General features: G+C 62.3%; 51 protein-coding genes, 1 tRNA gene and 1 pseudogene. 19 read left to right on the forward strand and 34 right to left on the reverse strand.

Annotation, left to right across the window (positions count from 1 at the left end; translation table 11 throughout):
• Window positions 1-208: 208 nt before the first annotated feature.
• Together FP2506_RS16235 and guaD are read left to right on the forward strand one after the other, a co-directional pair.
• Window positions 209-1480, forward strand: a complete 1272-nt coding sequence (locus tag FP2506_RS16235; RefSeq protein WP_007068680.1) for a urate hydroxylase PuuD — start codon at window positions 209-211, stop codon at window positions 1478-1480.
• The gene (gene guaD / locus FP2506_RS16240; protein WP_007068681.1) at window positions 1477-2883 is read left to right on the forward strand and encodes a guanine deaminase; all 1407 of its coding nucleotides are present in this window, start codon (window positions 1477-1479) and stop codon (window positions 2881-2883) included. The genes FP2506_RS16235 and guaD overlap by 4 nt, the downstream gene beginning before the upstream one ends.
• Window positions 2884-2900: 17 nt before the next feature.
• On the opposite strand, the gene FP2506_RS16245 is transcribed toward guaD, so the two are convergent.
• The 6 genes from FP2506_RS16245 to FP2506_RS16270 form a co-directional block, all read right to left on the reverse strand.
• A complete protein-coding gene (locus FP2506_RS16245; protein WP_244404220.1) occupies window positions 2901-3593 on the reverse strand; it encodes an Isoquinoline 1-oxidoreductase subunit in 693 nt (230 codons plus the stop codon).
• Window positions 3594-3680: 87 nt separating this feature from the next.
• On the reverse strand, window positions 3681-5867 hold the full coding sequence (locus FP2506_RS16250; protein WP_007068683.1) for a xanthine dehydrogenase family protein molybdopterin-binding subunit: 2187 nt from the start codon (window positions 5865-5867) through the stop codon (window positions 3681-3683).
• 5 nt (window positions 5868-5872) lie between these two features.
• Window positions 5873-6331: a (2Fe-2S)-binding protein gene (locus FP2506_RS16255; protein WP_007068684.1), complete on the reverse strand. Its 459-nt coding sequence runs from the start codon at window positions 6329-6331 to the stop codon at window positions 5873-5875.
• Between the two features lie 309 nt (window positions 6332-6640).
• Entirely contained in the window at window positions 6641-6826 is a 186-nt protein-coding gene (locus FP2506_RS16260) for a CsbD family protein (protein ID WP_007068685.1), read from the reverse strand.
• A gap of 192 nt (window positions 6827-7018) precedes the next feature.
• Complete coding sequence (locus FP2506_RS16265; RefSeq protein ID WP_007068686.1) at window positions 7019-8293, reverse strand: flagellin N-terminal helical domain-containing protein; 1275 nt, start codon at window positions 8291-8293, stop codon at window positions 7019-7021.
• 294 nt (window positions 8294-8587) lie between these two features.
• Complete coding sequence (locus FP2506_RS16270; RefSeq protein WP_007068687.1) at window positions 8588-9877, reverse strand: flagellin N-terminal helical domain-containing protein; 1290 nt, start codon at window positions 9875-9877, stop codon at window positions 8588-8590.
• A gap of 295 nt (window positions 9878-10172) precedes the next feature.
• Here FP2506_RS16270 and ppa point away from each other — a divergent pair, with 295 nt between their 5' ends.
• Window positions 10173-10709 (forward strand): inorganic diphosphatase, encoded by a 537-nt coding sequence (gene ppa, locus FP2506_RS16275; protein ID WP_007068688.1) that lies wholly within the window; start codon window positions 10173-10175, stop codon window positions 10707-10709.
• A 415-nt stretch (window positions 10710-11124) separates the two neighbouring features.
• Here the strand turns inward: ppa and FP2506_RS16280 are convergent, their stop codons facing one another.
• Window positions 11125-12306, reverse strand: coding sequence for an Mrp/NBP35 family ATP-binding protein (locus FP2506_RS16280; RefSeq protein ID WP_007068689.1), 1182 nt, complete (start codon window positions 12304-12306; stop codon window positions 11125-11127).
• A 217-nt stretch (window positions 12307-12523) separates the two neighbouring features.
• On the opposite strand from FP2506_RS16280, the gene FP2506_RS16285 reads away from it, so the two are divergent.
• On the forward strand, window positions 12524-12814 hold the full coding sequence (locus FP2506_RS16285; RefSeq protein ID WP_007068691.1) for a DUF3144 domain-containing protein: 291 nt from the start codon (window positions 12524-12526) through the stop codon (window positions 12812-12814).
• Here FP2506_RS16285 and FP2506_RS18180 read toward each other — a convergent pair.
• Both FP2506_RS18180 and FP2506_RS16295 read right to left on the reverse strand, forming a co-directional pair.
• On the reverse strand, window positions 12811-13581 hold the full coding sequence (locus tag FP2506_RS18180; RefSeq protein WP_007068692.1) for a DUF3306 domain-containing protein: 771 nt from the start codon (window positions 13579-13581) through the stop codon (window positions 12811-12813). The genes FP2506_RS16285 and FP2506_RS18180 overlap by 4 nt on opposite strands.
• On the reverse strand, window positions 13574-14131 hold the full coding sequence (locus FP2506_RS16295; RefSeq protein WP_007068693.1) for a DUF3305 domain-containing protein: 558 nt from the start codon (window positions 14129-14131) through the stop codon (window positions 13574-13576). Before FP2506_RS16295 ends, FP2506_RS18180 begins: the two co-directional genes overlap by 8 nt.
• Window positions 14132-14284: 153 nt before the next feature.
• Between FP2506_RS16295 and FP2506_RS16300 the strand changes: the two genes are divergently transcribed.
• Entirely contained in the window at window positions 14285-16324 is a 2040-nt protein-coding gene (locus FP2506_RS16300) for a 4Fe-4S binding protein (protein ID WP_007068694.1), read from the forward strand.
• Window positions 16325-16438: 114 nt separating this feature from the next.
• On the opposite strand, the gene FP2506_RS16305 is transcribed toward FP2506_RS16300, so the two are convergent.
• From FP2506_RS16305 to FP2506_RS16355, 12 genes are all read right to left on the reverse strand, one after another.
• Window positions 16439-16786, reverse strand: a complete 348-nt coding sequence (locus FP2506_RS16305) for a hypothetical protein (RefSeq protein WP_007068695.1) — start codon at window positions 16784-16786, stop codon at window positions 16439-16441.
• A gap of 14 nt (window positions 16787-16800) precedes the next feature.
• Complete coding sequence (locus tag FP2506_RS16310; protein ID WP_007068696.1) at window positions 16801-17862, reverse strand: DUF6352 family protein; 1062 nt, start codon at window positions 17860-17862, stop codon at window positions 16801-16803.
• Window positions 17859-18620, reverse strand: a complete 762-nt coding sequence (locus FP2506_RS16315; RefSeq protein WP_040489205.1) for a biotin/lipoate--protein ligase family protein — start codon at window positions 18618-18620, stop codon at window positions 17859-17861. The genes FP2506_RS16310 and FP2506_RS16315 overlap by 4 nt, the downstream gene beginning before the upstream one ends.
• A 29-nt stretch (window positions 18621-18649) precedes the next feature.
• Window positions 18650-18841: a DUF6494 family protein gene (locus tag FP2506_RS16320; protein WP_007068698.1), complete on the reverse strand. Its 192-nt coding sequence runs from the start codon at window positions 18839-18841 to the stop codon at window positions 18650-18652.
• Complete coding sequence (locus FP2506_RS18185; protein ID WP_007068699.1) at window positions 18838-19803, reverse strand: S1C family serine protease; 966 nt, start codon at window positions 19801-19803, stop codon at window positions 18838-18840. Before FP2506_RS18185 ends, FP2506_RS16320 begins: the two co-directional genes overlap by 4 nt.
• On the reverse strand, window positions 19800-19928 hold the full coding sequence (locus FP2506_RS19395; protein ID WP_007068700.1) for a hypothetical protein: 129 nt from the start codon (window positions 19926-19928) through the stop codon (window positions 19800-19802). The genes FP2506_RS18185 and FP2506_RS19395 overlap by 4 nt, the downstream gene beginning before the upstream one ends.
• 43 nt (window positions 19929-19971) lie before the next feature.
• Window positions 19972-21366 (reverse strand): c-type cytochrome, encoded by a 1395-nt coding sequence (locus FP2506_RS16330; RefSeq protein WP_007068701.1) that lies wholly within the window; start codon window positions 21364-21366, stop codon window positions 19972-19974.
• Between the two features lie 20 nt (window positions 21367-21386).
• Complete coding sequence (locus tag FP2506_RS16335) at window positions 21387-22586, reverse strand: formate dehydrogenase subunit gamma (protein ID WP_007068702.1); 1200 nt, start codon at window positions 22584-22586, stop codon at window positions 21387-21389.
• A 263-nt stretch (window positions 22587-22849) separates the two neighbouring features.
• Window positions 22850-23446, reverse strand: a complete 597-nt coding sequence (gene fdh3B / locus FP2506_RS16340; RefSeq protein ID WP_040489206.1) for a formate dehydrogenase FDH3 subunit beta — start codon at window positions 23444-23446, stop codon at window positions 22850-22852.
• 15 nt (window positions 23447-23461) lie between these two features.
• Window positions 23462-26473, reverse strand: a complete 3012-nt coding sequence (locus FP2506_RS16345; protein WP_007068704.1) for a formate dehydrogenase subunit alpha — start codon at window positions 26471-26473, stop codon at window positions 23462-23464.
• A gap of 62 nt (window positions 26474-26535) precedes the next feature.
• Complete coding sequence (locus tag FP2506_RS16350) at window positions 26536-26739, reverse strand: twin-arginine translocation signal domain-containing protein (RefSeq protein ID WP_007068705.1); 204 nt, start codon at window positions 26737-26739, stop codon at window positions 26536-26538.
• 95 nt (window positions 26740-26834) lie between these two features.
• Entirely contained in the window at window positions 26835-27440 is a 606-nt protein-coding gene (locus tag FP2506_RS16355) for a TorD/DmsD family molecular chaperone (RefSeq protein WP_244404222.1), read from the reverse strand.
• 215 nt (window positions 27441-27655) lie between these two features.
• Between FP2506_RS16355 and FP2506_RS16360 the strand changes: the two genes are divergently transcribed.
• The 3 genes from FP2506_RS16360 to FP2506_RS16370 are packed head-to-tail and all read left to right on the forward strand — an operon-like array spanning window position 27656 to window position 30046.
• Entirely contained in the window at window positions 27656-28378 is a 723-nt protein-coding gene (locus FP2506_RS16360; protein WP_007068707.1) for an ABC transporter permease, read from the forward strand.
• The gene (locus FP2506_RS16365; RefSeq protein ID WP_007068708.1) at window positions 28371-29159 is read left to right on the forward strand and encodes an ATP-binding cassette domain-containing protein; all 789 of its coding nucleotides are present in this window, start codon (window positions 28371-28373) and stop codon (window positions 29157-29159) included. Before FP2506_RS16360 ends, FP2506_RS16365 begins: the two co-directional genes overlap by 8 nt.
• A gap of 47 nt (window positions 29160-29206) precedes the next feature.
• Window positions 29207-30046 carry an ABC transporter substrate-binding protein gene (locus tag FP2506_RS16370; protein ID WP_007068709.1) on the forward strand — a complete coding sequence of 280 codons (840 nt, stop codon included), beginning with the start codon at window positions 29207-29209 and terminating at the stop codon, window positions 30044-30046.
• Between the two features lie 28 nt (window positions 30047-30074).
• Here FP2506_RS16370 and FP2506_RS16375 read toward each other — a convergent pair whose 3' ends face one another.
• Entirely contained in the window at window positions 30075-30965 is an 891-nt protein-coding gene (locus FP2506_RS16375; protein WP_007068710.1) for a helix-turn-helix transcriptional regulator, read from the reverse strand.
• 106 nt (window positions 30966-31071) lie between these two features.
• Between FP2506_RS16375 and mobB the strand changes: the two genes are divergently transcribed.
• Window positions 31072-31578, forward strand: coding sequence for a molybdopterin-guanine dinucleotide biosynthesis protein B (mobB, locus tag FP2506_RS16380; RefSeq protein ID WP_007068711.1), 507 nt, complete (start codon window positions 31072-31074; stop codon window positions 31576-31578).
• Window positions 31579-31627: 49 nt separating this feature from the next.
• On the opposite strand, the gene FP2506_RS16385 is transcribed toward mobB, so the two are convergent.
• Complete coding sequence (locus tag FP2506_RS16385; protein ID WP_007068712.1) at window positions 31628-32086, reverse strand: metallophosphoesterase family protein; 459 nt, start codon at window positions 32084-32086, stop codon at window positions 31628-31630.
• Window positions 32087-32091: 5 nt separating this feature from the next.
• Window positions 32092-33567, reverse strand: coding sequence for a protein adenylyltransferase SelO (locus FP2506_RS16390; RefSeq protein WP_007068713.1), 1476 nt, complete (start codon window positions 33565-33567; stop codon window positions 32092-32094).
• Between the two features lie 424 nt (window positions 33568-33991).
• Between FP2506_RS16390 and FP2506_RS16395 the strand changes: the two genes are divergently transcribed.
• Window positions 33992-34399, forward strand: a complete 408-nt coding sequence (locus FP2506_RS16395; RefSeq protein WP_007068714.1) for a universal stress protein — start codon at window positions 33992-33994, stop codon at window positions 34397-34399.
• Between the two features lie 87 nt (window positions 34400-34486).
• On the opposite strand, the gene FP2506_RS16400 is transcribed toward FP2506_RS16395, so the two are convergent.
• The 3 genes from FP2506_RS16400 to FP2506_RS19455 all read right to left on the reverse strand — a co-directional run bounded on the left by FP2506_RS16400 (window position 34487) and on the right by FP2506_RS19455 (window position 37654).
• Window positions 34487-35740, reverse strand: coding sequence for an aromatic ring-hydroxylating oxygenase subunit alpha (locus FP2506_RS16400; protein WP_007068715.1), 1254 nt, complete (start codon window positions 35738-35740; stop codon window positions 34487-34489).
• Between the two features lie 348 nt (window positions 35741-36088).
• Window positions 36089-36559 (reverse strand): Dps family protein, encoded by a 471-nt coding sequence (locus FP2506_RS16410; RefSeq protein ID WP_007068717.1) that lies wholly within the window; start codon window positions 36557-36559, stop codon window positions 36089-36091.
• A 198-nt stretch (window positions 36560-36757) separates the two neighbouring features.
• Complete coding sequence (locus FP2506_RS19455; RefSeq protein WP_148227607.1) at window positions 36758-37654, reverse strand: methyltransferase domain-containing protein; 897 nt, start codon at window positions 37652-37654, stop codon at window positions 36758-36760.
• Window positions 37655-37695: 41 nt separating this feature from the next.
• Between FP2506_RS19455 and gloB the strand changes: the two genes are divergently transcribed.
• Both gloB and FP2506_RS16430 read left to right on the forward strand, forming a co-directional pair.
• Window positions 37696-38460, forward strand: a complete 765-nt coding sequence (gene gloB / locus FP2506_RS16425) for a hydroxyacylglutathione hydrolase (protein ID WP_007068720.1) — start codon at window positions 37696-37698, stop codon at window positions 38458-38460.
• A 5-nt stretch (window positions 38461-38465) separates the two neighbouring features.
• Window positions 38466-38915: a cupin domain-containing protein gene (locus FP2506_RS16430; RefSeq protein ID WP_007068721.1), complete on the forward strand. Its 450-nt coding sequence runs from the start codon at window positions 38466-38468 to the stop codon at window positions 38913-38915.
• 72 nt (window positions 38916-38987) lie between these two features.
• On the opposite strand, the gene FP2506_RS16435 is transcribed toward FP2506_RS16430, so the two are convergent.
• Window positions 38988-39830, reverse strand: a complete 843-nt coding sequence (locus tag FP2506_RS16435; RefSeq protein ID WP_007068722.1) for a quinoprotein dehydrogenase-associated SoxYZ-like carrier — start codon at window positions 39828-39830, stop codon at window positions 38988-38990.
• Between the two features lie 975 nt (window positions 39831-40805).
• Here FP2506_RS16435 and FP2506_RS16440 point away from each other — a divergent pair.
• The 4 genes and pseudogenes from FP2506_RS16440 to FP2506_RS16455 all read left to right on the forward strand — a co-directional run bounded on the left by FP2506_RS16440 (window position 40806) and on the right by FP2506_RS16455 (window position 45467).
• The gene (locus FP2506_RS16440; RefSeq protein ID WP_007068723.1) at window positions 40806-42707 is read left to right on the forward strand and encodes a methanol/ethanol family PQQ-dependent dehydrogenase; all 1902 of its coding nucleotides are present in this window, start codon (window positions 40806-40808) and stop codon (window positions 42705-42707) included.
• 237 nt (window positions 42708-42944) lie between these two features.
• A complete protein-coding gene (locus FP2506_RS19320) occupies window positions 42945-43784 on the forward strand; it encodes a c-type cytochrome (RefSeq protein WP_244404224.1) in 840 nt (279 codons plus the stop codon).
• A 3-nt stretch (window positions 43785-43787) separates the two neighbouring features.
• Window positions 43788-44655, forward strand: a pseudogene (locus tag FP2506_RS16450) (substrate-binding domain-containing protein); the annotation flags it as partial.
• Window positions 44656-44855: 200 nt separating this feature from the next.
• Window positions 44856-45467 carry a PQQ-dependent catabolism-associated CXXCW motif protein gene (locus tag FP2506_RS16455; RefSeq protein ID WP_244404226.1) on the forward strand — a complete coding sequence of 204 codons (612 nt, stop codon included), beginning with the start codon at window positions 44856-44858 and terminating at the stop codon, window positions 45465-45467.
• A 63-nt stretch (window positions 45468-45530) separates the two neighbouring features.
• On the opposite strand, the gene FP2506_RS16460 is transcribed toward FP2506_RS16455, so the two are convergent.
• On the reverse strand, window positions 45531-46112 hold the full coding sequence (locus tag FP2506_RS16460; RefSeq protein ID WP_040489208.1) for a YqaA family protein: 582 nt from the start codon (window positions 46110-46112) through the stop codon (window positions 45531-45533).
• A 215-nt stretch (window positions 46113-46327) separates the two neighbouring features.
• Between FP2506_RS16460 and FP2506_RS16465 the strand changes: the two genes are divergently transcribed.
• A tRNA-Leu gene (locus tag FP2506_RS16465) sits at window positions 46328-46412 on the forward strand.
• Window positions 46413-46608: 196 nt separating this feature from the next.
• On the opposite strand, the gene FP2506_RS16470 is transcribed toward FP2506_RS16465, so the two are convergent.
• The 4 genes from FP2506_RS16470 to argH form a co-directional block, all read right to left on the reverse strand.
• Complete coding sequence (locus FP2506_RS16470; protein ID WP_007068728.1) at window positions 46609-49281, reverse strand: TIGR02302 family protein; 2673 nt, start codon at window positions 49279-49281, stop codon at window positions 46609-46611.
• 157 nt (window positions 49282-49438) lie between these two features.
• On the reverse strand, window positions 49439-50707 hold the full coding sequence (gene lysA / locus FP2506_RS16475; protein WP_007068729.1) for a diaminopimelate decarboxylase: 1269 nt from the start codon (window positions 50705-50707) through the stop codon (window positions 49439-49441).
• A gap of 66 nt (window positions 50708-50773) precedes the next feature.
• Window positions 50774-51079 (reverse strand): hypothetical protein, encoded by a 306-nt coding sequence (locus FP2506_RS16480; RefSeq protein ID WP_007068730.1) that lies wholly within the window; start codon window positions 51077-51079, stop codon window positions 50774-50776.
• Window positions 51080-51199: 120 nt separating this feature from the next.
• Entirely contained in the window at window positions 51200-52600 is a 1401-nt protein-coding gene (gene argH, locus FP2506_RS16485; protein ID WP_040490170.1) for an argininosuccinate lyase, read from the reverse strand.
• Between the two features lie 29 nt (window positions 52601-52629).
• Here argH and tlpA point away from each other — a divergent pair, with 29 nt between their 5' ends.
• The gene (gene tlpA / locus FP2506_RS16490; RefSeq protein ID WP_007068732.1) at window positions 52630-53295 is read left to right on the forward strand and encodes a thiol:disulfide interchange protein TlpA; all 666 of its coding nucleotides are present in this window, start codon (window positions 52630-52632) and stop codon (window positions 53293-53295) included.
• Between the two features lie 692 nt (window positions 53296-53987).
• On the opposite strand, the gene FP2506_RS16495 is transcribed toward tlpA, so the two are convergent.
• A complete protein-coding gene (locus FP2506_RS16495; protein WP_007068733.1) occupies window positions 53988-54356 on the reverse strand; it encodes a BLUF domain-containing protein in 369 nt (122 codons plus the stop codon).
• Between the two features lie 239 nt (window positions 54357-54595).
• Here FP2506_RS16495 and FP2506_RS16500 point away from each other — a divergent pair, with 239 nt between their 5' ends.
• Window positions 54596-56767, forward strand: coding sequence for a malate synthase G (locus FP2506_RS16500; RefSeq protein WP_007068734.1), 2172 nt, complete (start codon window positions 54596-54598; stop codon window positions 56765-56767).
• Window positions 56768-56862 lie beyond the last annotated feature (95 nt).

Here is a 56862-nt window from a genome sequence, read left to right on the forward strand (position 1 = left end):
CCTCTTGCCCTGTCCCGAGGATCCAGAGGAGGTTGGCTTAGACTGCATAGTCTTCGCATGCGTTGGTCGTCTGGACAGTCGCTAGGACCGCTCGGGTCGACACATCGCGCTGGATCCTCGGGACGGGGCCCGAGGATGACGAATCTCTGACTTTGACGCTCTCTTCCGCAGGGAGCTGACATCGCCGATGCCAACTCCCGAGGGCCGCATGTGGACCTATTTCTCCGAATGGCTGCAATTCGCGGTGCGGTGGGTCCACGTAATCACCGCCATCGCCTGGATCGGCTCGTCCTTCTACTTCATCGCCCTCGATCTCGGTCTTCGGAAGCGTCGCGATCTCGCCGAGGGCGTCGCGGGCGAGGCCTGGCAGGTGCATGGCGGCGGCTTCTACAACATGCAGAAATACCTTATCGCGCCGGCGGAAATGCCGGAGGATCTGACTTGGTTCAAGTGGGAGAGCTACGCCACCTGGCTCTCCGGCGCGGCGCTGCTCTTTCTCGTCTACTATCTCGGGGCCGAACTCTATCTCATCGATCCGCAAAAGGCCGATCTGCCGCTCTGGGGCGCGAGCCTGATCGGCATCGGTGGTCTGGCGCTCGGCTGGCTGGTGTATGACGGGCTCTGCAAGTCGCCCCTGAAGAACGACGACACATGGCTCTTCGTCGCGCTCCTCGTCTACATCGTCGCCTCGGCTTTCCTGTTCGATCAGGTGTTCTCCGGGCGCGGCGCGATGCTCCACACAGGCGCGATGATCGCAACGATCATGACGGCCAACGTCTTCTTCATCATCATCCCGAACCAGACGATCGTGGTGGACGATCTGAAGGCCGGCCGGACGCCGGATCCGGCGCTCGGCAAGGCAGCCAAGCAGCGTTCGCTGCACAACAACTACCTGACGCTGCCGGTCCTCTTCCTCATGCTGTCGAACCACTATCCGCTCGCCTTCGCGACCGAGTGGAACTGGGTAATCGCCGGGCTCGTGCTTCTCATTGGTGCGCTGGTGCGCCACTATTTCAATACCGAACATGCGACGGGCAAGCAGCTCTGGTGGTGCTGGGCCGGGGCAGGGCTTCTCTTTGCCATCGTCATAACGCTCTCCGGTGTGCCCGGCTGGCGGACGTCCGCGCCCGAAGAGGCGCGCATCTTCACCAAGGACCCGCAGGTCGCGCTCGCTGCTTCGCCGCTCCTCAACGAGGCCGAAGCCGTGATTCTGTCTCGCTGTTCCATGTGCCATGCCCGCGAACCGCTCTGGCCGGGCATCGCCCATGCGCCGAAGAACGTCATTTTGGAGACCCGAGACGACATCGTGCATTGGGCGCCACAGATCGAGCGGCAGGCGGTGAGAAGCCTCGCCATGCCACCGGGGAACATCACGGGCATGGAGCCGGAAGAACGGGCAGTGCTGCAGCGCTGGCTGGAGGCGGGCGAGGGGATAAGGCTCGCCACCGCGTCGCCGCCGCTCAAGGTTGTGCCACGATGAAACCGATTGCCTCGCCTGGACGAACCCTCGCCTTGCGCGGCCGTGTTCTGAGCTTCACGGGCGATCCGGCCGAAATCGGGGAGCGGGCGGTTGTCTTCCACTCTGACGGCGTGGTCCTCATTAGAGACGGACTGATCGAGCGGGTGGGTAACGCCCAGCCGATCATCGACTCACTACCGCCGGATATACCGGTCACCAACCACCATCCGCATCTGATCCTGCCGGGCTTCATCGATTCCCACGTGCACCTCCCGCAGACGCAGGTGATCGGCTCCTACGGCGCCGAGTTGATGGAATGGCTGCAGAAATACACCTTTCCCGAAGAGGCGCGCTATTTGAGCCCGCGCATCGCCTCCGACGCCTCGCGCTGGCTGCTCGATACGCTGGCGGCGAACGGCACGACGAGCGCTTCGGTCTTCTGCACCTCGCATCCGGTCAGCGTCGACGCCTTCATGGGCGAAGCCGACCGCCGCGGCCTTCGGATGATCGCCGGCAAGGTGATGATGGATCGGGGCGCCCCCGAAGCTTTGCTCGATACGCCCGAGCGCGGCTACCAGGAGACGAAGGCAGCGATCGAGCGCTGGCATGGAAAGGGCCGGCTGGAGATCGCGATTACGCCCCGTTTCGCGCCGACTTCGACCGAGGCGCAGCTGGCCATGGCGTGTGAGCTGGCGCGGGAGTATCCGGATCTTCCGATCCAGACACATCTTTCGGAGAACCACGCTGAAATCGCCTATGTGGCAGCGCTCTTTCCAAAGGACACGGACTATACCGCAATCTACGAACGCTACGGTCTCCTGCGTAAGCGCGCGCTGTTCGGCCACTGTATCCATTTGACCGAGCGCGAGCGGTGCGCGCTCGCTGCGCACGGAGCTTCGGCGATTTTCTGCCCGACCTCGAATCTCTTCCTCGGATCCGGTCTGTTCGATCGCGATGCGGTGCGGGCCGCTCAGGTGCGGATTGGCATCGCCACCGATATCGGCGGTGGTACGAGCTATTCCATGCTGCGGACCATGGCAGAGGGCTACAAGGTGCTCGCGCTCAAGGGCCAAAAGCTGCCGGCCTTCGAGGCATTCCATATGGCGAGCGCCGGCAATGCGGAGGCGATGGGCATCGGTGAGGCAATCGGCCGCCTCGCGCCGGGTCTCGAAGCCGACGTCATTGCTCTAGACAGCCGCTCCAGCGCTCCGCTCGCCCGCCGCATGGAGCGGGTCGAGACGCTGGAAGAGGAACTCTTCGCCCTGATGACGCTCGGCGACGAACGCGCGACGGTCGCCACCTATTCAGGCGGTCGACTGATCTACGACCGAAACGCGCCGCGCGCCGATCGCTCCGGAAAGGCCCCGCAGAACGAGCCCGGACCTTTCGTTTCAACCCATGGCGTGCGCGGTTCGGACCAGTAGCTGAGCCGTTCTTTGCCTCAGCTTTCCGGGCAGTGAGCACCAGTGGCGGCCCAAGCTTCGTAGAGTTGGCCGAATTGTTCCTGTGTCCCCGGCACCGGCTCGCGGCCTTCACCCGGTTCCCAACCCCAGCCGACCAGGTCGTCTTCGGCCATATGCTCGACGAGTTCTGCGAGGGTTTTCCCGCCGTTGCGGTCCTCGTCTTTGATCTGAACACAGATTTCGGCGAGCGACTTGCCCTCCCACGCCATCTCGATCGGGGCGAGATGCCATTCCGGATTCCCGGGGATGGACTGGATGTCCGGGCTCTGGCCCACGACCTGCGCATTCTCGGGACCATGGCAGGTGTTGCACATCATGCCTGGCACTCCGAAATTGGCCTCGCCCCGTTGAACCGGCGGCTGATGGGGAGCCATCGCCATGTTTTGCAGCGGCGAGTCGCCGGCGGGATGGCAGTTCACGCAGCGTGGATGCTGGAGGACCTTCCCGGTCTCTTCGAAGATTGCGATCGAGCGTTCACGCTCGTCGGCTATCGAATCGAAGTCGGATACTGATTTCAGGCCGCCCTCCGGCTCCGAAGGTGCGATCGGTTGCGACGCCTGACCGGTAGCAGGGTCACGATCCTGCGCGGAGAGCGGAAAGGGCAGAACCAGCGAACCCACTGCGAGGGTGATGACCAAGCCGGCCAGGCTGTTTCGAGAGACGTGTTTCACGGACGGCACTCACTTTGTGCGGGAAGACGGGAGACGGGAAGGCCGGCCGCGCGATCCGCGCGACCGGCTGGAGCGGCTTTCGCGAACTCAGGCGCCGGCCGTCTGCGAAGGAACGATTGGCAGGCTTTCCACGCGCTTTCCCGTGAGCCGGCGCCAGGCATTGGCGACGGCTGGGCCGATCGGCGGTACTCCCGGCTCACCAACGCCGGTCGGTGGTTGACTCGACTCGATGATTTCGACCTCGACCTCCGGCATTTCGGAGATGCGTAGCGAGCGATAGTCGTTGAAGTTCGACTGGACGATCCGACCGCCTTCGCCGAGCGTGATCTCGTCGTAGAGCACGGCGCCCAGACCGTAGCCGATGCCACCCTCCATCTGTGCCCGAATGATGTTCGGATTGACGGCGACGCCGCAGTCCACGGCACACCAGACCTTGTGCACCTTCGGTCCACCATCCTCGGCAATCGAAACCTCGGCGATCTCGGCCACATAGGTCGAGAAGCTCTTGTGCACGGCGACGCCCCAGGCCCGGCCTTCGGGCGGCGAACCGTTCGCGAAGCCGGCCATCTCCGCGACGCGGGAGAGAACACCACGCTCGCGAGAGCCTTTGGGCAGAAGGGCTAGACGGCCTTCCACGGGGTCCTTGCCGCCCTCTTCGAGAAGCTGATCCAGGAACGTCTCGACGGCGAAGGCCGTATGGGTATGACCGACGGATCGCCACCAGAGAATCGGCACCGGCAGGCCCGTGTTGATGGACATCACCCGGCGGTTCGGGATCTGATAGGGGCTGTCGGATGCGCCCTCGACACTGGTCTCGTCGATCTCGCTCTTGTTCATGATCGACTGGCCGACGATAGCCTGATCCCAGGCGACGATATTGCCGTCGCCATCGACGGAACCGCGCAGTTTGTGAACATAGATCGGGCGGTAGAAACCACCGCGGATATCATCCTCGCGGGTCCAGATATGCTTGACGGGACGGTTCATCCCGGAAGCTTTGAACACCGCCGCCGCCTCGCGCATATAAGGCGAGCCGAACTGGGCGCGTCGTCCGAAGGAGCCGCCGGCGAGCTGGGTGTTGACGCGAACATTCTCGGCATCGACCTCGCAAACTTCCGCGATCGCCGCCTTGTCCTGACCGGGAAATTGCGCGCCGTTATAGCAATCGATCGAGCCGTCCTCGCGACGGATGAGGACCGCGTCCAGCGGCTCCATCGGGGCGTGTGCGAGGAAGGGGAAACGCATCGTCGACTCTAGCGTCGTGAAGCCTTCCTGATCGAGATTGGCCGCGACGTCGCCGGAATTTGCCGCTTCCAGCTCGTTCTCGCCGCCGATCTGCGCGATGTAATCCTGGAAGATCGACTCGCTCGACCGGCTTTCGGCTTCTGTCAAATCCCACTGGACCTCGAGAGCCGCCCGCCCTTTGAGCGCCGCGAAGGTCGTATCGGCAAAGACTGCGACGCCCTGCGGTACCTGTTTCACGTCGACGACGCCGGGAACTTCGCGGGCCTTCGTGTCGTCGAAGCTCGCCACCTTCGCGCCGAAATGGTCGGGATGCTTCACGACCGCGATCAGCATGTCGTCGAAAGCGATGTCGAACGTGAAGATAGCGCTGCCGTCGGTCTTCGACGGGGTATCCACCTTTGGTCGGTCTGTTCCGATCAGGACGAAGGCATCGGCATTCTTGAGCGTCGGCTCCGATGGCGCGTCCATCTCGGCCGCCTTGTCTGCAAGGGAACCGAAGTCAGAACTCTTACCGGACGCCTTGTGGCTGATCGTGCCCTTTGAAACGACGATCTCCTCGGCCGGCACCCCCCATTCGTCGGCGGCCGCAGCGACCAGCATGGCCCGGGCCGTCGCGCCGGCTGTGCGCATCTGTTCATAGGCATTGGCGATTGCTGTCGAACCGCCAGTTCCCTGAAGGCCGAAAGCGAGGTTCTTGTAGGTTTCGTCGTCTGCGGGCGCGGCCTCGACGCGGATCTGGCTCCAGTCGGCGTCGAGCTCTTCGGCGACGAGGGTCGCAAGGCCCGTGTAGGGTCCCTGGCCGAACTCGATGTGCTTGGAGAGCACCGTCACCGTCGAATCCGGCGCTACACGCACGAAGGCGTTGAAAGCCTTTGCGGCCTCGTTCTGAACGTCGGCCTGGATCGTCTCATGGTCCTGAGCGAAAGCGCGTGGCGCCAGCGTCATGCCGATGACGAGACCGGCGCCGGTGAGAAAAGCGCGGCGGGTCGGACGGAGGCCACCCGCGGTCCTTGGATCGTGAATACCCATGGTTCTCAGCCCTCCATCGAGTCGGCGGCGTTGTGAATGGCCTGCCGGATTCGCTGATAGGTGGCACACCGGCAGATATTGCCGGCCATTGCCCCGTCGATGTCTGCGTCGTTCGGCTTCGGGTTCATCTGAAGAAGCGAGACGGCGGACATGATCTGGCCTGACTGGCAGTAGCCACATTGCGGCACGTCGATTTCGGTCCAGGCCGCTTGGACCGCCTCCGCCTCACGGCCATCGAGTCCCTCGATCGTCGTGACGCTTGAACCTTCGAGGCTGGAAATAGGCGTAATGCACGAGCGGCGCGTCATGCCGTCGACATGCACGGTACAAGCGCCGCACTGAGCGATGCCACAGCCATATTTGGTGCCCGTCAGCTTTTCCGCATCGCGAATGACCCACAGAAGCGGGGTTTCGGGGTCGCCGTCGAACTGGCGCTGCTCTCCGTTGAGGGTGAAAGAGACCATCGGCCGCTCCTCTTCAATTTCTTGGACGCGCGGGATCCACTACTCAGGGAGACCAGAACCGAACCGTCTGGCGAATATCGCAGTGGCAGTGACCAAGTCGTCCACTTCCCGAGCCGCGAGGGTAGCCCTTTTAGAATGTTTCGCAATAGCGTTGGTGCGCACGCGTTAGGCAAGACGACACGCGATGCCACGGGATTGATGGCATCAAGCTCGCGAATAACCCGCCCTGCGCCCCTGCGAGTTCGATACACACAAAAAAGAGCCGCTCTTTTCGGAGCGGCTCGTCTGTCTTCAAAATTTTATGAGGTTTCAGTGGCGGGTTTGGTCTTCGACCGCGTCCTTCACCTTGCCGTAGTTCTTCTGGGTCTTGCCTTCGGCCTGATCGGCTTTGCCTTCGGCTCGCATCTTCTCGTTTCCGACCGCTGAGCCAACCGACTCCTTGACCTTGCCGCCGGCTTCTTTGATGGCGCCTTTTATTTCGTTCTTGTCGACCATTGTTCTTGATCTCCCATGTTGCGCAACGCGCTTTGAACTCGGAGAAAGAACGTGCCTGGCGGCGAGCTGTTCCGTGAGGGCAGAACTGCCTTAAGGCTACTCTCGGAAAGACATCGTGCAGCGAGACCTGAATGCGAAAAGGCCCGGCATTGCCGGGCCTTTCCAAACTCACGAGCTTCGAAGCTTTCCCGATTAACGGAAGAGCTGGAGAAGCGTCTGCGTCGAGTTATTGGCGATGGAGAGCGCCTGGACACCGAGCTGCTGCTGCGTCTGCAGGGCCTTCAGCTTGGTGGACTCTTCCGTCATGTCTGCGTCGACGAGGGTACCGATACCCTTCTCGAACGTATCCATCAGGTTGTTCACGAAGCTTGTCTGGATGTCGATGCGGTTCTTCACGGAACCGAGCGTCGACGCTGCTGCAGTCACCTTGCTGATGGCCGAGTCAACGATGTTGATGTAGGCTTTGATGTCTACGGTCTTAACGGTCGACTTGGTGATGTCCATTTCGCTGACGCCGATCGAGTCACTGCTACCGGCAGCGAAGGCAACGGTAGAGGTCGTGCCAGTCGAATTGCTCGTCACCACACCCGTCGTCGCGTTCACCGAAACGCCGGTCACATTGGCGAAATCAACTGCCTTCGCGAACACCTTGGCGTAGTTCGCCGAAGAGACCACTCCGTCCGTGGTTCCAAGCGCGTCGTCGATGATGCCTTTCGTGATCAGCACCTTCTGCGCGGTCCCGCCGTCAACGGCCAGCGTGAAACTGATCATGTCGTCGGAATCAAGGGTGAAAGCTGCCGTCGGTGCCGCAGGGGTGTAGGTGCCAGAGGTAGCCGGCGGACCAGCGGTACCAGCTGCAGACGTACCCGCACCAAGCGTCACGGCGGTCATGTTGACCTTGCCGCTGTCGATGATGCCCGACTTCGTGCCAGAAGCGTCGAAGAGCGCGAATGAAGACGTATCGACGCGGATCGAGCCGACACTGAGCGAACCACCGGCGGAGCGCGAGAAGCTCGAGATCATGTCCTTCGAGGATGTGTAGCTCGCAGCGCTCGAATCGATCGAGAGCCAGTTCTGTCCCGAGAAGGATGCGGAAGACGCAATGCTCTTCAGCTGGTTCTGAAGCTGGGTGATCTCGTCTTGAACTTTCGTGCGGTCAACGCCGTCCTGGGTCGCGGTCGTAAGTTTCGCCTTGATCTCGTCAAGGACGTCTTTGGACGCCGAGAGTGCTTCGTAAGCGGTGTCGACCGTCGAAGCGCCAATTCCCAACGAGTCGGCGACGCTCGACATCGCCTTGACGTCGGAGCGCATCGTGGTGGCGATCGACCAGTAGGCAGCGTTGTCGCTGGCCTGACCGACACGATAGCCCGTCGAGATGCGGTTCTGTGTGTCGTCCATCATCGAGTTGGTGGACTGCAGCGTCTGAAGGGCCGTCATTGCTGCGACGTTGGTATTGATGCTGGTCATTTCAAAGTCCCATTACGAGATACATTTGGGGGACAGCCCGGATCGTCCGGAATGGCAGGGCGGCATCATGCCTACGAACCGTATTGGTCCGTCCCGCCATGCCCTCACCATGTCGTCGCCGGCTTTCCAGCCTCTTAATGCGAGCTTCGCACAAGCTTGGATTCGAGCCTCCGCCGTGGTCGGAGTTCTTTCGTGGTTAACGGGGCGTGAAACGTGCGGCCGCTCTCAAACTGAAAAAGCCGCCCTCGAATTGAGGGCGGCTCTTTGATTTTGAAGGATTGCTCGTGGGCGAACTTAGTTCTGGAAGAGCTGTAGAATCGACTGCGAAGAGTTGTTTGCGATCGAGAGCGCCTGGACACCCAGCTGTTGCTGGGTCTGCAGTGCCCTCATCTTCGTCGACTCCTCAGTCATGTCCGCGTCGACGAGCGTGCCGATCCCCCGATCGATGGTGTCCATCAGGTTGGAGACGAAGGTCATCTGCATGTCGATCCGGTTCTTTGCAGAACCGAGGGTCGACGCCGCGGCCGTGACCTTGCGGAGCGCCGCATCTGCTATGTTGATGTAGGCCTTGATATCGTTGGAAGTCAGGCCCGCCTTCGTCACATCCATTTCGCTGACGCCAACGGAGTCCGTGTTGATCGTCGTGGTTCCTGTGCCGAGTATGACGGCCGAAGCTGTTCCCGTGGAATTGCTTACGATCGCTCCGGTCGTGGTGTTGATCGTGACGCCTTGGACACCCGAAGAGACCGCGGCGTTCGCAAGGACCCTCGCGTAATTCGCAGCCGTTATGACGCCGTCGGTCGTGCCAAGGGCCGAGTCCACGTTGGCTTTGGTGATGACGACCTTCTGGTCGGCGCCGCCGTCCACGCGCAAGTTGACCGTCCAGATATCGTCGGCATCCATTGTTTCAGTCGCGGATAGCGCGCCGACATAGCTTCCTGAAGTCGGCGGAGGACCTGCGGTGCCGGCTGCGGCGGTACCTGCAGCGGCCGTTATCGTGCCGGCGCCGGTGTTGCGTCCGCTGTCGATGATGCCGGCCTTGCCGGTTCCGGAGTCGAAGAGGGTGAAGGCAGAGATATCGAGCTTGATGCTCGAAAGCGAAAGTGCACCGCTGGAGCTCCGAGAAAAGCTCGCGATGATGTCTTTACTAGAAGTATATCCGGCGACGCTGCTGTCGACCGAGAGCCAGTTCTGCCCAGAGAAGGAGGCCGATGCGGCGATGCTCCTCAGCTGGTTCTGCAACTGACTGATCTCGTCTTGTACTTTGGATCGGTCGACCCCGTCCTGCGCTGCCGTCGTGAGCTTCGCCTTGATCTCGTCGAGTACGTCTTTCGCGGAATCCATCGCACTGTAGGCCGTATCGACCACGGCTGCGCCGATCCCCAGGGAGTCCTTGACGGCTGACATGGCCTTGTTGTCAGAGCGCATCGTCGTCGCAATCGACCAATAGGCGGCGTTGTCCCGCGCCTCCGAGACCCGAAGGCCGGTCGAAACGCGATCCTGCGTCGCTTCGAGCATCGAGTTGGTGTTCTGCAGTGTCTGCAGCGCCGTCATCGCGGCGACATTGGTGAGAAGACTCGTCATTACGCGCTTTACCTTTTCGTTGGCGAGCGCCCCTCATGGGCAAATGCGGTTGCGAGCGCTGCGTCATGCAAGGCTTGTGTGAAGCTGAGAGTAGTTCGTTAGGGTTAACGACGAATGAAGCATGACCCTGCGTCGCGCGAGCTGCCGAATTTTTTCTTCGCAGCTCGTACGCTACCGACGGGGAGGCGGCCAATTCGAACCGATTGACTTCGGGACCACGGCCTATAATACCGCTGCGACACCGATGCCGTTGCCAGTTGCGGCGGCCCAATCAAGACCTGACTGAGGACAGTCCATGCGCGTCGAAGCGATCTCCCGAGGCAAGAATCCGCCAGACGAAATCAACGTGATCATCGAAGTGCCGATGGGCGGCGAACCGGTGAAGTACGAACTCGACAAGGAGTCCGGCGCGCTCTTCGTCGACCGCATTCTTTTCACGCCGATGCGCTATCCGGGCAATTACGGCTTCGTGCCGCATACATTGTCCGACGACGGCGACCCGATCGACGTTCTCGTCCTTAATGACCGCCCCTTCGTGCCGGGCTGCGTCCTGCCCTGCCGGCCGATCGGCGTTCTCGTGATGGAAGATGATGCCGGCCAGGACGAGAAGGTTGTCGCCGTTCCTACGTCGAAGATGACGCGGCAGTACGAGAACGTGAAGACTGCGACCGACATGCCGGAGATCCTCCTGAAGCAGGTCGAACACTTCTTCGAGCACTACAAGGATCTCGAGCCCGGCAAATGGGTGAAGATCCACAATTGGGGCGACGTCGAGCATGCCCGCAAGATGATCCGCGACGCGGTCGAGCGTTACGACAACGACAAGAAGTAGATCCTATCTGACCGACATAGAGAGAGCCGCCCGCGTTTCACGATCGCAAGCCGGCTCTTAATTGCGAAGCCGTAAATCCACCGCCGCAAGCGGCTTCGAGTCGCGCGTCAAGGTAGCGTGGCGTCTGCCGGAATCGGTGCCGGAATGTCGTCCTCGCTGTGCAAACGGTAGATCTGCCTTTCGCCGGCCTGCCGAAGAGCATGGAATTGGCGGTGAAAGCGCCTGTCGCTCGCGTTCTGAGACTCACCTTGGGCCTCGGAACTGTTGGAAAGTGGGTTCGGCTTCGCCGAAACTTACCAGCCGGTCAAGCAACCGGAACGGAACGCGTCGGCTCCGGTCCCTTCGCAACAAACGTCTCCGGAGTAGCCTGTTCTCTTAGCCAGACAGTACCGAGACGATCGCCCGAAGGTTCTGACTACTCGAACACGATCGACGGGCCACTCATCATGCCGCGCTCATCCTCGACACGCTGCCAGACCGTCGAGGCGATGTCGCGGTAGATGGCGGCATGTGAGCCGCCTGCATCGGCTACGACCACCGGCGTGCCTCCATCAGACGTCTCGCGGATGCGGATATCGAGCGGGATCTCGCCGAGGAACGGCACGCCGATCCGTTCGGCCTCGCGCTTCGCCCCGCCATGGCCGAAGATGTCGTGCCGGCCACCGCAGTCGGGGCAGAGGAAATAGCTCATATTCTCGACGATCCCGAGGATCGGCACATCCACCTTGCGGAACATCGCAAGGCCCTTGCGGGCGTCGATCAGTGCCAGATCCTGCGGCGTCGAGACGATCACCGCGCCGGCGAGCGGCACGTTCTGCGCCATGGTGAGTTGGGCATCGCCCGTGCCTGGCGGCATGTCGACGACGAGAACGTCGAGTTCGCCCCATTCCACCTCGCGCAGCATCTGGGTGATGGCCGAAATGACCATCGGCCCGCGCCAGATCATCGGCGTTTCCTCGTCGACGAGGAATCCCATGGACATGACCTTCAGGTCATAGGCCTCCATCGGCCGGATGATACGCCCCGAGACCGGCTGCGGCCGCCCGGAGATGTGCAAGAGGCGCGGCATGGAGGGGCCGTAGATGTCGGCGTCGAGGATACCGACCCTTTGTCCGTTGGCGGCAAGGCCAAGCGCCAGGTTGACCGACGTCGTCGACTTGCCGACGCCGCCTTTTCCCGACGCGACAGCGATGATCGCGCCGATGCCGGGCACCTCGGCCTTTTCCGGCGCGGGCGTCGCAGCTTGCGCGCGGTTTGCCATGGGCGGAGGCACGGCGGACGCCTGATCACGTGTCGGCGCGGGACGGACGGGCTGGGCGGGCGTGTTCGCGCTTGCCGAGCCCGAACCCTTGGCCTCGGCGGTCAGCGCCACGACAGCCTTTTCGACCCCTTCGACGCTCATCGCCGCCTTTTCCGCCGCGACACGCAGGGGCTCCAGTTCCTCCGCGCGGTCGCCCGGAACCGTCAGCGAGAAGAAGACCTTGCCGTCATTTGCGAAGATCTCCGAGACGAGCCCCAGATCGACGATATTGCTCGTCAGGTCGGGCCCCTTCACACGGCGCAGCTGCTGGCGGATGGTTTCCTTGTCGATGGCCAATCTTTTCAGTCTCGCTAGTCGGTGCGGGCGCGCCGCAGCGCTAAAGAAGGCGGCGGCGAGTCCTGCTGGGTGCATCGGCGCATCACGGCCTTGCCGCTGTCACCTCGGTCGTTTCGTCTGATAAGGCATAGAGCGACCCGACGCCAATGGTCCCGCGGCCCCGAATCGTGCCGAAGTCGGCGAAAGCCACCCGGCCGCAATTGGAAGGAACCGATCAATGTCATCACGCCCGAACGGCGATCGAGGCCCGGAGACCCTCGCGCCGAAACCGATATCCGGCGAAAACTTCGTCCGGCTGGCGGACCGCTTCATCGACGTCGCCAACCGGGCCAACAAGAAGCAGGCGGCCACGGACATCCACATGGCCTTTCTCTACGGCGCGGCTCGCTACAACGCATTCGTCGCCCGTAATATCCGCGAAATTGCCGACGACGAGGCCTTCGTCGAGGAGATGGCCGGCATCTACAAGGAGATGCTGCGCAATCATCTCGCCGATCCGGACGTCTAGCCCTCCAGCCGGCGGCGCAGGGAGACGCGTCTGCGCACCGATGCCTCACCTTCGCCGGGTTGTGGCGCCGTTGCGTCTTCGTCGATGAGTTGGCTCACCTCGGTAGCCGATTCTTCGTCGGGTTCGGCAATATTGGCCTCGGCGGTTCTCGGATCGTCTCCCACCGGGAGCGCGTCGGACGACGCGCCTTCGCTGACTACGGCGTCGGTGTCGAGGGCTGTCGGTTCTACCGATCCGGCCTCGGCGACCGCTGCCTCCTCCTCCGAAACTCCTACCGCGTCGTGCGCCTCGTCTTCCTCGACCTTGAGCCGTCCCGTCAGGCGCTGCGCCTTCTGCTCGGCTTCGGTAAGAAAGCCGCGTCCAGCCTGCCAGATTGACTTGTAGACGTTGTGCGCGGGATTGCGAAAGTCCTGGTCGTAGTCGTTCAGACCGTCGAGATTGGCGAAGACCGGATTGGTCGTCCACAGCTTGCGCATTGCCTGCCGCTTCAGAAGATGCGGTACGCCCTTCTTGAAGAAGGCCGAGAAATCGTCGCCGTTGCCGAGGGCATCGAGATCGATCGCTTCGGCCTCCAACCGATTGCGCTCCATCTCGGCGAGGTCCTCGGCCTCCTTCGCAACATGTTCATCTGCTGCCGCCAAGTCGGCCGGATCGTCCCTCGGCTCGTCCTCAGGGCAAACCTTCGGTGCGGCCTCTTCCTCCGCAACGGCGCGCTTGCGGCGCGACCAGCGTGAAAGGAAACCGTCCTCGGCATCCCGCTCAGCCACTGGAAGGGCCCTCGCCACTCGAGCCCGGTCGCTCGAAGATCGGCTCCTTGCCGAACTTGTGCTCTTCCACATCCACCTTGTCGCGGCGGCGCTTCTTGAAGACCTCTTCCGTATGGTGGCGGTTACAGAATTCCTTCAGGGCGCTTTCGATCTCCGGCGGCATTGCGACGCGCTCGACGATGTCCTCGCCGCTGTCGTCGAGATCCTGCGCCAAATATGGCGAGGCGGTCACCACGTGGACGAACCAGGGTAGCGGATGATCGGGGTTCGTCGTACGGCGCAGCGCCACGAACAGCGCCGGCGTCGACGCGTTGAAATTGTGGACATAGGCTTCGGTCTCGGTCGCATGGACGGTGAGATCGTGGACGCCCATGAAATAGCGCGTGCGCTTCTCGTCGCGCATGATCTCGTGGCCGATCGCAAATCCATCGGATGGGGGCATCACGCCCACCGGCAGCCAGATTTCCTTGACCCAGCGTGATACCGGGCGGCGCTTCTCGGCGAGAACGCCGAGCCTGATCGTCAGTTCGCGGGACACTTCGGCCCTCATTTCTTTCGCTACGGCATCCGAACGTATTGGGCGGACACCATTTTTTCCTCTCCATTTCTAGGTTAAATCCGTTCTAAAGTCAGCCACGACCTTTCCGTTTGTCGTATCAGACCGGTCTAGTGGCTCCCAGAAGCATCAAGGGACATTCGTCATATGGCATCGACCGCCCGCCGGGTTCTCGTCTGCAACTGCGAAAAGTCGATGAGCGTCGACGGCGCCGCCATCGGGCGAGCGCTGGGCGGCGAAGCCTTGCCTGTCCACACGCATCTCTGCCGCTCCGGCATCGCCGCCTTCGAGACCGCGCTCGCCTCGGGCGACGAACTGATTGTCGCATGCACGCAGGAAAGCCCGCTCTTTGCCGAGATCGCCGAGGAGCAGGAGCGCAGCGTCGCCCGCTTCTTCAATATTCGCGAGGCTGCCGGTTGGACTGCCGACGGGCGCAGTGTCGCGCCAAAGATGGCTGCTCTTGCAGCTGTGGCCGCAGTCGAAGGCAAGCCCGCGCGGCTCAGAACCTTTGAAAGCGATGGCCTCTGCCTTCTCGTCGGCAAGGGGCAGGCCGCGCTCGACGCGGCGCAACTCCTCAACCGCGATCTGTCAGTGACGCTCCTCCTGGCCGATGCGGACGACGTCATCCTGCCGGAAATGCTCGACTTCCCGATCTTCAAGGGCAAAGTCACGGCTGCGAACGGCACGCTGGGTCGCTTCGAGGTCACCGTCGACGACTATGCCGCGATGCTTCCGTCCTCGCGTGGGGCACCTCAATTTGCCATGCCGCGCAACGGCGCGAAGTCTACCTGCAGCGTCATCGTCGACATCAGCGGCGAGATTCCGCTCTTTGCGCGCCCAGAAGGCCGCGACGGCTATGTGCGCGCCGACCCGCGTGATCCGGCGGCCGTCATGCGTGCGATTTTCGAGGCGAGCGCCTTCGAGGGCGAATTCGAAAAGCCGATCTATGTCACCTACGATGCTTCGATCTGCGCTCATGAACGCTCGCGGAAGACTGGCTGCACCAAATGCATAGATGTCTGCCCGCCGGGTGCCATCACGCCGGCCGGCGACGAGGTGCTGATCGACACCGCGATCTGTGGCGGCTGCGGCAATTGCGCGGCTCACTGCCCCACCGGTGCTGTTTCCTACACCTACCCGCAGCGCTCTCAGATCGTCGAACAGGTGCAGACGCTGGCGTCCACATTTCTCGGCGAAGGCGGCACCGAGCCGGTGCTTCTCGTCCACGACGAGCGCCACGGCAAGGAGATGATCAACGCCATGGCGCGGCTAGGCCGCGGCCTGCCCGTCAACGTCCTGCCGCTCCCGCAGCATTCCACCACCGGCGTCGGGCACGACCTGATGGTCGCGGCGCTCGGTGCCGGTTTCCGCTCGATCGTGATTCTGGTCGATCCGCGCCGAAGCGACGAGACGGTCGCGATGCGCGAGGAGATTGCGCTCGTCGACGCTCTTCTGTCAGGCTTGGGCCATGCAGCGGGGCGCGTAGCGATCATCGAGGAGCGCGATCCCGATGCGGTAGAGGGAATTCTCTACGATAAGCTGATGGCACCTGAGATTGCCCGCGGCACCATCTCCGCCCGCGGCTCGAAGCGGGACGTCGCGCGCACAGGAATCCAGCAGCTCGCGGACGCCGGCACGCCGAAAGGAGAGCTGATCGCGCTGCCCGCGAGTGCCCCTTATGGCACGATCCATGTGGACAAGAACGCCTGCACGCTGTGCATGGCCTGCGTTTCCGCCTGCCCGGTGGACGCGCTGCGGGCCAATCCGGACAAGCCGCAGTTGCGCTTCGTTGAGTCGGCTTGCGTTCAGTGCGGCATCTGTTCGGCCACGTGCCCGGAAAATGCGATCACGCTGGAAGCCCGATACAACGTGTCGCCTGAGGTGATACGCCCGGTCACGCTCAACGAGGACGAGCCTGCCGAGTGCATTCGCTGCGGCACGCCCTTCGTGGCGCGCGGCATGCTGGAGCGCGTGTCGAAGACGCTCGCCGGCAAACACTGGATGTTCCAGACGGAAGAGCGCAAACAACTCCTGCGCATGTGCGACAGTTGCCGGCTGGAAGCGCTGTCCGCCGACGGCGGCGATCCCTTCGCCATCGCGCATCGATCACGCCCCCGAACGACCGAGGATTACATCAACGCAGAGAAGAAGGGTCTGACGGTCGAGGACTTCTTCTCGGACGACTGAGGCACAGCGGCGTCTATTGTTTCAGTTTAATTCCGGCGTCCCAGTGAAACCAGAGCGAAGGGACGCTTCGATCTCGCCGATGGAAAAAAGGTCAAGCGTTCGACCTGATTCGCTTTACTCCTGAAGCCCCTGATTGCGAGTCCTGTCGCCCAGGCTTCCCTGTTCGCCGCGTGCCGCGCAGGTCGCTTCGATGTCTTTACGGGCTGCCTCGCCGGCTTCGGCCGTCATCAACTCCTGCTCAACGAGCTGGTCGATATTTGCCGACCGGTTCGCAATGCACGTCTGTATGTCGCTCGAAGTCGTATAGGCCTGGAGGTCCTCCGCCCGCTCAGGCACCGTCTCGACCCAAGGCTCGGTGTTCAGCCAGACGAAGGCCGCGATCAGCGCCAGCACGAGGGCCAATACGATGGCGACGAGACGCATCAGCCCCGAATTGACGAATTTATGTGGCGTCGCGGCCATGGGCTCCTCCCGGTTTAGTTCTTGAAGGCTATCAGAGGCAGATTGGTCAGAAGATTCTGCGGTTTGCAACGCACCAGATGATCTGGCGTCATTGCGAGACCGAGATAAACCGGCTTGCCACGCATCGTGTCGACGACGCGTGTCTGATCGAGGATCTCCATGCGGAAGAGGGCCACGAATCGGGCGTTTGCGCCTTCGTCGATGCTCTCTCCGTTATAGAGCGCGTTGAGGAGCTGGTTGGCCACCGCGTCGAGCCCGATATGCCACGACCATCGGCTGTCGGCGATGGACTGCATCGCCTGAACCCGCACAGGCAGCTCAAAGAAGTGCTTCACCCATCGCTCTATGATCCTCGCGAAGGCGTCCTGCCCAGGTTGGGTGAAGCGGAAGTCGAGTGCGAAGTTGAAATGATCGGCGCGCAGGAGATAGCCCTTGGCGTTCTCCTCGCTCATAATGTCGAGCGTGACATCGCGCATCGGCGTTCCGGCTTCGGCGAGCAAAGACCCAAGCCCGCCCATGCCGCGCGATTGCGAATACATCTCCACCACCTCGGCATCGGCGAGAGTGAGCTGTCCGTTCTCCGTCGTCACCTTCTGGTCGCGGAAGAAGACCTCGCTTGCCCGCAGCACGAAGGGATCGGCCTCGCCGGTCATGAGCGAGGAGAGGATGACGTGGACGAGTTGCTCGTAGAACACAGGCGGCACGCGTGGCGCCCCATCCTGGAAGAGGCCCAAATAGCCGGACTCCAGCGAGCCGGCCGCCAGAAGATGATCGCGATAGGCGAGGAGCATGCGGTAGTTGTCGGCGGTATCGGCATCGGAGATCGCGTCGATCTCCGCGTCGCTGATTGGTGCCGTGGGCGTTTCCATGAGCTTTTCGAACAGCTGGTGCTCGGCCGCGCAGCTCTCCTCGATCGGATGGATTTCCGGCCGGGTGTAGTAAGCCCGCAGGAAGTCCGGCGAGACAGCGAGGGTGCCGTTCTCCAGCTTGTGGGTCAGATGGAGGCCGGCGGATTTCCAGATCGGCGCGCGGCGTGCCGGCTGTTCGCTCGGCGCGGTCTTCGAGGTTGCGCTCATCGATCCACCATCGCTTTCGCTGCCAACAGGGAGACGAGCCGGGTTTCGCCGCCGGTCTTCAGGAGGAGGCCGCCGTCTTCGTCGAGGCCGACGACGTCGCCCTTCACCGAACCCTCGTCGAGATCGAGCGAGATGTCGCGGTCTTCGTCGGCCCGCTTCCACCACGCGTCATGCACGGGGCGGAACCCGTCGTGCAGCCAGCCGTCGATCCCGGCCAGAAAATGCCGCGCGACCGATTCGATCAGCATGGTGCGATCGAGATCGCCGCAACCTTCCTCGTAGAGCGCCGTCGTCCTGAGATCCTCCCCCGGCTCGCGCCATCCGCATTCGGCCGGATCGAGCAGCAGTTCGAAGCCGACCACGATGCGATCGGGCACATCGTCTGCCTCCCAATCCGGGAGGGCTGCAAAGGATACATGCCCGGTCGCCGCCCCGTTCGCCATGATCGTGCCCGGCCACCTGAACATCAAAGCCAGATTGGGTGGGCCGATCGCCCCCAGTGCATCGCCGACCGCGACCATCATGACAGGCACCATCTGGATGGCGCGGGCGAGCATAACTTCTGGCTCGAGCACGATCGCGGCAGCCGCGTGTGTCGTCGACCGGCTCCAGACGAGATCGCCGGCCGAAAGCGTACCTGCCGTTGCACCTGCGCAGGCTTGCACGAACGGATCATCTCCCGCTGCTACCGCCTGGCCGTCGAGCGCCGGCGGAAACTGCGGATCGGCCATCGTCAGCGCTGGCTTGGAGCCGCTCATTTCAAGGCTCGGGGTCGGCGCGGGCAGGGTCACGGAAGCTGAATTTCACCCTCGACGACATGGTTGAGATCGGCGTTCTCGGCCGTCAGCGCGACGCGCACCTTAAGCGGGCCCTTCTCTATGGAACCGGTTCGGACCAGTTCTTCGATTTCACGCTGGGAGGTGACACCGACCTCCTTGAGGAACTTGCGCAGCGACATGTTGAAAGCTTCTTCGCTCATGGCGTTTCCCTTTTCTGCGTAGTGACAGTGAAATTGAGCCGCGCCCCGTCCCTTTCCACTCGGTAGGATGTCTCGGCCCGATCGGCAAAGAGTGCGAGAGCGGTGAGGTAGTCCGGCTGGCCCGCAATCTCAAGCGCCTCGATCGAGATCAGCCGGTCGCCGGTCGTAAGCCCTGACGCAGCTTCCGGCGAACCCGGCACGATGCGGACGATTTCGGCATGCGGCGTACCGGTCTCGCCTGGCCCAACCGTCGGACGCAACAACAGTCCCTGTGGCCCCCGGTCGATCTGCCCGTCGCGCATATCCTCGACAACGGCCTTCAGGAGACGCGCCGAGACGGCGAAGTTCACTCCGAGATTGCCGTCGGACGTCTTCGTGAAAATCGCGCTCGCCATGCCCACCACGCCCACGTCGCCCGCGAAAAGCGGCGCGCCCGACATGCCGGGATTGATCGCAGCGTCGGTCTGGACGAAGTCCTCGACTCGGTTGAAGCCGACACCCCGCCGTTCGACCGCCGAGACCACGCCGCAGGTAAGGCTCGGCCCGAGACCGAAGGCGTTGCCAATGACGCAGATGTCGGCGCCGGGCTTGGCATCCGGTCCCCATTCAAGGGCGGGGAGGGGTTCGGCGATACTGAGAGTGGCCATGTCCGTCTCCGGATCGCGCACCGCGATCTCGGCGGCAATCATTGTTCCGTCGGCGAGACGAAGACGAACCGAATTGGCGCGTCCGAGCACATGATCGGCCGTCAGGAGCCGCCGCCCGTCTCCGATCGCGAAAGCCGTGCCCTCCGGCTCTTCCTGATTGATCTCGCCAGGCGGAAGATCGGGCAGGACCGCGACGATGGATGGGCCGACGCGATCCGTCAGGCCGCTTCGCCAGTCTTGGGCTGAGGAAGGAACGACCAGAACCCCGAAGCACAAAGCAACGACGGCGCTGCGAGCCGCCGCCCGGAAAGTCATTGCAGGCGCACGTTGTCCGTCGTGTAGGCCTGCTGAGCGGAGATCTGCAGTTCGCCGTTCAAGAGAAAGCCGGCGCCAAGCGCCACCCCCAGCATGATCACGGCGCTGAGCAAGAACGCATACATCTCTCTTCATCTCCTCAGCGGCGCCGGCGCGCCGCTCGTTGCATTAGTTCATGTCGCCGACCGGGGCCGTCGCCCGGGCGAGATAGTCGACGAGCGCATCCCGGCGCTCCACGCTCTTGAGGCGCTGGATCGGCATCTTCGTGCCGGGCGTCATGACGTCCGGACCATCGTCGAAGAGCCGACCGACCGTCTCTGCAGTCCAGATTATATCGGAATTCTTCAGGGCTTCCGAGTAGGCATAGCCATCGACCGTCCCTGCCTTGCGCCCGAACAGACCGTAGAGCGTCGGCCCGGCCCGGTTCGCGTCGTCGGGTGTGAGCGTGTGGCAGACCGAGCATTTGCGCAGAAATTCGCGCTCACCCGGATCCTCGACATCATAGGCTTGGAACCGGCGAGGATACACCGATGGCGTCTGTTGGAACGGCTTCGTCGGCGACACCTGCCACCGAATGGCGAAATCGTCGAGCCCAGCGCGATAGAGCTGGTCGCCTTCCGGCGTGAAGGACAGGCCCCAAACGGGCCCGTAGAGATCGCCATAGCTTTCGATCTCCGCGCCTGTCTCGATGTCGAATACCGCGATCTCGCCATTGGCCGTGCCGAGGGCAAAGGTGCTGGCGCGCGGCGACGTCGCGAGCGCAAGGACGGGGTGGTCTCCATCCTTCAGGATAGCCGTGTCGCCGGTTTCCAGATCTGCGACGCCGGCATCGCCGTCGATCGTTCCGAAGGCGAGTAGCGAGCCGCCGGGCAGGGTGGCGAGAACGTTCACGCCCCATCCGGCCGCGTGAAGAAGCCGCGAGGACCCGGAAATGCGCCCGTCCGCTATCGGCCACACAAGGATGCGGCCGTCATAGGCGGCGGTGTAAAGCGTGCGGCCGTCCTGCGAGAACGCCACGGCGTTGACGTTGCCGTCGTGGCCCGAAAGCGTATCGACCTCTTTGCCCTTAACGAGGTCGAACAGCCTTGCGGTGCCGTCCCAGCGGGCAACCGCGGCAAGCTTGCCGTCGAGGCTGACGGCGACGTCGAGCGCCTTTTCGCCTGTATCCTCAATGAGCTCGATAAGGGCACCTCTGTCGAGATCCCAGATCGCCACGGCCCCGTCATCGCCGACGGAGACCGCCTTGTTCGTACCTGGTATGAAGGTGGCGTCGTTGACGGCCGCCTTATGGCCTTCGAGACGATGAAGGATGCGGCCATCCTCGCGGTCCAGCGCCCATAGAATCACGGAGTAGTCGAAAGAAGCCGTCAGCGCCCGCTTTCCGTCTTCGGACAGGACCACGGATTTGATCGGGCCGCCATGGCCTGCGAGGCGGTCAGGCCATCCCTGCTCGGCCTTCTCGGCTTGCACTGCGGGCACGGCACTGCTCTGGGCACGGACACTTATAACGCCCGAACCGAGGCACGCGACAAGCACCAGTCCCATGGCCATCTGGCGAAACATGGCGGTCCGCCTGTCGCGTTCTATTCGGCGGGCTGGGCCGCGTGAGAATTGGGTCCCGTTCCGCTCTGGCCTTTCTTGGCCATCACGTCGTCGACCCAGAGCGAATGGTGCTCCCGCGCCCAATTGAGATCAACGTCGCCGCTGCCCATGGCGTCGTAGGCGCCCTCCATGCCGATCGAGCCAATGTAGATGTGCGCGAAGACTAGGCAGGTGAGCAGCACCGCCATGATGGCGTGCCAGATGGAATTGGCCTGCTGCTCCTGCATCATCGTGTAGGGTGGCTCCGGCAGGCCCAGCCATGCCGGGACGTCGAGACCGATCGCTGCGAGCATCGTCACCGTATCGGTGAAGAAGGCGTGCTCGAAGGGAAACAGCAGCGCCCAGCCGGAAAGGCAGAGCGAGAAGCCCCCGAGCATGACCGACCAGAAGATGATCTTCTGTCCGGCGTTGAACTTCTTTGCCGGGATATGCGTGCCCTTGGTGAACAACCCGCCGCCCTTGGCCAGCCACACCACGTCGCGCGGTCCCGGAATATTGTGAACCACCCACATCACGAAGGCCGCTGCGAGGCCCAGCATGAAGGCGAAAGCGACGTAGTTGTGCGAAAATTTCAGGAAGGACGACATCGGGCCGAATGCCTCCTTGCCGATGAGCGGCATGATCAGGTCGCGGCCGTAAGAGATGTTGAGCCCGCTGATCGCCAGCACGATGAAGGAGAGGGCCATCAGCCAGTGGGCCGTGCGCTCGATCAGCGTGAAGCGCTCTATGGTGCGACCGGACTTGCCGCTGTCGATGCGGACCCGGCCGCGAATGGCGAAGAATACGGCAAGCAGGATCAGCGTGCCGATCATCATCAGTCCGAGATAGTCGAACAATGGCCCGTTGCGGATGAGACGCCAGCTCTCGCCGCCGGGCTGCACCATGTAGCCCAACTGCTCGTTGGGAAGGGATACGCTGCCCTGAATGCCTTCCTTGACCTGACGCCACATCTCGGTGTCGGAGGTGTTGCCGAGGGAATTGCCCGGGACTTGGCCGCCGGTCGGGTTGGACGGCGAGGCGATACCGCTGTCCGGCGGCCGCACAGAACTTTGGGCAGAAGCGAAATCGGTCGCGGTGAACAGGCCGAAGAGGACCAGAGCCGCCAATGCCAAGATCTGCCGCAGTTTGCCCACCACGACCCCTGCAAAGGGATGGACGCCCACCGACCTCGCAATCGTCATTCGCTTCACTCCCTCACCTTGGCGCGCCTCTCCGGATTACCGAAGACCGTGCCACTCGCTCCCGTTCCGCGCAGACGGTTTCGTCATTCGTTTTCAGAGCGATCCGGATTACCGGTTACTCGCAGTTCGGCCCTGGGAATAGCTTTCCAGGCAAACGGTGTACCGTCAATGCGCCGAAACGCCGATCTCGCCAGCGTTCCTATCTGCCCGTTGCGGGCGGAGCAGGCGGCTCGCAGGTTGCCAGCTCCGCATTCAGGTTCGGCTCAGCCGCCAACCTTCTGGTCGTAGGCCGTGCCCCAGCCCCATGCGCCGGCACCGAAGCCGCGTGCCACCACGCGCTCGCGATAGATCTGCGAGACCGTATCGCCGTCACCCGCGAGAAGCGCCTTGGTGGAACACATCTCCGCGCAAAGCGGCAGCTTGCCCTCGGCGATGCGGTTCCGGCCGTATTTCTGGAACTCGATGTTCGACATGTCCTCTTCCGGGCCACCGGCGCAGAAGGTGCACTTGTCCATCTTGCCCCGTGTGCCAAAATTCGAGGCCTCCGGATATTGCGGCGCGCCGAACGGGCAGGCGTAGAAGCAGTAGCCGCAGCCGATACACAGATCCTTGGAGTGAAGCACCACGCCGTCGGCTGTCTGGTAGAAGCAGTCCACCGGGCAGACGGCCATGCAGGGCGCGTCCGAGCAGTGCATGCAGGCGACCGAGATGGAGCGTTCGCCGGGCTTGCCGTCATTGATGGTGACGACGCGGCGGCGGTTGACGCCCCAGGGAACCTCGTTCTCGTTCTTGCATGCGGTGACGCATGCGTTGCACTCGATGCAGCGTTCCGCGTCGCAGAGGAATTTCATTCGTGCCATGGGTTCTGTCTCCTCTTACGCCGCTTCGATCCGGCAGAGCGTCGATTTGGTTTCCTGCATCTGCGTGACCGAGTCGTAGCCGTAGGTCTGCGCCGTATTGCAGGCCTCGCCGAGGACGTATGGGTCAGCACCGTCAGGATATTTCGCCCTGAGATCGTTGCCCTGGAAATAGCCGCCGAAGTGGAACGGCGTGAAGACGACGCCTTGACCGACGCGCTCCGTCACCATAGCCGCCACGAGGATCTTGCCGCCCTCGGGGCTGTGCAGCCAAACATTGTCGTTGTCGCGGACACCGAGATTGTTCGCATCGGAAGGATTGATCTCCACGAACATCTGCTGCTGCAGTTCGGCAAGCCACGGATTGGAGCGGGTTTCGTCGCCGCCACCTTCGTATTCCACCAGACGGCCCGACGTCATGATCATCGGGAAGTCCTTGGAGTAGTCGTCCTTCTGGATCGAGGCATAGGCCGTCGGCACGCGCCAGAAGGTCTTGTCCTCGTAGGTCGGATAGTCGGCCACCAGGTCGCGGCGCGGTGTGTAGAGCGGCTCGCGATGGATCGGGACCGGATCCGGGAAGGTCCAGACGACGGCACGGGCCTTGGCATTGCCGTAGGGCGCGCAGCCATGAGCGATCGCGACACGTTGGATCCCGCCGGAAAGGTCGGTCTTCCAGTTCACCGCGCCCATCTTCTCGGCATAGTCGCTCGGCCGGCTGTCGTCGTTGTCGGAGGGGATATCGCCCGTCTGCGAGGTCTCGCCAATATCGGTATTGGTCGGACGCTCGTCGCGGAAGCCGGCGACATACTCGATCATCTGCCGCTCGTAGGCGGTTAAATCGCCGTCCCAGCCAAGCTCCTGAAGCATGGCGAAGGTGAATTCGGGATATCCGTCCTCAATCTCCGAACCGACGGGATAAACGCCCTCGGCGAGGAGATTGTCGCCGTCGCGCTCAACGCCGAAGCGTGCGCGGAATCCCATGCCGCCCTCTGCGACCGGGATCGACACGTCGTAGAGGTTCGCGGAGCCCGGATGGTTCATCTCTGGCGTGCCCCAGGATGGCCAGGGCAGCCCGTAGTAGTCGCCATCGTTCGGGCCGCCGCGAGCTCGCAATGTCGTGCGGTCGAAGGCGTGCTGGTTCTGCATGTGCGATTTCATGCGCTCCGGCGACTGGCCGGTGTAGCCGATCGTCCACATGCCACGGTTGAACTCGCGGGTGATGTCCTCGACCAACGGCTCGCCGTTCTCGATCGCGATGTTGCGGAACATACGATCGGCGAACCCGAACTTCTCTGCGAACTTGAGCATGATCGCGTGATCGGGCAACGATTCGAAGAGCGGCTCGACCACCTTTTCGCGCCACTGCAGGGAGCGGTTCGACGCCGTCACCGAGCCGTAGGTCTCGAACTGGGTCGAGGCCGGCAGGAGATAGACGCCGTCGGTGCGATCCTGCAGAACCGCCGTCATGGTCGGATAGGGATCGATCACGACCAGCATGTCGAGCTGGCTCATTGCCTTCTGCATTTCTGGCAGACGGGTCTGCGAGTTCGGCGCATGGCCCCAGAACACCATCACCTTGGTGTTTTCGGGCTGGACGAGGTTCTCTTTCTGCTCCAGCACGCCGTCGATCCAGCGCGACACGGGGATACCGGTCTCGTTGATCATCGGCCGGTCGCCGCCGTCGTCGCCCTTGCCGACCATCACCGCGAAGCGGTCGCGCATCCATTTGGGATCTTCCTCCCAGACGCGTAACCAGTGCGCCCATGCACCGTCAGTTAGCCCGTAATAACCGGGGAGGGTGTCGGCAAGGACGCCGAGATCGGTCGCGCCCTGCACGTTGTCATGGCCGCGGAAGATATTGGTCCCGCCGCCGGCCTTGCCCATGTTGCCGAGAGCCAGCTGCAGGATGCAGTAGGCGCGGGTGTTGTTGTTGCCGTTGGTGTGCTGGGTGCCGCCCATGCACCAGATCAGCGTGCCTGGCCGGTTCTGTGCCATGGTCCGCGCGACACGCTGGAGCTGCGAGCCGGGAACGCCGGTCACGTTCTCGACCTTCTCAGGCGTCCAGTTGGCCACCTCGGCACGGATCTGGTCCATGCCCCAGACACGGCTTTCGATGAACTGCTGGTCCTCCCAGCCGTTTTCGAAGATGTGGTAGAGAATGCCCCAGATCAGAGCGACGTCGGTACCAGGACGGAACCGGACGAATTCGTCGGCATGGGCCGCCGTTCTCGTAAAGCGCGGGTCGCAGACGATCAGCGGGGCATTGTTTTCTTCCTTCGCCTTCAGCAGGTGCAGCAGCGAGACGGGATGGGCCTCGGCCGGATTGCCGCCGATCAGGAAGATCGCCTTGGAATTGTGGATGTCGTTGTAGGAGTTCGTCATCGCGCCGTAGCCCCAGGTGTTCGCGACACCTGCGACCGTGGTGGAATGACAGATGCGCGCCTGATGGTCGACGTTGTTCGTGCCCCAGTAGGCGGCAAACTTTCGCAAGAGATAGGACTGCTCGTTGGAATGCTTGGCCGAGCCGAGCCAGTAGACCGAATCCGGTCCGGCCGCCTCGCGCACCTCGAGCATCTTGTCGCCGACCTCGTTGATCGCCTCGTCCCAGCTGAGCCGCTGCCACTTACCGCCGACGAGCTTCATCGGATATTTCAGTCTGCGTTCGCCATGTGCGTGCTCACGTACCGACGCGCCCTTGGCGCAGTGGGCACCGAGGTTGAAGGGCGAATCGAAGCCCGGCTCCTGTCCGGTCCAGACACCGTTCTGAACTTCGGCGAGAACGGTGCAGCCCACCGAACAGTGGGTGCAGACCGACTTTTTGACCGAGACCGCCCCGTCGGCTGCGCCGTCTGCGGCTTTCGCCTTGCGCACCATACCGCCGGAGAGCGAGGTGATGGCAGCCGCGCCGCCGATGGTGAGGCCCGACCGCTTCAGGAATGTCCGCCGGTCGACTGCGCCATGAGTGAATTCCGAGAGCGTCGAAGCCAGTCGCGCAGAGCGCGCCGTCGTCGCGGCTTTTTTCTTCAGCATTCTCGCCTCCGCTTAAAGTTCGTGCAGTCGCCTGCAGGGTCTGTTCGGTCCACGTTGCGCAATCAGAAGCGCGCGGTGTCGTAGAAGGATTTGACGTGCGCCGTTTCCTTGTAGCCGGCGCCGTCCCGCGGTTCGTCTTCTGCAGCAGCCTCGGCCGTGCCGACCGACGAAGCCAAAGCGACCGCGCCGGTCGCAACGCCGCCGATACCGGCGAACTTCAGGAACGAACGACGGTTCGTCACTCCATCTTTCTTCGATTCGCTCATCGAACTCTCCCGTCCTGTTTCCGTCTCGGTCCGCAGACTTTCCTTGGAACCGTTAAAATTACTGCCTTGCCTCGGACGGATCGTCCGCTCGGCGCCTACATGTCGAACCCGGCATCCTCGATCTCGGTGAACAGAGCGCCGATCCGCCCGACCGGGGCATAGAAACGTGCCCCCTTGGCGGCGGCCAGATCCCGGTAGAAGTGCCCGATCCATGATCCGACATGCTCGCGGAAGAAGTCGCGCTGCACGTGGAGCGGTTGTCGTTCGCCGAAAGAGCCGTCGATCAGGCCGGCCATCATGTCCATCAGTGCGGCGGCGTGGTCCTCCGGCTCTTTGACCTCCGGTGCCCGCTCGATGCCGAGGGGCGCCATGGCGGAGCGCAGGCGGGCAAGCGGCTTCTCGTGCAAAAATCCGGTGAGGTAGTACGAGCCGAACGGCACGAGTTCACCGCGTCCAACGCCGATGAACAGTCGAATATACTCGTCTGAGACGTCCTCGGCCGTCATCTCAACGGCGCATTTTGAGAGATCTCCGATCGCTTGGCCGAGTTCGGTCTCGTCTCCGGAAAGACTGGAAAGCGACGTCAAGACACCCTGATCGGGCGAACGTGCAAGCAGGCCGGCGAGCATCCGATAGAGATTGACCCTCAGATGATCGGCTTCGTCCAGCAATTGCGAAACAGCAGCGTTCTGTGTGTGCACGTCGTTTCTCTCCCGCACACATTAGAACAGTTATTGTTTCGCTCGGCAATCACTTTCGAACGGTTCCAGTCTGGCTAACCGCCTGATTCTGGCGCGATACCGCTGCGCGATTTCACGCACCATGATTGCTTCGAAATCGTTTCCGCTGGACAGGTCGCCATTCATGATGCTTTGATTGCGCAGAATTTTCCGCATACGCCTACGCCCGGGAAAAAATGCAGGATTTCGCACAAGCATTGTTGAGTGCCCTTGCTCTGGTCATCACGGGCGATGGTGAGCTTTGGGCGATCGTCCTGTTGTCGCTCAAGGTGTCCATCACAGCGGTCGTCTTCGCGGCATGCGTCGGAATGCCCCTTGGTGCGGCTCTCGCAGTCTCGCGGTTCCGGGGACGCCGGGTCGTGACGGTGATTCTCAATGCCTTGATGGGCCTGCCGCCGGTCGTCGTCGGCCTCTTCGTCTATCTGGCGCTATCCGCATCGGGACCGCTCGGCGTCCTGCACCTCCTCTACACGCCGACAGCGATGATCATTGCGCAGTTCATCCTGGTTCTGCCGATCGTCGCGACGCTCACCCGCCAGACGGTGGAAGACCTCGACGCCGAATACCGTCTTCAATTGCGCTCTTTCGGCCTGTCGCGCTTCAGTTCGGTACCGACGCTTCTTTGGGATGCGCGGATCAGCCTGATGACCGCGCTGCTCGCCGGTTTCGGCCGCGCCATCGCCGAAGTGGGGGCGGTCATCATCGTTGGCGGCAACATCAACCATGTCACGCGGGTCATGACGACGACGATCGCCTTGGAAACGTCCAAAGGTAATCTCGCCCTCGCACTCGCCCTCGGTGTCGTCCTCATTCTGATCGCGATTCTCGTCAACGCCGCTGTCTCGGCCCTCGGCACGGCATCGACGCGCGGCGCGACGACGGGCCTCGCCCATGCCTAGCCTCGCTTTCCTCCCGCCATTTGCATCGACTCCGCTCGCCCGCACCGAGGTGCTGACCTCACACCAGTCGCTCCTGCCTCTGACGGCCGAGGGGCTGACCTTCAGGACCGGCGATCGCGTTCTCGTCGATATCGAGACCCTGAGCATCGGCTCGAGCGGCGCGACGATGATCCTTGGGCCCAACGGGGCCGGCAAGAGCCTGCTCATTCAACTCCTGCACGGCCTCATCGTCCCCACGACCGGCAGAATCAGCTTCGGCGGAAGACCGATCGATACGGCAGCCCGCAAGCGCCAGGCCATGGTCTTTCAGCGTCCGGTCATGCTGCGCCGGTCGGTCGCGTCCAACCTTGGCTTCGCGCTCAAGGCGCAAGGCGTCGGCCGGGCCGAACGTGCCGAGCGCACGGCACGGCTTCTCGTCGAAGGCGGCTTCGAGAAGGTGGCCGATCAGCCGGCACGGACCCTGTCGGGCGGCGAGCAGCAGCGCCTCGCCATGCTGCGCGCGCTTTCCACCGAGCCGGAACTGGTCTTTCTCGACGAGCCCACTTCGAGCCTCGATCCGCAGTCGACGCTGGCGATCGAGGAGATGGTCGCCCGCGCCGTCAAGCGGGGCGTGAAGGTGGTCATGGTCACCCACGATATCGGGCAGGCGAGGCGTCTGGGGCATGAGATGATTTTCATGCATCACGGTCGGCTGACCGAGCAGACGCCCGCTGCGAACTTTTTCGACCAGCCCGAGAGTGCGCCGGCGAGAGATTTTCTCGCCGGTCAGATTTTGACCTGAGTCCGTCCGTCTCGCGCGAAACGGCAACGCAGAAAGAGATAATAGCTATGTTCAGACATACTTTTCTGTCGGCGGCCGTCGGCCTCGCCGGTATGTTTTTGACAAGCGGGGCTCAGGCGCAAACCGACGAGTTCATCATCGTCCAATCGACCACCTCGACCCAAAACTCCGGGCTCTTCGAGGAAATCCTGCCCAAATTCACGGAGAAGACCGGCATCGAGGTCCGCGTCGTGGCGGTCGGTACCGGGCAGGCCATCAAGAATGCCGAGAACGGTGACGGCGACGTGCTCTTCGTCCACGCCAAGCCGGCAGAAGAAGCCTTCGTTGAGGCCGGTCAGGGCGTCGAGCGGTTCGACGTCATGTACAATGACTTCATCATCGTCGGCCCGTCTTCCGATCCCGCCGGCGTTGCGGGCAGCGCGGATGTCGTTGAAGCGCTCGAGAAGATCGCCGAAAGCAAGAGCCCGTTCGCCTCACGCGGCGACGATTCCGGCACCCACAAAGCCGAGATGCGGCTTTGGGGCGAAGCCGGCAAGGAGGTCGCGAGCGCTTCGGGCCAATGGTATCGCGAGACCGGCTCCGGCATGGGCGCGACGTTGAATACCGCTGTCGGCATGGGCGCTTATGTTCTTACCGACCGCGCGACCTGGATCTCCTTCGGCAACAAGGGCGAACATGAGGTCGCGGTCGAAGGCGATCCGAAGCTCTTCAACCAATACGGCGTCATCCTCGTGAACCCGGAAAAACATCCGAACGTAAAGGCCGAGGCCGGCCAGGCGTTCATTGACTGGGTTCTGTCTGAAGAAGGCCAGGACGCGATCGCCGCCTACAAGGTCGACGGCCAGCAGCTTTTCTTCCCCAACGCGACGACGGCTGATGGGGCCTGATACTGTGTGGGTGGGCCGTGGCGTGTCGTCAGCGCCCACCACCGTTGAAATGGACCATGCCGGTCCGTGACACGTCGTAGCCGGCCATGGTGCGGGCCCGCTCGGCGAATTCAGGACTTCGCATGAAGCCTGTGAGACGCTGGAAAGATGGCTCGAAATAGGCTTTGCGGCCAACCAGAAGATCGAAGCGATCCTCGGCGAGGGGCACGAAACCGAGCCTGAATTGCGCTGCGACCGCGCGCAGGCCGAAGGCCGCATCGGCCCTTTCCTCCATGACGAGGCGAGCGAGATCGTCCTCGGTGCGCGCCAGCGCTTCGGGTCCGTCGAGGATCTCGAAATCGAGCCCGGCCTCGAAGAGCAGCGCCTCGAAATGGACCGATCCGCCGGCCCCGGCCTGCCGCCTGGCGACCCTCAGCGCAGGAAGATCGGACAATCCGGCGATCGCCTTCGGATTGCCGGACGCGACGATGAGGCCACATTCGCGTCGCGCCCATTCGATGAGGACGACGGGGTCGCGCGAAAATCGCTTTGCCACCGCGTCGACGTTCCAACTCCCGTCCGTCCCACGCAGATGAAGCCCGCACGCCATGGCCTCCCGGTTGGCGAATCGCTCCAATCCGTCACAGCTGCCGTCGAAGAAGGCTGCAAGGCCGCTCCCGGACTGGCGAAGGGCCCAATCGAGCAAAGGGTCGTGGCTGCCTGCCAGCACCAGCGGCCGCCTCTCGTCTTCGACCTGGGGACCGGAGCGCGCTGCGCCCATCCATGCCGCGATTTCCCCAGCCGGGAAGAGAAGCTTTCCGACCGCACGCACGCAAGGGATCTCGCCGTTTGACGCCAAATCGTAGACCTTGCGCTCCTTGATGCGCAGAAGCTCGGCAAGCTCCTTCGTTGTCAGATAATCGGGGCCGGAAGTTTCCATGGAACGCATCTAGACGGGCACCGGCTACAAGGGCAATCGTGTCGCGACCGGGAATGACCCCTGAGGGCTCTTCCCGCTTCAGCAAAGCAGATTGAAGGACCCGGACATGGCGCCGATCGTTTTCGGTATCACGGGCTGGAAGAACTCCGGCAAGACCACCCTCACCGAACGGTTGATTGCGGAGCTGACCGCGCGCGGCCACCGCGTCGCCAGCATCAAGCACGCCCACCATGCGTTCGACGTCGATCAGGAGGGCACCGACTCCTATCGGCACCGCGCTGCGGGCGCCGCAGAGGTCGCGATCGTCTCCTCGGTCCGCTGGGCCCTGATGCACGAATTGAAGGGCGCGGACGAGCCGACCCTTGAGGAGATGCTCACACACCTTTCCTCCAGCGACTTCGTCATCGTCGAAGGCTTCAAGCAGAGCACTCACGAGAAGATCGAATGCCGCCGAAAGGATGCTGTCGACCATACGCCGCTTGCCGGCAGAGTGCCGGGCATCGTCGCCGTCGCCTCGGACAACAAGGTCGACAACGAAATGCTTCCGGTCTTCGACCTCGACGATGTCGCCGGCATCGCCGACTTCGTCGAGAGCCGACCGCAGACGGAATGACCCGAGACTCAAGTGGACTGCATCCGCGCGGATGCCTTGAACTTTCGCCTCAGACGAGCTGGTGGATCGCCGGGACGAGGGGACTTTGTTCGAGATCGAGCGTCGCGAGGGTGACAGGGAGCTTAAAGCGCCTGGGCCCGGCGCTTCCGGGATTGAGATAGAGGACGTTTTCGACAGTCTCGAAGCCGGGGCGATGGCAATGACCCGAAATGACGAGGTCGTAGCCTTCTTCGGCGGGATCGAAGGCGAGGTCGTTCCGATCGTGAATGACGAAGATACGCCGGCCGGCGACGTCGAGGCACGCAGTCTCCGGAAAGGCCTGTGCCCAGTCGGCCGTGTCGACATTGCCGCGGATCGTTGTGACGGGCGCGATCCCGGCAAGGCAGGAGACGATCTCCGGCTTTCCAATGTCCCCCGCATGGACGATCTGGCAGACGCCTTCGAGCTTGGAGATCGCTTCGGGTCGGAGCAGGCCGTGCGTGTCCGAGATGACCCCGATCCGCTGCATGCGTGTCAAGTCCCGCAGAAGGTGCGGTAGGGAACTTCTGGCGTCGGCGGAACACCGGCATAATCGGCAAATTCGGCGCGATCCTCGTAAGGCTTGGCCAGCGCCTCGTTCAGGCGCTCGAACGGAGCCAGGTCCTCGCTGAGCGCGGCGGCGAGAGCCTCTTCCACGAGGTGATTGCGCGGGATGACGGCCGGGTTCACCGCATCCATCGCAGCACGGCATTCGCTCGTTTCTTGCGGCTCGGCGGCCAGTCGCTCGCGCCAGCGAACGGCCCAGCTATCGTAGGCGGCTGGATCGCCGAAGAGGGAACGTACTTGTGCATCGCCGTCGCTGTTTTCCGCCGCATCGCCGAGCTGTCTGAAGGCCAGTGTGAAATCAGCCTTTTGCTGCGCCATGATCGCCAGAAGATCGTTGATCAGATCGGCATCCCCCGCCTGCCGGGTCTGCAGGCCGATCTTTGCGCTGAAACCGTCCAGGTAGGCGGCTTCGAAGGCAGCGGCGAAACCACCGAGAACTTCCTGCGCGATCTCGACAGCTCTGTCATGGTCCTGATCCAGAAGCGGAAGCAGGCATTCGGCAAGGCGCGCCAGATTCCAGCTCGCCATGCTGGGCTGATTTCCGTACGCGTAGCGCCCCTGCCGATCGATCAAAGAGAAGACCGTTCCGGGGTCGTAGACGTCGAGAAACGCGCATGGCCCGTAATCGATCGTCTCCCCTGCGATCGACATGTTGTCCGTGTTCATGACACCGTGGATGAAACCGACCTGCATCCAGCGCGCGACGAGGGCTGCCTGACGTGTCGCGACGGCTTCGAGTAGTGCACGATAGCGATGGGGTGCATCTTCAGTTTCTGGATAGTGCCGCTCGATCACGTGGTCGGCGAGGCGTCGAACCGCGTCTTCCTCGCCCCGCGCAGCGAAGTACTGGAACGTTCCCACGCGAACATGGCTTGATGCGACCCGGGTCAGGACGGCACCCGGCAGAACAGTCTCGCGGTAAACCGGCTCCCCCGTTGCAGTCGCGGCTAGCGCGCGCGTCGTAGGAATGCCGAGCGCGGCCATCGCTTCGCTGACGAGATATTCGCGAAGAACGGGCCCGAGGGCGGCCCGCCCGTCGCCGCTGCGGGAAAAGGCGGTCGGCCCGCTTCCCTTCAGTTGGATGTCCCGGCGCCGACCGGCCCTGTCGACAACCTCGCCGATGAGGATCGCGCGTCCGTCGCCAAGCTGCGGCACGAAGTTCCCGAACTGATGGCCGGCATAGGCCACGGCGATCGGATCGGCACCGGTGGGAAGCCGATTGCCTGCGAGTATTTCGGCGCCTTCCGCCGTATCGAGCGCGTCCGCGTCAATTCCCAGCTCAGCGCATAGCGGCCGATTCAGCTTGAGGAGTTTCGGCGCCGTGACTGGCGTCGGCAGGATCGGCTGGTGAAAGCGCTCGCCGAGCCGAGCATAGCTGTTGTCGAAGGGGAAATGGACCGTCATCGGCTCTGTCGGCTCCCGTCATTCGTTTCAAAACGCTCTCCGGAAATGGCGTCTTGAGTGACGGATTTCGAGGGTTCAGAGCTTTTTGGGAAGGCTGGGAACGCGAGTTTGTAGTTCCAGGGCGCGCAATCAGAGAAGTGTCCGACATCCTTGCTTGAGCACTGCAGGCCTACGCGATGTGGCGCGGGTCGAAGGCGCTTTTCGAGCGTTCAGCGAGAGACTCCGGCAGCGGGACGCAGCAGGATATATTTGAAAGGCACGCAAGAAAACTTCGTTCTTGATCAGACCCACCTCGGGTGCGCGCCGATCTTCTATAGAACGACCGGCCATATTGTCACAGGGTCGTCATCTGGTATGTCCGATGATGCGGGTCAAAAAGCAGTCCGCCATCGCTTAAGTTCTGTCTCGACCAAGGATGCCCTTCATGTACAAGAAGATCCTGATCCCGATCGCGCCCGATCACCTCGATGCCGCTTCGGAATCGATCGCTGCCGCGCGGGCCCTCGCCGACGAAGGAGCGACATTTCACGCCGTCTCGGTCATCAACGTCATTCCGAAATATGTCGTGGCCGAAATCGGCGGCGAGGTCTACGAGCGTTCGAGTGCCAAGGCGAGGGAGAAGCTTCAGAGGGCGTTCAAGGGCCTCGAAGGCGTCGAGATCAGTGCCATCATCGGCGAGCCGCCAGCCAAGATCATCTCGATCGCGAAAGAGGGCGGCTTCGACCTCGTCATCATCCGCTCGCACAAGCCCGGCATCAAGGACTGGTTCCTAGGGTCGACCGCCGGGCGGGTGGTGCGTAGCATTCCCTGTGCCGTACACGTCCTGCGGTAGGCGCGAGGCTATTTCAGACGCAGGGCGTACGGGCCTTCGATAGGATGCAGATCGTCCCATCTCTTCCGAGAAGGGGCAGGGCGCCGATCAATAGCCGTGGGCATTCATCCGTTCGACATACCAGGTGGAAAAGTCGTCGAGGGCACCTTCGGTGAACTTGGAATAGGGCCCTGGACGATAGCCGACCGAGTGCGCGCCGGCATGGGCCCTTGCGACGAGGGCGGCGTCCTGTGCGTTCGTCGCCTTCCAGACCGAGGTGAGGTGTTCAAGGTCGTAGTCGACGCTCTCGACCGCGTCCTTGTGGACGAGCCATTTGGTACGAACCAGTGTCTGGTCTGCCGACAGCGGAAAGATCGTGAAGATCACCGCATGGTCGGCCATGACGTGGTTCCACGAATTGTTGCCCCACAGATGAATGTCGCCGGTGTCCTTCCGGGTCATCGTGCCAAGCAGTTTTTTGGAAGCGGCGAGGGCATCGGGCGTTTGTGATTCGCCGGCGCCGGCGATGATCAGCCGCTGGGTGCGGAAGTTGGTCTCCTTGCCGACGGTATGCTCTATCGCGCGGGAAGGGTAGCCATCTCTTTCCCACGCATTCGTGCGCTCCTCGTACATCTTGCCGTGCGTGGCCGCTTCCTCGCGGTCCTCGTCCGACAACTGATCAGGATCGAAGCCGAAGTCGAGATCGATGAAGGAGACGCAGAGCTCGGGATGGTTCGAGGCGCAGTGATAGCACTCCCGATTGTTTTCCATCGTCAGCTTCCAGTTGCCCTCCTCTACGAGCTCGCTTTCATAGGCGACCTTCGTGTTCGCAAGGTCGTAGGGCGCGAGGCGCGGCGCCATGATCTCCGCGAGCGTCTCGATGTCGGATGGCGCTTCGTCTGCCAGGCAGACATAGAGGATGCCGCCGATCGAGCGCATGTTGACCGGACGGAGATGGTGCAGGTCGTAGCGGAAGTCCTTGCCCATGTGCGGGGCTTCGATCAGTTCGCCGTCGAGCTCATAGATCCACTGATGATAGGGGCAGACGAGCTTGCCGATGGTCGAGTGCCCGGCATCGACGAGCTTGGCGCCCCGATGGCTGCAGACATTGTGGAAGGCGCGCACCGTGCCCGCGTCGTCGCGTAAGATGACGATCGAAGACCGGCCGATATCGACACCGTAAACGTCGCCTTCCTCCGGCACGTCCGCCTCGACCGCGACCGCGATCCAGTGGCGGTGGAAGATGACGTCGAGATCGGCTTCGTATGCCTCGGGCCGCGTATAGAGCCCCGCAGGCAGGGAGTGGCCCGTCTGGCGCGCACGAAGGAGGGCGGAGACTTCATCCTTGGGGGATTGCAGCATGACGGAACCTGGAATTCGGAGGTGAGGCGGGCCTTGGCTCGGCGCCCATTATCGTCGCTCATGGCGGTTGATTCAACGTCAGAAATTCTGGCGCCGGCCTGAAGCTGACGTCGTGGATGCTGCGCGCTGCGTAAGCTCATGCCCGAGGTCGTCCGGCGGGAAGCAGGTTCCCGGTTCTGCATTCCTTATCCGCAGATTTTTCAGCTTGGACTCGATATCGATCGAGAGGGATCGACCATCGGCCGAAACGAAAAGGCCGCCGGTGCGTCCAAGCACCAACGGCTTATTTCCATCTCGAGGGAGGCGAGCCCATATGCTGCCGACCTCCGCGCTGCCTTGCAGGCAAACCTATTTCAGGTGCGCGCGCAGCATCCAGGCGAACTTGTCGTGAACTTCGATGCGGTTGGTGGCCATGTCGTTGGTCGCCCAGTCGCCATGTTGCTCGGCGACTTCCGCAAGTGCCGACAGGGTGGACGAAAGTGTCTCCTCGTCCTTCATCAGAATCTCGATCATCGTCTTCGCATCTATGTGACCGTCATGCTCTTCGATCACGGAGCGCTTGAGGAAAACCGAATAGCGGCCCTCGGCATGAGCGTCGAATGCCTTAATTCGCTCGGCGAGGAAGTCCTGACCCTCGAAGTGATCCTCGTAGATCTTCTGGAACAATTCGTGCAGCGGGCCGAAGGCCATGCCGGTGACGTTCCAGTGGAAGTTCTGTGCCTTCATCGTGACGACCGCCGTCTCGGCAAGAGACTGGGTCAGCCCCTCGACGATCTCCTCCTTGGCGTTCGGTTCCATCTTCGCAGCGACGAGACCCATGGCGATTGCTCCTTCGAAAGTTTGGAATCGTTCTAAACAACTCGCTCAGATCTAATCTGAAGCGCCCGAAATTTCAAGTGCCGATCGCGCTTCGGGGCACGGCGACACCGGACCTTAAAGACCGCCAACAGTGGTCTGTTCATGCGGAAATAAGCCGGCCGCTCGTCGACGATCTCAAAGGCTAAAAGGAAGTTGGGTCTACAAGCACGGTTGGCGAGCACGGGCTCCCGCACCCGCTCCGGCCGGGACGAGGACCGGCTTGGATATCCGTTTGCGTGCCATCTCGCGCGTCGTCACCGGCACGCCGCGATAAAGTTGCTTCACCGCATCGACGACGACCACGCCCGCGAAAACGGGCCAGGCACGGCGGCCGAAGCGTTCGAGTGGCAGGCTGGCGGACAGCAGCGAGCGCTTGCGGAAGGGCGGAAAGAACAGGGCTTCGGAAAACGTCGCCGGTGTGAACATCGTTGCGCGCAGGAGCCGCTGAAGCTGGCCGCGAGACCACGGCCGCCCAGAGCCGAAGGGCGTATGCTCGAAGCGCGCCCAGACCCCGCGCCGGTTCGGCACGACGATCACCAGGCGCCCGCCTGGAGCGAGAATGCGCCAGATGTCCTCGAGGAACGCCTCCGGGCTTTCGGCGAATTCGAGCGCATGAGACACCAGGACTCTGTCGATCGAGGCGTCGCCGAGCGGCAGGTTCTCCGGGCCAACGAGTGCTGTGCGCGAAGGCCCGCCGTGGGGCCAGCAGGCGGCACCCTGCGGTGCCGGCATGAAGGCGAGCGCTCGCTCTGCATCGCCGGCAAAGCGATCGAGATAGGGCGTCCCATAACCGATCGAGACGAGGCGCTCGTCCGATATCGGCTTCCAGAGCGGCGCCAGCGAGAGCCCGATCGCCCGGGCTGCCTGAATCCCGAGTGGGCTGTGATAAAAGTCACGCAGGTCGATGATGTCGGCGTTCGTCGTCAGACCCTGAAGCCCTCCCGGCGCGTTTGCGGTCCTTTGAGGATATAGGCTGGCGTCGGGCTCCGCTGCAACGCGTGGGGGCGGAATAGCCGGGCGGAAGCGCCAAGGCTTGGCGCGTTCACTCCCGCGCATATGTGCTTTCTTGCGAGAGGATAGCATCGGGAGACGCAGAGATGGCAGAGATCGAAATCCGACAGTTCGGATGCCGCAGCGACAATTTCGGTGTGCTTGTCCATCGCGGCGACACGACGATCGCGATCGATGCGCCGGAGGAACGTCCGATCCTCGACGCGCTCTCGGCATCGGGCTGGACTTTGACGCATATCCTGACGACGCATCATCATGCCGACCACGTTGCTGCGAACGAAGCGCTGAAGGATCGGTTCGGCGTGAAGATCATCGGGCCGAAGGGGGAGGCTTCCAACATCCCCGGCATCGACGAGACCGCCGAAGGCGGCGATACGCTCGATGTCGGCGGCATCGAGGTGCGGGTGATCGCGACGCCGGGCCATACGCTCGGCGAGATTTCCTACTATCTGCCCGAAGCCAAGGCGCTGTTCGCCGCCGACGCCCTCTTTTCGCTCGGCTGCGGACGGCTGTTCGAGGGCGATCCGGCGATGATGTGGACTTCGCTGAAGCGGCTGCGCGACCTTCCTGACGATACGATGCTCTATTGCGGGCACGAATACACAGCGACGAACGCTCGATGCGCGCTCGATCTCGACCCGAACAACCTTCTGGTTCAGGAGCGGGCAAGCGAGGTCGAGCATCTGCGCGCAGCCGGCAAACCGACGATCCCTGTCGAACTCGGCCGCGAGAAGAAGACGAACCCGTTCCTCAGGGCGGATGATCCCGAGTTTCAGACCGCCGTCGGCATGGCGGGCGCCGATCCGGTGGAGGTTTTCGCCCACGCCCGCAAGACCCGAGACGGATACTGAACGTCATGCGGGGTGAGGTTCAGGCGATCATCGAGACGCTCGCTATGGAGCGCCATCCCGAAGGCGGTTGGTTCCGCGAGATTTTTCGCGACGAGAACGCGGACGAGGCGGGCCGGGCACGCTCGACCGCGATCTACTATCTGCTCGAGGCCGGCGAAACCTCTGAGTGGCACCGCGTTACCGATGCGGCCGAGGTATGGCATTTCTATCGCGGCACACCGCTCGTCCTGACGGTCTCGCCGGACGGTCACGATGCCTATGCGCACTATCTCGGGCCCGAAATCGAAAGAAATCAGCGGCCGCAACTCGTCGTTCCGACGAACTGGTGGCAGACGGCGACCAGCCTCGGTGCCTACACCCTGGTCGGGTGCACTGTCGCACCGGGTTTCACCTTCGACAGTTTTGAGATGGCACCGAAAGATTGGCGTCCGACCCCGCGCAGCCCCTCCGCCTGATGCATGCACCAAAAACGCGGATCGCTTGAGCGACCCGCGTCCCGGTTCCATCCATGATGAGTGACTTGAAGGTCAGGCCGGCGTCACCGGGAAGGATTTTTCGAAGACGTTGCCCTCGGTATCCGTCGCCTTGACCTCGAACGGCTCTTCCGTCTCGCCGGTATAGGTGAAGCGGAAGTTCGGATCCTCTGAAATCGAGATGCCGCCGGTCATCGAGAACAGCTTCTCCCCGCCGCGCGACACATCGATCGTATCGACGAAGTGAGCCGGGATGTAGAGGAGCGTCACCTGGTCCTTCTGAAGCCCTGAATTGTTGGGATGTCGGATCTGGAGTTGGGCTTCGCGTTTGCCCGCGGAGCCCTCGACCTCGCCGAAGGAGCGCAGTTTCATCTGGCCCATCTGGCGAGCCGCTACTTCGGGATCCTTGGCCGCCGGCGCCGCGCAGCCACCCGCCGCCTTGACGAAAGTCTCGGTGACGAAGAGGTTGCCCTCGGCGTCCTCGGCGACGACATGAACATCCGTGTAGGCGTTGACGCGAACGCGGGTCGAGAGTTCGGTGAGCCCTGCACCCTCGGCGATCTCGAAAGTCGCAGCGACCGGCGCAGGGTTCTCGTCGATCACCAGGGTGACCTTCCGGATATTCTTGCTCGGATCAAGCCCGATCGTCATCGGCACGACGGCCGGGTCTGCAGCCCGGCCCGGCGCGTCCAGCGTGACGACGCTGGTGCCGGCCTGCAATTCCTTGTCGCCGAAGAGATCGCTCTTCAGGTAGCTCCAGGCCGAGTCCGTATTCTCGGCCGTCTGTTCGGGTGTTTGAGCGCTCTCAGCGAGGGCGGCGACGGGTGCGAGCGCGAGAGAGGCTGCGACGATCCCGGCCGAGGTCAGGCCGAAGAGACTGGAATTGCGAAGAAGCATGCGGGTTTCCTCCCATTGAGGTCGGGGTGCCCACAGCCGCGCGGATGGTCTCGCGGGGCGGAGCATCATGCGTGACGATTTTCCGCATTGTGACGTAGCGGTTGCCCGCCGGCAAGGGCGGTCACTTTCATACTCCCGTGACGGGGGTGCGGGTCGGGCGTCCGCTCCTTGAGACTCAAGTTCGCCAGAGGCACTGATCTTCGCGTGTATGCGTCGCATTTCGGGTAGTGCGAACGTCTCCCCATTGCGCCGGACCAAGGGCCTCATACGCTTAGCGGCCTTCCAAGCGCTGCAATGCTTCAGTTCTGTGGACGAAGGCGCAGAAGAATGAGCATATTCGCTTCGTTAATCATGGCCAAAAGATGCGGCGTTTTGCCCGGCTGTTGCCCATCTTCGCACCTGCAACAAATCGCGTGCCGCGTTCGGCGTTCAATTTTCCCAGATCAGAAGGATATTCGACCAAAGTCTAGAGCGACAAAAGTGACCATCTCAGTCGGCGACTATAACTCCGCCCGACTCCAACCGATTTCCAGATTATTCACTGAAGTAGACTTTGCGTCGGCTGCGACAAAAGCAACGTTTCTGCTCGAAAATGTAACGCAACCCAGTTTCATTTGTCAGCCCACATGAGACCTGCGAAAAGGCAGTCTTGTTGCAATGCACAAAAGGTATTGCTGCGCTGCGGCAGGAAAAAGTCCCGTTTTTCGCTTGCATCGCCGGATTTCCGCCTCTAGCATTGCCGCCATGGTTTCCGGCTTCAAAAGTTGCAGCGTGTTGGGAGCACAGCAATTTTTCGAAGGCCTCGGTAGGGTAAATGATCAACGGTGCCCACCAAGACCCCTATTGGTGGTCGTGACACGCTGCCGGAAACCGTCCCCTTTCATCGCCGGCTTCGGTCGGGTGGACCTTGTCGGATAATAATCCGCCATGTCGCTCGATTTTATCTGGCAACCCGTTCCTTTGGGAGGACATTTAATGCTCAAAACTTTCACGAAAGCTGCCCTTGCTTCGAGCCTGATCCTGGCTGCCGGCGGATACGCCAGCGCTAGCGACGCTCTGCAGGAAGCAGCGAGCAATCCGGCGCAGTGGGCGATGCCGACGGGCAATTACGCCAATCAGCGCTATTCCGAACTCGACATGATCAACAAAGAGAATGTCGGCGACATGGTTCCGGCTTGGTCGTTCTCGACCGGCGTTCTTCGCGGCCATGAGGGCAATCCGCTCGTCATCGGCAACGTAATGTACGTTCATACGCCGTTCCCGAACATTGTCTACGCGCTCGACTTGACGCAGGACGGCCGCATCATCTGGAAGCACGAGCCGAAGCAGGACCCGAACGTGATTCCGGTCATGTGCTGCGACACGGTCAACCGTGGTGTTGCCTACGCGCCGGCTGAGGGTGAAAACCCGGCGATGGTGATCCTGCATCAGGCCGACACCAACGTCACGGCGCTCAACGCCGAGACGGGCGAGCAGATCTGGCAGACCCAGAATGGCGATCCGTCCAAGGGCGAGACCGGTACGGCCGCTCCAATGGTCTTCAAAGACAAGGTCCTGATCGGTATCTCGGGCGGTGAGTTCGGCGTTCGTGGCTCGGTCACGGCCTACAACCTCTCCGACGGCAGCCAGGCATGGCGCGCCTATTCCACCGGTCCGGATGACGAAATGCTCGTCGATCCGGAAAACACGATGGCTCTCGGCAAGCCGGTCGGCGAGAATTCCTCGATCGAGACCTGGGAAGGCGATCAGTGGCAGATCGGCGGCGGCACCACCTGGGGCTGGTTCGCTTACGATCCGGAACTGAACCTCGTCTACTACGGAACGGGTAACCCGTCGACGTGGAACCCGGCTCAGCGTCCAGGCGACAATAAGTGGTCGATGACGATCATGGCTCGTGATGCCGACAGCGGCATGGCGAAGTGGCTCTATCAGATGACCCCGCACGATGAGTGGGACTTCGACGGCGTCAACGAGATGATCCTCGCGGACATCGATGTGGACGGCGAAGAGCGCAAGGCTCTGGTCCACTTCGATCGTAACGGCTTCGCCTACACCATGGACCGCGAAACCGGCGAGCTTCTCGTCGCCGAGAAGTACGACCCGGTCGTGAACTGGGCGACGGAAGTCGTCATGGATCCGGAGTCGGACCAGTATGGTCGTCCGCAGGTTGTGTCCGAGTACTCGACCGAGCAGAACGGCGAAGACGTGAACACCACCGGCATCTGCCCGGCGGCGCTCGGCACGAAGGACCAGCAGCCCGCGGCGTTCTCGCCGAAGACCGGTCTGTTCTACGTCCCGACCAACCACGTCTGCATGGACTACGAGCCGTTCCGCGTCGCCTATACGGCCGGTCAGCCTTACGTCGGTGCAACGCTCTCGATGTATCCGGCTCCGGACAGCCACGGTGGCATGGGCAACTTCATTGCCTGGGACGCCGGTAAGGGTGAGATCGTCTGGTCAGTTCCCGAGCAGTTCTCTGTCTGGTCGGGTGCTCTGGCCACGGCTGGTGACATCGTCTTCTACGGTACGTTGGAAGGCTACCTGAAGGCGGTCGATGTCGAGAACGGCGAAGAGCTCTACAGCTACAAGACCCCGTCGGGCATCATCGGCAACGTGATGACCTACGAGCAGGAAGGCAAACAGTATGTCGGTATCCTCTCGGGTATCGGCGGCTGGGCTGGTATTGGCCTCGCAGCGGGTCTTACCGATCCGAACGCTGGCCTCGGCGCCGTCGGTGGTTACGCCGCGCTGTCGAACTACACTGCTCTCGGCGGTCAGCTGACGGTCTTCACGGTTCCGGACCAGACGGCTTCGGCCTCGTCCTCTTCGGAAGGTTCTTCGGAGCCGGCAGCCGAAGGCGAGCAGCAGGCCAACTAAGGTCCATCCGATCCGGAGATACGGTGCCCGCTCTCAAGGCGGGCACCAATGCGATCCGGACGTCTTTGGAAAGGCCGCGTTCCGATGGGGCGCGGCCTTTCTTCCAGATGCACGGGAATTCATCCCGACTTTACGGAATGTGACCGAGGCATGCTGGCCTCGAACAAAAACAGCCCAATTCTTTCACGACAACCAAGATCGATCGCGTTCGTGTATCGCGTAACTATCGAGGAAACGATGACCCATAGAACTCTGACCGGTCTTGCCGGTGCGCTTCTCCTGTCCACCGCGGGCTATGCTTTCGCCCAAGGCACGACCGTCATTCCTGCAGGCCAGTCTGCGCCCGATATGCAGGTAGCCCAGGCTGATTCCGGCGCGGCTGCGCAGAACCAGGGCGGCGCTGCCGCTGCTGCCGCAACCTCCGAAGGCGAGCAGCCGGCTGCGGCCGAGGCTGAGGCTGAGGCTGAAGCTTCCACCGAAGGCGACGGCGAGGCTGCCGGAAGCGAGGAACAGGCTTCCGAAAGCGGTGAGGCCGCAGGCGGTGGCGGCGAAGGCGAGATGCAAGCCGGCCTTGAGGTCGATTCCACCCCCTCCGCCGACACAAAAGCTGGAGGCAATGCTGTTGCCGAGACGAAGCCTGCAGATGCGGACCAGACGCCTGGCCTTGCACTGGACCCTGCCGGTAGCCCTGTCTATGCCCTCGCTGACGATTCGGCCGACTGGTATACGTGGCGTGGTTACAAGAAGTACGGAGCGAACTGCCTGCAGTGTCACGGACCTGACGGGATGGGTTCTTCCTTTGCTCCGAACCTCGCTGAATCGGTGCAGAACCTGAGCTACTATGACTTCGCGGGTATCATCGTATCTGGTCAACAGAACCAGTGGAGCTCCTCCGGAAACTCCATCATGCCGGCTTGGGGCGAAGACCCCAACGTGATGTGCTCGCTCGATGCCATCTACGTCTATCTCCGCGGCCGTACCGATGGTGTCGTCGGACGTGGAGAACCGAAGCGTCCGGAAAAAACCGAACTGACCGACGCTGCGCAGCAGCACGAATACGACTGCCTGGGCTTCTGATCGATGAGCTTTTGCTCGACAATCAAGCGGGCATGCGCGGGCGTCTTGACGCTCGCGCTTCCCATTCTCCTGTTCGCGGGCGGGACCCACGCACAGGACCGCGAGTTCGGCGGTGAAATCGAACTTGTCGATCCGGACGTACTTCGCGTGTGCGCGGATCCGGCGAACATGCCGTTCTCTAACGAAAATGAAGAGGGCTTCGAACAGGAACTCGCGGAATTTCTTGCCGGCAAACTCGGTCGCGAGTCGGTCTCCTATACCTATTTCCCGCAGGCCACCGGCTTCGTGCGGATGACGCTCGGCTCCAATCTCTGCGATATCATCATGAGCTACCCGCAGGGCGACGAGATGGTGCAGAACACCAACGCCTACTATCGGACGGCCTATTCGATCATCGTTCCTTCTGATGGCGAACTCGCCGGAATCGAGAAGCTGGAAGATCCCGAACTTGAGGGCAAGCGAGTCGGCATCGTCGCGGGAACGCCTCCTGCCACTTATCTGGCGCGAGCGGGCCTCATCGGTTTGGCAAAGCCCTATCAGCTTGTCGTCGACACCCGCGTGAACAACTCGGCAAAGGCGATGATCGAAGATCTCGAGGCCGGCGAAATCGACGCTGCGGTCCTGTGGGGACCGATGGCCGGCTGGTACGCTAAACAGTCTGAGAAAGACTACACCGTCATACCGCTCGTCAACGAGCCGCCAGGCCCTGCGATGGCCTACCGTATCACCATGGGCGTTCGCGCGGCCGATCAGCAATGGAAGCGCACGCTGAACGTCGCCATCCGTGATTATCAGGACGAGATCAACGAGATACTCCTCTCCTACGGCGTTCCCCTTCTGACCGAGGACGATCAGCCCATCACGTCCTCCGCGGTGGGAGAGGGCGCCTCCGGGTCCGCTTCTGAAGTCGATGGTCAATCTGCTGTCGATACCGACAGGAACAGCGCAGATCAGGCAGCGCCGGCCGCCGAAACGACCAGATCGTCAGATGCAGATGGCGAAACTGACGCCAGCGAGAGCTCCAGTTCTGGCGCAGCATCAGACTGATTGAGGGAACGCCCGGCGGTCGAAGTGACAACAGCGTATTCCTCAAAGCTGGTCGTCCCATTTCTTGTGGCTTTCCTCGCCGCCGGCGCCCACGTGGCCCACGGCGCATCTCCGGCGGTCGTGGATGAGAGCGCTGAGCTTTCCGTCGACACGGTCATCGAACCGGACGGCTACAAGATGTCGGACTATCGCTCCCCGGTTCCATCCGCGCTGGCAGGCGGTACCGTGATCGATACGGAGGAAGCAAGGAGGCTGCACGAGGCGGGCGTGCCGTTCATCGATGTCCTACCCCGCCCACCCAAGCCGAAGGGTCTGCCGGAGGGCATTTATTGGCGGCCCAAACCGCGCAAGGACATTCCTGGCTCGGTCTGGCTCGTCGATACAGGATACGGCGAGTTGACGCCGATGATGAAGAAATATCTCCTGAACGGCCTCGACTCAGCGGTCGCCGGCGATCGATCAAAGCCGATCGTTGTCTATTGCGATCGCGACTGCTGGATGAGCTACAATGCCGCCAAACGCGCGATCGAGAACGGTTTCACCAGCATCCACTGGTACCCGGACGGCGTCCAAGGCTGGGAAGAGGCCGGTTATCCTCTGGAGCGCACCGAGCCTTTAGACCGCCCGGACGAATAGGCGGGCCTGTTTCGGCTTACCCAAGGGTCGCGTGGACGTCTACTCTCGATCTGTGTTTCCTGATCACACGAGATAGCGCAGCGCGACGAAGCCGCCGATCAGGAAGATCATGAACAAAGTGAAGAGAAGGCCCAGCCGCTTCTCGATGAAAACCTGAATCGGCGCGCCGTATCTATAGAGAAGCCAGGCGACGAGGAAGAACCGTGCGCCGCGTCCGATGATCGAGACGACAGTGAAGACGACGACGTTGAGAGCCGTTACGCCCGAGAAGATCGTCAGGACCTTGTAGGGAAACGGGGTGAGGGCGGCAAAAAGCACGGCCCACCCACCCCATTCGTTGTATCGGACGGTGAGCGACTCGAACGAGTCAGCCTTGCCGTACACTTCGAGGATCGGGCGGCCGATGACCTCAAAGAAGAAATAGCCGATGGCGTAGCCTAGAAAGGCGCCCAGAACGCTGGTGACGGTGCAGATTGCAGCGATCCGCACCCACTTCGCCCGGTTGGCGATCACCATCGGGATCAGCAGCGCGTCGGGTGGGATCGGGAAGACGGAGCTTTCTATGAAGGACACCGCTCCCAAGGCTCGCTCGGCATGGCGCGTAGCGGCAAGTGACATTACCCAGTCATAGAGGCGTCGCAGCATGAATGTCCTCAGAGGCGCTCGGCTGCCACGGAATGTTGCAGAGAAGTTGGCGGCATCCAGTGTTTCGTAGGGCCGTATGCTTTCCCGACGCCTAACGGAGAATGGGCGCGGATGAAAGATGCAAGTGCATCACGCGCTCGGCGGCCGATCGTGTTGACCCATGGAGACGCTGCGGTGTAGAAGCAGCGACTACCGGCAGTCAAACTGCCTGGGGCGCCCCTGTGGTGGAATTGGTAGACGCGCGCGACTCAAAATCGCGTTCCGAAAGGAGTGCTGGTTCGATCCCGGCCAGGGGCACCATTCCCATTCAATCTCGAGTTTTCTGTTTTCATCTTTTCGCGCCGAAGGTGCGAAGCACTCGCTGCTCGACGGGAGTTCTGCGCGAATGGTGATGATTCTGCTCCGGCGCCGAGCCTAGCGGCGCACTCAGTCCGTGACGCGATGTGAGGTGCGCACTCTCTAGGGAAGAGGCCTATCCAGGATCGGCCGTTTCGCCTCAAGGTGTTTCCAGAAGCCTTTCTAGGTAACGCCGTTCGAGCTCCGGCGAGAGCTGGTCGCCGAGGCGATCGCGAATCTCTTCCAGAATTTCTCGCGCCCTTTCGGCGTCGATCTCGTCGGGCACGCCGACATCCTGACCGAACTGAGGCCCTTGTGTCTGCCGTTGGCGGCCAAGCGGATCGCGCCCGCTCTGCTGTTGTTGCTGACCCTGCATGCCCGGCCCGTCGCGGCCGCCCGGACCGTCGCCGGGCTGGCCTTCCCCTTGCGCCTGCTGCATCTGGTTCATCATGTCCTGGGCGCCACGACGCATCGCCTCCATCGCGCGGCCCTGCTCGCCGACAGCGCGGCCGTCATTTCCCTCGCCGAGTGCGCCTTCTGCCTCGCCCATCGCCTCTCCGGCCTCGCCGAGATCATCGGAGGGTTCGAGGCCCTGCTGGCCGAGTTCTTCCTGGAGCTGTTCGAGCTGCTCCTGCAAGGCGCCTTGGCGCTGCTGCAACTGCTCCATCATCTCGGCGAATTCTTCGGGCGTCATCTGTTCGCCCTGTTGCTGCTCGCCGCCCTGCTGAGGCTGGCCGTTCTCGCGCGGTTCGCCTGGCATGCGCTGCTGGTTTTGCTGCTGTTGCTGGCGATACTGCCGGCGGCCGAGATCGTAGGTCTCGTCCATCAATCGCTGCTGCTCCTGAAGGAGCTCGCCCATCCGGTTCATCTGCTCCTGCATCTGGCTCTGGCCCTGCTGCTGTTGCTGCTGGCCGGGGCGCATCGCCTGGAGCGAATCCATCATCTGCTGGAGTTCCGAGAGCAGCTGCTGCGCGGCATCCTTTGAGCCGGACTTCGCCAGGTCCTCGATCTGGTCGAGCATACGATCCAGGTCCTGCTGGCGCAGCTCCTGCATATTGCCCATCTGCTGCTGGTTCTGTGGCGGCTGGTTCTGCATGGCACGGGCATATTCCTGCAGATATTCCTGCATCGCCTCGCGCAATTCCTGCATCAGCTGGTCGATCTCTTCATCGGACGCGCCGTTCTCCAGTGCCTCGGCCAGCTGTTCGCGAGCATCTCGCAGCCGTTGTTCTGCGAGCGAGAGATTTCCGTCCTCGATCCCGAGGGCGATTTCCCAGAGAAAGTCCACCGCGCTGATCAGGCCCTCGTCGTTATAGGCTGCCGCGATGCGAGATCGCGCGGCTTGGAGAGCGAGATAATCGGCTGTGCTTTCGATGAAGGTGTCGCCATGGAGGGTCACCGCGTCGAGCAGTTCCAGAACGCGCGGCACGGAATTGGCGTCGAGCGCCAGAATGCGTCGCTGCTCGACCACAGCCCGGGCAAGCGGATTACTGAACCGCCGCTCTGGCAGCGTCATAGTCACGGTCTCTGACTGGCCGGTTTGACCGGCGGCGTCGGTGGCGGTCAGTGTGAGTTCCACGTCGGCGCCTGCATAAGGGCTTTCGAGGAGATTGGCGGATGTCCGCGCTTCTGAGCCGTTCTGGCTGCGGCGCGGGAGAGCCAGCCGGATCTCCGGCGGCTCGACGAGCGGTCGGGCATCGCTCGAAATCTGCTCGTCGACGACCGCGATCTCCGCCTTCGCCGACTTGACGCCGTAATCGTCCTCGACCCGATAGGCGAGCTCCAGGCCTCCACCACGCTCGGCTTCCGCAGGCGGCGACGTGAACTCGATCTTTGGGTTTTCGTCGGGCGTCACCTCGATCGCCCAGTCGCCATAAGTCAGAAGCGTCGAGGATAGGCTCGCCGTGCCGCTTTCGGTGAGCGCGAGTTCGTAGGAGGCGGGACCAGAGGGTGCGGTGTTGTTGGCGGCGCTGTTTTCCTCAGCCGCCGCTTCGGTGGCTTCGCCTTCTGCCGTCTGCTGCCGTCCGCCCTTTTCGCTCGGTAGAACGCGCATCACCTCCGCCTCGTCGCGGGTCGGTGAGAACGAGAATTCGATGCCGCTCGCATCGGAGACGCGCACCGAAAGGGCCGAGCCCTCCGGCACGGTAATCGGGCCGTCCACCGCTTCGCCTTCGACGCTCGGACCGGCGAGGAAGATCGGCGCCCGGCCGGTATAGGTCGGCGGCGTGACCCATGCGTCGACACGGCGTTCGGCGATCTGGATCGTTTCGCGTGGAATGACGAATGCGTCGGCGATCCGCCCCCCGTTCGGACCCAGCGAATAGGCAAAAGCGGTGACGAAGAGGAGGAGAATGACGGCGCGCAGGCCGTAAGGGTCGAGGCGCTCTGTCTGGGTCCGGACCGGTCCACCCGAAAGGTGTCGGAGCTTCTCGGCCATCCGCTTCTTGTGCTCGCGCCAAAGCGCAAGAGCGAACGGATCGGACGTCGCCGAGAGCGTATCGCCCTGGGCGCGCAGCGGCTGGTGCGTCAGTCGGCTCGAAGCTTCGATCCGCGCATCGGTCTCCGCGCTGGTCGGCCAGTGGATCCCGCGATTGCGATAGATCGCGTAGCCGGCGACCGTGACGAGGGCGAGGAGGACGACTGCTCTCAGAAGGAACGGCATAGCTCCGAACGCGCCGAACCAGGCGAGCACTAGGAACAGTGCCAGGATGCAGCTGAGGGACAGCAGCAATGGCCAACCGCGCTCGACGATGAGTGCGGTCTTTGCCAGCTTCCGGGTCGTTGCGATCTTGACTGCCCAGCCCTCCGGGCGCTCGCGCCTTCTGTCGGTCATGATGCCTCAAACCTGATCAAGCTGTCCTTTTATCAGCTTTTGAGAAGGATGCGAGGCGCTTGACGGGACTGTGAAGCCAATCAAGGGAGGGCATACCGTCCCATGTCTTGGTTGAGCGGGCTCCAGTTTTGATTTGTCGGCTCCCGGATAGGCGGCTTCAAGCGTCCAGCCACTCGGGGATATGATCGAGTCCGATGAGTTCGTCGATCGTCTGCCTTTCCCGAATGACGGCGTATTCTCCGCCCTTCACCAGGGTTTCGGCGATCAGTGGGCGAGAATTGTAGGTCGAGGACTGAACCGCACCATAAGCTCCGGCCGAGGAGAGGAAAACGAGGTCGCCTTCCGCGACCTCCACAATCTCGCGATCCTTTCCGAGAAAATCGCCACTTTCGCAAATCGGACCGACGATATCGGCGGTGATCGTTTTCCTGTTCGCCGCCCGCTCGACCGGCTGGATCTCGTGCCAGGCCTCGTAGAGTGTCGGACGAATGAGATCGTTCATCGCGGCGTCGACGATGACGAAGGTCTTCCCCTCGTCCTTCTTCACGTAGAGCACACGGGCAACCAGAATTCCGGCATTGGCGACGATCATCCGGCCGGGCTCGAAGACGATCTTCGCGCCGAGATCGCGCACGTGTCGCTTGACGATCTCGGCATAGGCATGCGGCTCGGGGGGCGTCGCATCAGCGTTCTTGTAGGGAACACCGAGACCGCCGCCGAGGTCGATATGGCTGATCTCGTGTCCGGCTGCACGCAGCCGATGGACAAGGGTCGCCAGCCGGTCGAAGGCCTCGTCGAACGGCTTCAGGTCGATGATCTGCGAGCCGATATGCATGTCGATCCCGGTAACCTCGACGCCCGGCAACTCGCGGGCACGCGCGTAGATCGACTCGGCTCGGTCGTAGGCGATGCCGAACTTGTCGGACTTGCGGCCGGTCGAGATCTTGGCATGGGTTTTCGCGTCGACATCCGGATTTATGCGGAAGGAGACATGGGCGGTAAGTCCGGCATCCACCGCGCGGGCCGAAATCAGTTCAAGTTCGTTTTCCGACTCGATGTTGAAGCAGAAGATGCCTGAGGCGATCGCCATGTCGATCTCTGCGATCGTCTTGCCGACGCCCGAAAACATGATTTTCTTCGGATCGATTCCCACCCGAAGCGCTCTCAGCAGTTCGCCGCCCGAGACCACGTCCGCACCAGCGCCGCGGTCCGCAAGAGTCTTCAGCACCGCTTGGTTTGAATTCGCCTTCATGGCATAGCAGACCATCGCGTCGATATCTGCAAATGCGCTGGAAAAGACGTCGTAATGCCGGAGCAAAGTCGCCGTCGAATAGCAGTAGAACGGCGTGCCGATGTCTTTGGCAATCGTCGTGACGGGGACATCCTCGGCGTGGAGAAGCCCGTCCTTGAATTCGAAATGGTTCATGGTGACGCCATCTGCCCGGTTCGGTCGGGCTTTCAACCGGTCGTGAGGTCCGTTGGACCGAAGCGGTTAATTGAGCAGCGGATCGAGGAAGAACGATCTGTCCGCCGCACCCGGCGTCCGAGAGACCTCGGCGGCGCCGATCTGATCGTCGTCATCCGTGCCGCTCGTGGCGATCCTCGGCCCCAACAGGGCATCGTCGTCACGGCTGCCACCGATGATGTCCGTATCGCCGCCGCGTTCGGGCTCGGCGAAACCGGCGGGGGCATTGTCAGTGCCGGGGGCCCGCGGCAAGTTCTTGACGCCGCAGCCGGCAAGAAGCAAAGCGGTCATCGGCGCCGCGACGATCAGCGTCCGAAGAAATCCGTTGCTCATTCTCATCTCCCAAATTCGAACCCGGCGGAAACCACAATCGTATTGGCGTTCTAACGCGGGCAGCGGCGAAAATCATCGGGTTCCCGGCAACACTCGCCGTGCGATTATCGCCCTAAGGGCCTATCTGTTGAGTTCCAATTTGTCCCGCCAGACCGCGATAGCGGCGCGGACATTATCCGGCGCGGTGCCGCCATAGCTCGTTCGGCTGGCCACGGAGGCTTCGACCGTGAGAACCGAGTAAACGCCTTCCGTGACTGCCGGATTGAGCGCCTTCAGGTCATCGAGCGGCAGGTCGGCGAGGCCGATGCCCCGGTCCTCGGCCATTGCCACTGCCCGCCCTGTGACATGATGGGACTCGCGGAACGGCAGGCCCGCCTCACGCACGAGCCAGTCGGCAAGGTCGGTCGCGGTCGAAAATCCGTGGCCGGCGGCCGCGCGCATCGCCTCCCGATTGACGACGAGATCGCGGATCATTCCGGTGGAGGCGGCAAGTGCAAGTTGCAGGGAGTCGATCGCATCGAAAACCTGCTGTTTGTCCTCCTGCATGTCCTTCGAATAGGTCAGCGGCAGGCCTTTCATCACCGTCAGCAAAGAGATCAGCGCCCCATTGATGCGCCCAGGCTTGGCGCGCACCAGTTCGGCGGCGTCCGGGTTCTTCTTCTGTGGCATGATGGACGAGCCGGTCGAGAAGGCGTCCGACAGCTTGACGAAGCCGAACTGCGGCGTCGACCAGATGACGATCTCCTCGGCAAGCCGCGACAGATGCGTCGCGCAGATCGCCGCGAACGAAAGAAAGTCCAGCGCGAAGTCCCGGTCCGAGACCGTATCGAGAGAATTGCGGGTCGGTTCGCGAAAGCCGAGAGCCTTGGCCGTCTGGTGCCGGTCGATCGGAAAGCCCGTGCCGGCGAGGGCGGCGGTTCCGAGCGGGCACTCGTCCATCCGCTCGATCGCGTCGCGGCAACGCGAGAGATCGCGTGCGGCCATCTCGGCGTAGGCGAGGCAGTGGTGGCCGTAGGTGACCGGCTGAGCGACCTGAAGATGGGTGAATCCGGGCATCACCGTGTCGGCATGGTCTTCCGCCTTGTCGAGGAGCGCCGCGATGAAGTCCTGGAGCCCCGCTTCGAATCGTTGAAGCGCAGACTTGACGTGAAGCCGGAAATCGAGTGCCACCTGATCGTTGCGCGAACGCGCCGTGTGGAGCCGCCCGGCGGCCGGGCCGATCAGCTCGGCGAGCCGAGCTTCGATGTTCATGTGGATGTCCTCGCGCTGGCGCGAGAAGGTGAAGTTCCCGGCCGCGATCTCGCCGCGTATCGTATCCAGCCCGGCGATGATCGAATCCCGATCTTCCGCGGTGATCACGCCCGTGTCGGCGAGCATCGTCGCATGGGCTTTCGAACCTGCGATATCTTCCTCATATAGACGCTTGTCGAAATCGATGGAGGCGTTGATCTCCTCCATGATGGCATCGGGACCGGAGGCGAATCGGCCGCCCCACATTTCGTTGCTTGTCGTCTGGCTCATCGCGTGCGCTTGGGAGTTCGAGAAAAACAATGGCGGAAAAGCAACCGGGCTTGGGCAAGTCGGTCGGTCTCGCGATCGGAGGCGCCCTTGCGGCAGGCCTGATCGCGGGTCTCGGCGTCCTATACGTGACGGGCGGATACGAAAGCAATGTAGAGGTCGCATCCGGCTGTCAGGCGAACGAAAGCCTCGCGAGCGCCATAGACGAGGCCGCGCAAGGAGAGGTCGCCGCCGTTCAGCCGGTCGATACGCCGTTCGACGTCAAGGCCATCGCATTCAAGGATGCGGACGGCGCCGAGCGCAGCCTCGCCGACTTTTCGGGCCAGACGCTCCTCGTCAATCTCTGGGCGACATGGTGCGCACCCTGCCGGGCCGAAATGCCGGCGCTCGACGAGTTGCAGCGCGAACGCGGCGGCGAGGACTTCGCGGTCATCCCGATCAATGTCGACACCGGCGACGAGGCCAAGCCGAAGGGTTTCTACGAGGAGACAGGTCTCATTGACCTTCCCTACTACCGCGATGAGACCATGGGCGTCTTCCAGAACCTGAAGAGCCAGGGAACGGCCTTTGGCCTGCCGGTCACGCTTCTCGTCGACGAAGAAGGCTGCGCCCGCGCAGCCGTGAACGGCCCGGCGGAATGGGCGAGCCCCGATGCGCTCCGCCTGATCGATGCCGTTCGAGAGCCGGGCTCGGTTTGATCGACAGCAGGCGCAGTGCCAGACAGTTTTGAGTACCGGATGCAAGGCGCCAATCGGATGAGCCGATCGTGGCCGTGTGGCTCGTTTAAAGCAAAGAGAAGCGTCCGAGTGGTTGACGCACCGAAGTCAGACTGACACACGAGGGCAAATCCATACAGCGGGGAAATGGAAGCCTGTAATTATCGGGCACGCAAAGGGAAAATCGGGGACGTGTCCTCGTTCCGCTCCGACCGAATGATCCGACGTAAGGAGTCGCGGCGGGCGTCGAATGGAATTTTTCGATGGCGGGGATTGAATGAAGTTTTCAATTTTCCGTGGCTGAAATAACAAGAGAGCCGCACGGCCTGGAGGGGGATACGCCGTTGCGACTCTCTTGCATTTTCCAACGAGCGCTGGTCCTGGAGAGGGGGAAGAGGACCGGTGCGCTCTCAAGTATCGGCGGAAAAGCGGGGGACATGCTTTAAGGCCGAACCGACGTTTCAGCGTCGTTGTGATAAAGATGCTACGGCGGGAGCTTAAAATCAAGCGCGGATTAGGCGACGGTGCGTCACATCCGCGTGAAAATGAATAAACGCAACAGAGCACGAAAGTGCTCCATGCATAGCCCCTTGAACATACGGGGAAATCTGCTGCTGCGTCGCGATAACGATTCCGATCGCTATCTCGGCGTTAGAATCGGATTGTGGCCAAATTCAATCAAGAATGAGCGGATCCGCGCAGTTGTCCCCATCACCATAGCGCTCGATGATCGCGGATGACAGAAGATAGACTTCCGAGGGCGTCATATTGGCCATGCCGAATCCGTCGAACTGACTGTCGTCGACGTCGACGCGGCTCATCAGGACAACGCCCGAATGTCGCCCATCGCGGCGGATCGTCTTGAAGAGCTTATCGACCGTCTCCGCTTCCCCTTCGAGAATCTGCGTGATGATACGGCCATCATACGCGATCACGCCACGGATCCCACGCTTCTCGTTGCGCTTGCGCGCGTCTGCGACGAGCTCGCGAAAGGCCTTCGGATTCAGGTCGTTGGCGATACTGCTATAGGTGATATGCCGCATGAAGGATCGGTCGTTCGGTCTTATCAATTGTGGGAAATGTCTATCCGGGTCCGGCGCTGCCGACACTCCCTAGTTTATAGACGATCGGTGCGTGAGGTCAAAACCGCATGCTTGCAGTTCGTCCCTCTCGCCATGTGTCCGGCTTTGGCCTAGCCTTTTGATCGTGCATCCGCGATTGACAGAGCCGGCGCGCTGGCCGATTTCCCGATGCGCATGAGTTGACGACAAGGGCACCAGATATGACGGAAATGACGACGGTGAACGACCTCAAGGTCGCCACAAACCTGAAGACATTCATTGACGAAGAGGCACTCGCCGACACGGGCATCGCGCCCGATCAATTCTGGAAGTCCTTCTCATCGCTGCTCAACGATCTCGCGCCCAAGAATCGCGAATTGCTCGAAGTCCGCGAGGACATGCAGGCGAAGATCGACGAATGGCACCGCAGTCAGCGTGGCAAGCCGATCGACGCCGACACCTATCAGACCTTCTTGCGCGAGATCGGCTACATCGTCGCAGAGGGCGGCGATTTCGAGATCCAGACCGCGAATGTCGATCCCGAGATCGCCACAGTGCCCGGGCCGCAGCTCGTCGTCCCGATAATGAACGCCCGCTATGTGCTCAATGCGGCCAATGCGCGCTGGGGATCGCTCTATGACGCGCTCTACGGCACCGATGCGATGGGGGACGAGCCGGAGGGCAAGGGCTATGACCGCGCTCGCGGCGCCCGCGTCGTCACCTGGGCGAAGAGCTTTCTCGACGGCGTAGCGCCGCTCGACCGCATCTCCCACATCGATGTCGAGCAATATATCGTTTCCGACGGCACGCTGATCGCCAAGTTCGGCGGTGGCAAGACCTCGCGGTTGAAGAACCCGCTCGCCTTCGTGGGATATTCGGGCGATTCGGAAAAGCCGTCCGCCATCCTTTTGCGGCACAACGGGCTGCATGTGGAGATCAAGGTCGATGCCGAGCACACGATCGGCAAGAACGACCGTGGCAACGTTGCCGACGTTCTCCTCGAATCGGCCGTCACAGCGATCTGCGACTGCGAGGACTCTGTTGCCGCAGTCGATGCCGAAGATAAGACTTTGGTCTATCGCAACTGGCTCGGCCTGATGAAGGGCGATCTCACGGAGAGCTTCGACAAGGGCGGCAAGTCCGTCACCCGCGCGCTCAATCCGGACCGCCAGTACACCGCACCGGATGGGTCGACTGTCACAGTCCCCGGCCGGGCGCTGCTCTTGGTGCGCAATGTCGGTCACCTGATGACCAATCCGGCGATCCAGCTGAAGGACGGCTCGGAAGCGCCGGAAGGCCTGATGGACGCGATGATCACCACGATGATCGCCATCCACGATCTGAAGAAGATGGGCGGGGTGCGCAATTCGCGTTCGCGCTCGATCTATATCGTCAAGCCGAAGATGCACGGGCCCGACGAGGTCGCTTTTACCGACGAAATCTTCACCCGCGTTGAGCAGGCGCTCGGCCTTGATTCAAACACGGTGAAGATCGGGATCATGGACGAGGAGCGGCGCACGACGGTCAATCTCAAGGAATGCATTCGCGCCGCACGGCATCGGGTCTTTTTCATCAATACCGGCTTCCTCGATCGCACCGGCGACGAGATCCACACTTCGATGGAAGCGGGTCCCATGGTCCGCAAGACCGTGATGAAGGACCGCACCTGGATCAAGGCCTACGAAGACTGGAACGTCGATGTCGGTCTGGCATGCGGCTTCCGCGGCAAGGCGCAGATCGGCAAGGGGATGTGGGCTGCCCCCGCCAAGATGAACGACATGCTGAACCAGAAGGTTGGCCATCCTCAGGCCGGAGCGAACTGCGCCTGGGTGCCGTCGCCGACGGCAGCGACGCTCCATGCGACACACTACCACCGGGTGGATGTTCTCGCCTGGCAGGAGGCGATCGCAGCCAAGGGCCGTCGCGCGATCCTCTACGATCTGTTGACAATCCCGCTTGCCAACCGCGCCAACTGGCCGGACCAGCAGATCAAGGACGAGGTCCGCAACAACGCGCAGGGCATTCTCGGCTATGTCGTGCGCTGGATCGATCAGGGCGTCGGCTGCTCCACCGTACCAGACATCAACGATATCGGCCTGATGGAGGACCGCGCGACCTGCCGGATATCGTCCCAGCACATCGCCAACTGGCTGCATAACGGAGTCGTTTCGGAAGACGAGGTGATGGCCGCGATGAAGGAGATGGCGAAGAAAGTTGACGAGCAGAATGCTGGCGATCCGAACTACGAGAAGATGGACGGCCGCTTCGAGGACTCGATCGCCTTCAAGGCAGCCTGTGATCTCGTCTTCAAGGGCCGGGTCCAGCCTTCGGGCTACACCGAGCCGGTCCTGCATGCCCGTCGACTCGAGAAGAAGGCGCAAAAGGCAGCCTGAACAGGGCATATGTGCATTTGAAGCGCGGCGCTGGGCCCGACGGGACCAGCGCCGCAACGACTCGTAACGCCGGTAAGTCGGTCGAGGTGCCTCGG

Origin of the sequence: Fulvimarina pelagi HTCC2506 (assembly GCF_000153705.1) — a bacterium.
In the GTDB taxonomy this organism is placed as follows: domain Bacteria; phylum Pseudomonadota; class Alphaproteobacteria; order Rhizobiales; family Rhizobiaceae; genus Fulvimarina; species Fulvimarina pelagi.

Coding starts and splice junctions, on each gene's coding strand:
- FP2506_RS16235 (WP_007068680.1), top strand. CDS start 209: ATGTGGACCTATTTCTCCGAATGGCTGCAATTCGCGGTGCGGTGGGTC.
- guaD (WP_007068681.1), top strand. CDS start 1,477: ATGAAACCGATTGCCTCGCCTGGACGAACCCTCGCCTTGCGCGGCCGT.
- FP2506_RS16250 (WP_007068683.1), bottom strand. CDS start 5,867: ATGGGTATTCACGATCCAAGGACCGCGGGTGGCCTCCGTCCGACCCGC.
- FP2506_RS16255 (WP_007068684.1), bottom strand. CDS start 6,331: ATGGTCTCTTTCACCCTCAACGGAGAGCAGCGCCAGTTCGACGGCGAC.
- FP2506_RS16260 (WP_007068685.1), bottom strand. CDS start 6,826: ATGGTCGACAAGAACGAAATAAAAGGCGCCATCAAAGAAGCCGGCGGC.
- FP2506_RS16265 (WP_007068686.1), bottom strand. CDS start 8,293: ATGACCAGCATCAATACCAACGTCGCAGCAATGACGGCCCTTCAGACG.
- FP2506_RS16270 (WP_007068687.1), bottom strand. CDS start 9,877: ATGACGAGTCTTCTCACCAATGTCGCCGCGATGACGGCGCTGCAGACA.
- ppa (WP_007068688.1), top strand. CDS start 10,173: ATGCGCGTCGAAGCGATCTCCCGAGGCAAGAATCCGCCAGACGAAATC.
- FP2506_RS16285 (WP_007068691.1), top strand. CDS start 12,524: ATGTCATCACGCCCGAACGGCGATCGAGGCCCGGAGACCCTCGCGCCG.
- FP2506_RS16295 (WP_007068693.1), bottom strand. CDS start 14,131: ATGAGGGCCGAAGTGTCCCGCGAACTGACGATCAGGCTCGGCGTTCTC.
- FP2506_RS16300 (WP_007068694.1), top strand. CDS start 14,285: ATGGCATCGACCGCCCGCCGGGTTCTCGTCTGCAACTGCGAAAAGTCG.
- FP2506_RS16305 (WP_007068695.1), bottom strand. CDS start 16,786: ATGGCCGCGACGCCACATAAATTCGTCAATTCGGGGCTGATGCGTCTC.
- FP2506_RS16310 (WP_007068696.1), bottom strand. CDS start 17,862: ATGAGCGCAACCTCGAAGACCGCGCCGAGCGAACAGCCGGCACGCCGC.
- FP2506_RS16315 (WP_040489205.1), bottom strand. CDS start 18,620: ATGAGCGGCTCCAAGCCAGCGCTGACGATGGCCGATCCGCAGTTTCCG.
- FP2506_RS16320 (WP_007068698.1), bottom strand. CDS start 18,841: ATGAGCGAAGAAGCTTTCAACATGTCGCTGCGCAAGTTCCTCAAGGAG.
- FP2506_RS18185 (WP_007068699.1), bottom strand. CDS start 19,803: ATGACTTTCCGGGCGGCGGCTCGCAGCGCCGTCGTTGCTTTGTGCTTC.
- FP2506_RS19395 (WP_007068700.1), bottom strand. CDS start 19,928: ATGTATGCGTTCTTGCTCAGCGCCGTGATCATGCTGGGGGTGGCGCTT.
- FP2506_RS16330 (WP_007068701.1), bottom strand. CDS start 21,366: ATGTTTCGCCAGATGGCCATGGGACTGGTGCTTGTCGCGTGCCTCGGT.
- FP2506_RS16335 (WP_007068702.1), bottom strand. CDS start 22,586: ATGACGATTGCGAGGTCGGTGGGCGTCCATCCCTTTGCAGGGGTCGTG.
- fdh3B (WP_040489206.1), bottom strand. CDS start 23,446: ATGGCACGAATGAAATTCCTCTGCGACGCGGAACGCTGCATCGAGTGC.
- FP2506_RS16345 (WP_007068704.1), bottom strand. CDS start 26,473: ATGCTGAAGAAAAAAGCCGCGACGACGGCGCGCTCTGCGCGACTGGCT.
- FP2506_RS16350 (WP_007068705.1), bottom strand. CDS start 26,739: ATGAGCGAATCGAAGAAAGATGGAGTGACGAACCGTCGTTCGTTCCTG.
- FP2506_RS16360 (WP_007068707.1), top strand. CDS start 27,656: ATGCAGGATTTCGCACAAGCATTGTTGAGTGCCCTTGCTCTGGTCATC.
- FP2506_RS16365 (WP_007068708.1), top strand. CDS start 28,371: ATGCCTAGCCTCGCTTTCCTCCCGCCATTTGCATCGACTCCGCTCGCC.
- FP2506_RS16370 (WP_007068709.1), top strand. CDS start 29,207: ATGTTCAGACATACTTTTCTGTCGGCGGCCGTCGGCCTCGCCGGTATG.
- FP2506_RS16375 (WP_007068710.1), bottom strand. CDS start 30,965: ATGGAAACTTCCGGCCCCGATTATCTGACAACGAAGGAGCTTGCCGAG.
- mobB (WP_007068711.1), top strand. CDS start 31,072: ATGGCGCCGATCGTTTTCGGTATCACGGGCTGGAAGAACTCCGGCAAG.
- FP2506_RS16385 (WP_007068712.1), bottom strand. CDS start 32,086: ATGCAGCGGATCGGGGTCATCTCGGACACGCACGGCCTGCTCCGACCC.
- FP2506_RS16390 (WP_007068713.1), bottom strand. CDS start 33,567: ATGACGGTCCATTTCCCCTTCGACAACAGCTATGCTCGGCTCGGCGAG.
- FP2506_RS16395 (WP_007068714.1), top strand. CDS start 33,992: ATGTACAAGAAGATCCTGATCCCGATCGCGCCCGATCACCTCGATGCC.
- FP2506_RS16400 (WP_007068715.1), bottom strand. CDS start 35,740: ATGCTGCAATCCCCCAAGGATGAAGTCTCCGCCCTCCTTCGTGCGCGC.
- FP2506_RS16410 (WP_007068717.1), bottom strand. CDS start 36,559: ATGGGTCTCGTCGCTGCGAAGATGGAACCGAACGCCAAGGAGGAGATC.
- FP2506_RS19455 (WP_148227607.1), bottom strand. CDS start 37,654: ATGCGCGGGAGTGAACGCGCCAAGCCTTGGCGCTTCCGCCCGGCTATT.
- gloB (WP_007068720.1), top strand. CDS start 37,696: ATGGCAGAGATCGAAATCCGACAGTTCGGATGCCGCAGCGACAATTTC.
- FP2506_RS16430 (WP_007068721.1), top strand. CDS start 38,466: ATGCGGGGTGAGGTTCAGGCGATCATCGAGACGCTCGCTATGGAGCGC.
- FP2506_RS16435 (WP_007068722.1), bottom strand. CDS start 39,830: ATGCTTCTTCGCAATTCCAGTCTCTTCGGCCTGACCTCGGCCGGGATC.
- FP2506_RS16440 (WP_007068723.1), top strand. CDS start 40,806: ATGCTCAAAACTTTCACGAAAGCTGCCCTTGCTTCGAGCCTGATCCTG.
- FP2506_RS19320 (WP_244404224.1), top strand. CDS start 42,945: ATGACCCATAGAACTCTGACCGGTCTTGCCGGTGCGCTTCTCCTGTCC.
- FP2506_RS16460 (WP_040489208.1), bottom strand. CDS start 46,112: ATGCTGCGACGCCTCTATGACTGGGTAATGTCACTTGCCGCTACGCGC.
- FP2506_RS16470 (WP_007068728.1), bottom strand. CDS start 49,281: ATGACCGACAGAAGGCGCGAGCGCCCGGAGGGCTGGGCAGTCAAGATC.
- lysA (WP_007068729.1), bottom strand. CDS start 50,707: ATGAACCATTTCGAATTCAAGGACGGGCTTCTCCACGCCGAGGATGTC.
- FP2506_RS16480 (WP_007068730.1), bottom strand. CDS start 51,079: ATGAGCAACGGATTTCTTCGGACGCTGATCGTCGCGGCGCCGATGACC.
- argH (WP_040490170.1), bottom strand. CDS start 52,600: ATGAGCCAGACGACAAGCAACGAAATGTGGGGCGGCCGATTCGCCTCC.
- tlpA (WP_007068732.1), top strand. CDS start 52,630: ATGGCGGAAAAGCAACCGGGCTTGGGCAAGTCGGTCGGTCTCGCGATC.
- FP2506_RS16495 (WP_007068733.1), bottom strand. CDS start 54,356: ATGCGGCATATCACCTATAGCAGTATCGCCAACGACCTGAATCCGAAG.
- FP2506_RS16500 (WP_007068734.1), top strand. CDS start 54,596: ATGACGGAAATGACGACGGTGAACGACCTCAAGGTCGCCACAAACCTG.